51 protein-coding genes (1 of these 51 only partly in view) are annotated in these 56,883 nt (G+C 67.2%); 19 read left to right on the plus strand and 32 right to left on the minus strand.

The genetic code is table 11. The features are described 5' to 3' along the window. The first annotated feature begins 143 nt into the window (after window positions 1-143). Window positions 144-1,982 (plus strand): Bcr/CflA family efflux MFS transporter, encoded by a 1,839-nt coding sequence (locus tag C7446_RS00005; RefSeq protein WP_121170961.1) that lies wholly within the window; start codon window positions 144-146, stop codon window positions 1,980-1,982. Window positions 1,983-2,067: 85 nt separating this feature from the next. On the opposite strand, the gene C7446_RS00010 is transcribed toward C7446_RS00005, so the two are convergent. Together C7446_RS00010 and C7446_RS00015 are read right to left on the minus strand one after the other, a co-directional pair. Further along, the gene (locus tag C7446_RS00010; RefSeq protein ID WP_121170068.1) at window positions 2,068-4,149 is read right to left on the minus strand and encodes a pyrroloquinoline quinone-dependent dehydrogenase; all 2,082 of its coding nucleotides are present in this window, start codon (window positions 4,147-4,149) and stop codon (window positions 2,068-2,070) included. Between the two features lie 11 nt (window positions 4,150-4,160). Then, complete coding sequence (locus C7446_RS00015; protein ID WP_121170070.1) at window positions 4,161-4,526, minus strand: hypothetical protein; 366 nt, start codon at window positions 4,524-4,526, stop codon at window positions 4,161-4,163. A 622-nt stretch (window positions 4,527-5,148) separates the two neighbouring features. Here C7446_RS00015 and C7446_RS00020 point away from each other — a divergent pair. After that, window positions 5,149-5,913: a glutathione S-transferase family protein gene (locus tag C7446_RS00020; RefSeq protein WP_121170072.1), complete on the plus strand. Its 765-nt coding sequence runs from the start codon at window positions 5,149-5,151 to the stop codon at window positions 5,911-5,913. A gap of 23 nt (window positions 5,914-5,936) precedes the next feature. Here the strand turns inward: C7446_RS00020 and C7446_RS00025 are convergent, their stop codons facing one another. Continuing rightward, window positions 5,937-6,245, minus strand: a complete 309-nt coding sequence (locus C7446_RS00025; protein WP_245977573.1) for an ArsR/SmtB family transcription factor — start codon at window positions 6,243-6,245, stop codon at window positions 5,937-5,939. Between the two features lie 74 nt (window positions 6,246-6,319). Beyond that, a complete protein-coding gene (locus C7446_RS00030; protein WP_121170076.1) occupies window positions 6,320-7,450 on the minus strand; it encodes an NADH:flavin oxidoreductase in 1,131 nt (376 codons plus the stop codon). A 216-nt stretch (window positions 7,451-7,666) separates the two neighbouring features. Here C7446_RS00030 and C7446_RS00035 point away from each other — a divergent pair, with 216 nt between their 5' ends. After that, window positions 7,667-8,497 (plus strand): inositol monophosphatase family protein, encoded by an 831-nt coding sequence (locus C7446_RS00035; RefSeq protein ID WP_121170078.1) that lies wholly within the window; start codon window positions 7,667-7,669, stop codon window positions 8,495-8,497. Window positions 8,498-8,521: 24 nt separating this feature from the next. On the opposite strand, the gene C7446_RS00040 is transcribed toward C7446_RS00035, so the two are convergent. The 5 genes from C7446_RS00040 to C7446_RS00060 form a co-directional block, all read right to left on the minus strand. After that, window positions 8,522-9,850: an MATE family efflux transporter gene (locus C7446_RS00040; protein WP_121170080.1), complete on the minus strand. Its 1,329-nt coding sequence runs from the start codon at window positions 9,848-9,850 to the stop codon at window positions 8,522-8,524. A gap of 159 nt (window positions 9,851-10,009) precedes the next feature. Beyond that, window positions 10,010-10,708, minus strand: a complete 699-nt coding sequence (locus tag C7446_RS00045) for an SDR family NAD(P)-dependent oxidoreductase (protein WP_121170082.1) — start codon at window positions 10,706-10,708, stop codon at window positions 10,010-10,012. A 144-nt stretch (window positions 10,709-10,852) separates the two neighbouring features. Next, entirely contained in the window at window positions 10,853-12,277 is a 1,425-nt protein-coding gene (locus C7446_RS00050) for an MATE family efflux transporter (protein ID WP_121170084.1), read from the minus strand. Window positions 12,278-12,316: 39 nt separating this feature from the next. After that, window positions 12,317-12,919: a LysE family translocator gene (locus C7446_RS00055; RefSeq protein ID WP_121170086.1), complete on the minus strand. Its 603-nt coding sequence runs from the start codon at window positions 12,917-12,919 to the stop codon at window positions 12,317-12,319. After that, complete coding sequence (locus tag C7446_RS00060) at window positions 12,916-13,644, minus strand: alanyl-tRNA editing protein (protein ID WP_121170088.1); 729 nt, start codon at window positions 13,642-13,644, stop codon at window positions 12,916-12,918. The genes C7446_RS00055 and C7446_RS00060 overlap by 4 nt, the downstream gene beginning before the upstream one ends. A gap of 112 nt (window positions 13,645-13,756) precedes the next feature. On the opposite strand from C7446_RS00060, the gene C7446_RS00065 reads away from it, so the two are divergent. The 6 genes from C7446_RS00065 (at window position 13,757) to C7446_RS00090 (ending at window position 19,856) form a co-directional block, all read left to right on the plus strand. Then, complete coding sequence (locus C7446_RS00065) at window positions 13,757-15,154, plus strand: aminotransferase-like domain-containing protein (RefSeq protein WP_121170090.1); 1,398 nt, start codon at window positions 13,757-13,759, stop codon at window positions 15,152-15,154. Between the two features lie 111 nt (window positions 15,155-15,265). Continuing rightward, window positions 15,266-16,000, plus strand: coding sequence for a glutathione S-transferase (locus C7446_RS00070; RefSeq protein ID WP_121170092.1), 735 nt, complete (start codon window positions 15,266-15,268; stop codon window positions 15,998-16,000). Between the two features lie 148 nt (window positions 16,001-16,148). Next, a complete protein-coding gene (gene gmk / locus C7446_RS00075; protein ID WP_121170094.1) occupies window positions 16,149-16,817 on the plus strand; it encodes a guanylate kinase in 669 nt (222 codons plus the stop codon). A 143-nt stretch (window positions 16,818-16,960) separates the two neighbouring features. Beyond that, on the plus strand, window positions 16,961-17,227 hold the full coding sequence (gene rpoZ, locus C7446_RS00080) for a DNA-directed RNA polymerase subunit omega (protein WP_121170096.1): 267 nt from the start codon (window positions 16,961-16,963) through the stop codon (window positions 17,225-17,227). A gap of 27 nt (window positions 17,228-17,254) precedes the next feature. Next, a complete protein-coding gene (locus C7446_RS00085; RefSeq protein ID WP_121170098.1) occupies window positions 17,255-19,381 on the plus strand; it encodes a RelA/SpoT family protein in 2,127 nt (708 codons plus the stop codon). Window positions 19,382-19,466: 85 nt separating this feature from the next. After that, window positions 19,467-19,856 carry a RidA family protein gene (locus tag C7446_RS00090; protein ID WP_121170100.1) on the plus strand — a complete coding sequence of 130 codons (390 nt, stop codon included), beginning with the start codon at window positions 19,467-19,469 and terminating at the stop codon, window positions 19,854-19,856. Between the two features lie 48 nt (window positions 19,857-19,904). On the opposite strand, the gene C7446_RS00095 is transcribed toward C7446_RS00090, so the two are convergent. Beyond that, window positions 19,905-20,783 carry an SDR family oxidoreductase gene (locus tag C7446_RS00095; RefSeq protein ID WP_121170963.1) on the minus strand — a complete coding sequence of 293 codons (879 nt, stop codon included), beginning with the start codon at window positions 20,781-20,783 and terminating at the stop codon, window positions 19,905-19,907. A 95-nt stretch (window positions 20,784-20,878) separates the two neighbouring features. Here C7446_RS00095 and C7446_RS00100 point away from each other — a divergent pair, with 95 nt between their 5' ends. Together C7446_RS00100 and recG are read left to right on the plus strand one after the other, a co-directional pair. Beyond that, window positions 20,879-21,799 (plus strand): hydrogen peroxide-inducible genes activator, encoded by a 921-nt coding sequence (locus tag C7446_RS00100; protein ID WP_121170102.1) that lies wholly within the window; start codon window positions 20,879-20,881, stop codon window positions 21,797-21,799. Continuing rightward, window positions 21,796-23,898, plus strand: coding sequence for an ATP-dependent DNA helicase RecG (gene recG, locus C7446_RS00105; RefSeq protein WP_121170104.1), 2,103 nt, complete (start codon window positions 21,796-21,798; stop codon window positions 23,896-23,898). The genes C7446_RS00100 and recG overlap by 4 nt, the downstream gene beginning before the upstream one ends. A gap of 33 nt (window positions 23,899-23,931) precedes the next feature. On the opposite strand, the gene C7446_RS00110 is transcribed toward recG, so the two are convergent. The 5 genes from C7446_RS00110 to C7446_RS00130 all read right to left on the minus strand — a co-directional run bounded on the left by C7446_RS00110 (window position 23,932) and on the right by C7446_RS00130 (window position 29,114). After that, on the minus strand, window positions 23,932-24,813 hold the full coding sequence (locus C7446_RS00110) for a phosphogluconate dehydrogenase C-terminal domain-containing protein (protein ID WP_121170106.1): 882 nt from the start codon (window positions 24,811-24,813) through the stop codon (window positions 23,932-23,934). Continuing rightward, the gene (locus C7446_RS00115) at window positions 24,810-25,610 is read right to left on the minus strand and encodes a sugar phosphate isomerase/epimerase family protein (RefSeq protein ID WP_211327812.1); all 801 of its coding nucleotides are present in this window, start codon (window positions 25,608-25,610) and stop codon (window positions 24,810-24,812) included. Before C7446_RS00115 ends, C7446_RS00110 begins: the two co-directional genes overlap by 4 nt. 27 nt (window positions 25,611-25,637) lie before the next feature. Further along, window positions 25,638-26,996, minus strand: a complete 1,359-nt coding sequence (locus C7446_RS00120) for an MFS transporter (protein ID WP_121170108.1) — start codon at window positions 26,994-26,996, stop codon at window positions 25,638-25,640. A gap of 197 nt (window positions 26,997-27,193) precedes the next feature. Beyond that, window positions 27,194-28,387: a D-apionate lactonase family protein gene (locus C7446_RS00125; RefSeq protein WP_121170110.1), complete on the minus strand. Its 1,194-nt coding sequence runs from the start codon at window positions 28,385-28,387 to the stop codon at window positions 27,194-27,196. Next, a complete protein-coding gene (locus tag C7446_RS00130) occupies window positions 28,377-29,114 on the minus strand; it encodes a D-apionate lactonase family protein (protein ID WP_121170113.1) in 738 nt (245 codons plus the stop codon). The genes C7446_RS00125 and C7446_RS00130 overlap by 11 nt, the downstream gene beginning before the upstream one ends. A gap of 183 nt (window positions 29,115-29,297) precedes the next feature. Between C7446_RS00130 and C7446_RS00135 the strand changes: the two genes are divergently transcribed. After that, window positions 29,298-30,362, plus strand: coding sequence for a Gfo/Idh/MocA family protein (locus tag C7446_RS00135; RefSeq protein WP_121170115.1), 1,065 nt, complete (start codon window positions 29,298-29,300; stop codon window positions 30,360-30,362). A 116-nt stretch (window positions 30,363-30,478) separates the two neighbouring features. Further along, complete coding sequence (gene nanR, locus C7446_RS00140; RefSeq protein WP_121170967.1) at window positions 30,479-31,198, plus strand: transcriptional regulator NanR; 720 nt, start codon at window positions 30,479-30,481, stop codon at window positions 31,196-31,198. A 117-nt stretch (window positions 31,199-31,315) separates the two neighbouring features. Here nanR and C7446_RS00145 read toward each other — a convergent pair whose 3' ends face one another. Continuing rightward, window positions 31,316-31,588 carry an HU family DNA-binding protein gene (locus C7446_RS00145; protein ID WP_121170117.1) on the minus strand — a complete coding sequence of 91 codons (273 nt, stop codon included), beginning with the start codon at window positions 31,586-31,588 and terminating at the stop codon, window positions 31,316-31,318. A 264-nt stretch (window positions 31,589-31,852) separates the two neighbouring features. On the opposite strand from C7446_RS00145, the gene C7446_RS00150 reads away from it, so the two are divergent. The 4 genes from C7446_RS00150 to phoR all read left to right on the plus strand — a co-directional run bounded on the left by C7446_RS00150 (window position 31,853) and on the right by phoR (window position 35,513). Beyond that, a complete protein-coding gene (locus C7446_RS00150) occupies window positions 31,853-32,458 on the plus strand; it encodes a chorismate--pyruvate lyase family protein (RefSeq protein ID WP_170149955.1) in 606 nt (201 codons plus the stop codon). A 10-nt stretch (window positions 32,459-32,468) separates the two neighbouring features. Continuing rightward, the gene (gene ubiA, locus C7446_RS00155) at window positions 32,469-33,344 is read left to right on the plus strand and encodes a 4-hydroxybenzoate octaprenyltransferase (protein WP_121170120.1); all 876 of its coding nucleotides are present in this window, start codon (window positions 32,469-32,471) and stop codon (window positions 33,342-33,344) included. Window positions 33,345-33,444: 100 nt separating this feature from the next. Further along, on the plus strand, window positions 33,445-34,128 hold the full coding sequence (gene phoB, locus C7446_RS00160) for a phosphate regulon transcriptional regulator PhoB (protein ID WP_121170122.1): 684 nt from the start codon (window positions 33,445-33,447) through the stop codon (window positions 34,126-34,128). Between the two features lie 35 nt (window positions 34,129-34,163). Further along, a complete protein-coding gene (phoR, locus tag C7446_RS00165) occupies window positions 34,164-35,513 on the plus strand; it encodes a phosphate regulon sensor histidine kinase PhoR (protein ID WP_121170124.1) in 1,350 nt (449 codons plus the stop codon). A gap of 55 nt (window positions 35,514-35,568) precedes the next feature. Here the strand turns inward: phoR and C7446_RS00170 are convergent, their stop codons facing one another. From C7446_RS00170 to hexR, 5 genes are all read right to left on the minus strand, one after another. Beyond that, a complete protein-coding gene (locus C7446_RS00170) occupies window positions 35,569-36,552 on the minus strand; it encodes an N-acetylmuramoyl-L-alanine amidase (protein ID WP_245977574.1) in 984 nt (327 codons plus the stop codon). 13 nt (window positions 36,553-36,565) lie between these two features. Continuing rightward, window positions 36,566-37,318 carry a sulfate transporter CysZ gene (cysZ, locus tag C7446_RS00175; RefSeq protein ID WP_121170126.1) on the minus strand — a complete coding sequence of 251 codons (753 nt, stop codon included), beginning with the start codon at window positions 37,316-37,318 and terminating at the stop codon, window positions 36,566-36,568. Window positions 37,319-37,399: 81 nt separating this feature from the next. Further along, complete coding sequence (phoU, locus tag C7446_RS00180) at window positions 37,400-38,158, minus strand: phosphate signaling complex protein PhoU (protein ID WP_121170128.1); 759 nt, start codon at window positions 38,156-38,158, stop codon at window positions 37,400-37,402. 132 nt (window positions 38,159-38,290) lie between these two features. Continuing rightward, on the minus strand, window positions 38,291-40,492 hold the full coding sequence (uvrD, locus tag C7446_RS00185) for a DNA helicase II (protein ID WP_121170130.1): 2,202 nt from the start codon (window positions 40,490-40,492) through the stop codon (window positions 38,291-38,293). A 79-nt stretch (window positions 40,493-40,571) separates the two neighbouring features. Next, on the minus strand, window positions 40,572-41,477 hold the full coding sequence (gene hexR / locus C7446_RS00190; RefSeq protein ID WP_121170132.1) for a transcriptional regulator HexR: 906 nt from the start codon (window positions 41,475-41,477) through the stop codon (window positions 40,572-40,574). A 212-nt stretch (window positions 41,478-41,689) separates the two neighbouring features. Here hexR and C7446_RS00195 point away from each other — a divergent pair, with 212 nt between their 5' ends. Next, window positions 41,690-41,977, plus strand: a complete 288-nt coding sequence (locus tag C7446_RS00195; protein ID WP_121170134.1) for a PA3496 family putative envelope integrity protein — start codon at window positions 41,690-41,692, stop codon at window positions 41,975-41,977. A gap of 75 nt (window positions 41,978-42,052) precedes the next feature. Here the strand turns inward: C7446_RS00195 and C7446_RS00200 are convergent, their stop codons facing one another. The 6 genes from C7446_RS00200 to C7446_RS00225 form a co-directional block, all read right to left on the minus strand. Further along, window positions 42,053-43,006: an OmpA family protein gene (locus C7446_RS00200; protein WP_121170136.1), complete on the minus strand. Its 954-nt coding sequence runs from the start codon at window positions 43,004-43,006 to the stop codon at window positions 42,053-42,055. Further along, on the minus strand, window positions 43,003-43,842 hold the full coding sequence (locus C7446_RS00205) for a motility protein A (protein ID WP_121170138.1): 840 nt from the start codon (window positions 43,840-43,842) through the stop codon (window positions 43,003-43,005). Before C7446_RS00205 ends, C7446_RS00200 begins: the two co-directional genes overlap by 4 nt. Before the next feature lie 158 nt (window positions 43,843-44,000). After that, complete coding sequence (locus tag C7446_RS00210; protein WP_121170140.1) at window positions 44,001-45,353, minus strand: sodium-dependent transporter; 1,353 nt, start codon at window positions 45,351-45,353, stop codon at window positions 44,001-44,003. 117 nt (window positions 45,354-45,470) lie between these two features. After that, on the minus strand, window positions 45,471-46,358 hold the full coding sequence (locus C7446_RS00215) for a DUF72 domain-containing protein (RefSeq protein ID WP_121170142.1): 888 nt from the start codon (window positions 46,356-46,358) through the stop codon (window positions 45,471-45,473). Between the two features lies 1 nt (window position 46,359). Further along, a complete protein-coding gene (gene pdxY / locus C7446_RS00220; RefSeq protein WP_121170971.1) occupies window positions 46,360-47,247 on the minus strand; it encodes a pyridoxal kinase PdxY in 888 nt (295 codons plus the stop codon). Window positions 47,248-47,332: 85 nt separating this feature from the next. After that, window positions 47,333-48,292 (minus strand): YihY/virulence factor BrkB family protein, encoded by a 960-nt coding sequence (locus tag C7446_RS00225; protein WP_170149956.1) that lies wholly within the window; start codon window positions 48,290-48,292, stop codon window positions 47,333-47,335. A gap of 233 nt (window positions 48,293-48,525) precedes the next feature. Here C7446_RS00225 and C7446_RS00230 point away from each other — a divergent pair, with 233 nt between their 5' ends. Continuing rightward, window positions 48,526-50,589 carry an AsmA family protein gene (locus C7446_RS00230; protein ID WP_121170146.1) on the plus strand — a complete coding sequence of 688 codons (2,064 nt, stop codon included), beginning with the start codon at window positions 48,526-48,528 and terminating at the stop codon, window positions 50,587-50,589. Window position 50,590: 1 nt separating this feature from the next. Here C7446_RS00230 and codB read toward each other — a convergent pair whose 3' ends face one another. The 5 genes from codB to C7446_RS00255 all read right to left on the minus strand — a co-directional run. Further along, window positions 50,591-51,727 (minus strand): cytosine permease, encoded by a 1,137-nt coding sequence (gene codB, locus C7446_RS00235; RefSeq protein WP_170149983.1) that lies wholly within the window; start codon window positions 51,725-51,727, stop codon window positions 50,591-50,593. A gap of 290 nt (window positions 51,728-52,017) precedes the next feature. Continuing rightward, window positions 52,018-53,856 (minus strand): glutamine--fructose-6-phosphate transaminase (isomerizing), encoded by a 1,839-nt coding sequence (glmS, locus tag C7446_RS00240; protein WP_121170148.1) that lies wholly within the window; start codon window positions 53,854-53,856, stop codon window positions 52,018-52,020. 26 nt (window positions 53,857-53,882) lie between these two features. Beyond that, window positions 53,883-54,671: a DeoR family transcriptional regulator gene (locus tag C7446_RS00245; RefSeq protein WP_121170973.1), complete on the minus strand. Its 789-nt coding sequence runs from the start codon at window positions 54,669-54,671 to the stop codon at window positions 53,883-53,885. Window positions 54,672-54,861: 190 nt separating this feature from the next. After that, window positions 54,862-56,220: a bifunctional UDP-N-acetylglucosamine diphosphorylase/glucosamine-1-phosphate N-acetyltransferase GlmU gene (gene glmU / locus C7446_RS00250; protein WP_121170150.1), complete on the minus strand. Its 1,359-nt coding sequence runs from the start codon at window positions 56,218-56,220 to the stop codon at window positions 54,862-54,864. 120 nt (window positions 56,221-56,340) lie between these two features. After that, on the minus strand, window positions 56,341-56,883 hold the 3' portion of the coding sequence (locus C7446_RS00255; RefSeq protein WP_121170152.1) for an AEC family transporter. Its footprint extends 369 nt past the window's final position; the window shows 543 of its 912 coding nt (coding positions 370-912); its start codon lies beyond the right edge, outside the window; the stop codon is at window positions 56,341-56,343.

Here is a 56,883-nt window from a genome sequence, read left to right on the forward strand (position 1 = left end):
CGGCCCGGTCTTCAGCAGAAAGATGGCGATAGCAGTGGTTCATGGCAACACCGTACCTGATGGGTCACGTGTTGCGCTTGGTCATTGAGACCGCCATCCCATGCAGGGAGTGCGGGAAATCAGGCAGAGCGAGGCACATGACCATGGAATGGCTTTCAATGATCGGCGATACCCTTTATACCATTGCCGGCATGTTCTGGAAGATACTCTGGGTCCTGGTACTGGGCTTTGCCCTTTCCGGGGCGGTGCAGGCGTTCGTTCCCAAACGGCGTATGGCGCAGGTAATGGGTGACGATGGGGCCGCATCCATCACCCGGGCCGGCTTCTTTGGCGCCATCAGTTCTTCATGCTCCTATGCCGCGGCAGCGATGTGTCGCAGTGTCTTCCTGCGCGATGCCCACATCACGGCAGCGCTGGCCTTCATGATCGCGGCTACCAATCTGGTCATCGAACTGGGCTTCGTGCTGTGGTCATTGATGGGCTGGCAGTTCGTGGTGGCCGAGTTTCTTGGCGGAATACTGCTGATTTCAATCATGGCGCTGCTGATGAAGACTGTTGGTCCGGTAGCAGCGTTCAATCGCGTACGGGAGGCGGAAAACGCCGAGCAGGATGAGGATGACGCCGGGGTACCGAGTATCTTCAGCCTCGATGGCTGGCGTATGGCAGCCTCGAATTTTGCCATGGACTGGTCGATGATCTGGAAGGACATTGCCATCGGCGTGATCGTGGCCGGTATCATCGTGGTATGGGTGCCCAAGGCATTCTGGCAGGCACTGTTTCTGTCGGGTGGCGATCAGGTCACACTCTGGCAGATGGTTGAAAATGCCCTGATCGGTCCGATCGTTGCCGTGTTCAGCTTCGTCTGCTCGGTGGGCAATGTGCCCATGGCGGCGGCGCTGTTCAATGGTGGTATTTCCTTTGGCGGGGCGCTGGCCTTCATCTCCGGCGATCTGATCGGCTTCAGCCTGGCGCAGCTGGTCTGGGGGCCGATCAGTGACCGCTACGGCCGTCGCCTGCCGGTAGCCATCGGCCTGGTGCTGTTCATCATCGGTTCGGCCGGCTGCGCGCTGGCGGATGCAGCCACCACGCTGATCGGCTGGCGGCTGCTCCAGGCCATCGGCGCCTGTGCCAGCGTGGCGCTGTCGCGCGCCATGGTGCGGGATCTGTTCGAGGGCGAGCGGGCGGCGCAGATGATGTCGACGCTGATGACCGTGATGGCGATCGCCCCCCTGCTGGGGCCGAGCGTCGGTGGTCAGATCGAGGCCCTCGCCGGCTGGCGCGCCATCTTCTGGTGTCTGGGGGCCATCGGCATGGTCGCCCTGCTGGCGCTGATGACCCTGCCCGAGACGCTGGCCGCCGCCCGGCGCAGCGAGGAAGCCCCGGGACGGGCGCTGCGGCGCTACATCGAGCTGATCGGCAACCGCCGGCTGCTGGCCCATATCGGCGTGGGCGGCTTCTTCTACGCCGGCATGTTTGCCTATGTCGCCGGTACGCCGTTTGCCTATATCGACTACTACGGTGTGCCCTCCCGGCTCTACGGCCTGCTGTTCGGCGCCGGCGTCGTCGGCATCATGATCACCAACATGCTCAATGCCCGGCTGGTACGTCGCTTCGGCGTCAATCGCATGCTGCTGGGCGGCGCCGCGGCCACCCTGCTCTGGGGGCTGATGACCGCCCTCAATGCGCAGACCGGCTGGTTCGGCCTGTGGGGCCTGGCCGTGCCGCTGTTCTTGTTCACCGCCATGTCCGGCTTCATCATTGCCAACGCCATCACCGGCGCCCTGCAGGACTTTCCGCACCGTGCCGGCGCGGTCTCGGCGCTGGTCGGGGCGACCCAGTACGGCAGCGGCGTGATCGGCTCGGCGCTGGTCGGCCTCTGGTCGGATGGCACGCCCCGGGCGCTGGGGCTGGTCATTGCCCTCGCCGCGGCCGGCTGTCTGGTCAGCGCCGTGGCGGTATACCGGACCCATCGCCAGAGCTGACCCTGCCGACCCCCGGGGCGGAGGCCAAAAAAAACGGGGTGGGCCCGCAGGCCCACCCCGTCATGCGTGACTTCCGCCGGAGGCGTCAGTCGTCTTCGCCATCCTTCGGCAGGGCGTAGACCACGATCTGGTCGCCGACCTGATCCTTCAGGATGGTGTTGCCACCGGCCACGAAGGCCACGTACTGCCGGCCCTTGTACTCATAGACCGAGGGGTTGGCCACGGCCGGCGCTTCGGCCTGATCCGACCACAGCTCTTCGCCGGTCTTCATCGAGTAGGCCCGCACCTTGGCGTCCATCGAGGCGCCGATGAAGATGACGCCACCGGCAGTCACCGCCGGACCACCGATGGTCGGCGAGCCCCAGCTTTCGGGCATGAAGAAGCCGTACTGCTGCGAGGCCCCCACGGGGTGGCGCCACTTCACGTCACCGGTGTGCATGTCGATCGCCACCATTTCGCCGAACGGCGGCTTCCAGCAGGGCATGCCGAGCCAGTTGCGCGCCACCTTCAGACGCATGCCGTAGGGCGCACCCTTCTGCGGCGAGAAGCCGGTCTCGTTGCCGGAGCCGGAGTCGGCCTGTTCATAGGCCGCCCGCTCGTAGAGCTTGATGTACTGCACGATGTGCGAGGTGTTGACGATCGCGGTCTGGCTTTCGGGATCGAACGCCACGCCACCCCACTGCACGCCACCGGAGCTGTCGGGATAGGCCATCACCCCTTCGCCCTTGGTGGTGGGCGGGGTATACATGCCGTCATACGACAGCTTGTCCCACAGCCGCGAACACTGACCACCGCCCACGGCATCGGCCAGGCCCCAGACCTCGGGCTTCTCGGACTGATCCAGCAGCGGCTTGGGCTTGGTCGGGAAGGGCTGGGTGGGCGCGAGCTGCTCACCCTGGACGGAACCGTCACCCTGGGGCACCGGACGCTCCTCGATCGGCCAGACATCCTCGCCGGTCAGGCGATTGACCACGAACAGGAAGCCCTGCTTGGTGGCCTGGATCAGCGCCGGGATCTCCTCGCCGTCCACCGTGATATTCATCAGCGTCGGTGCGGAGTTGATGTCGTAGTCCCAGACATCATGGTGCACCCACTGACGCGACCAGACCACTTCACCGGTATCGACATCAAGTGCCGTGGTGGACGTGGCCAGCGGGGCCTTCTCGGTGCGGTTGCCGCCCCAGTAGTTCGGCGATGGCGAGGAGACCGGCAGATAGACCAGGCCATGCTCCTCGTCGGCCGACATGTGCGTCCAGATGTTGGCGGTGCCGCTGGTCTGGCGCATGTCTTCCGGCAGCGCGTTGAAGGTCCATTCGCGCTCGCCGGTACGGGCATTGATCGACCAGACGGTGCCGGGCGGCGCCTGTTCATAGACCCAGTCCATGCCGGCCCAGCCGAGGATCAGGTGATCACCGACCACGGTCGGCGGCTGCAGCAGCGAAAGCGGCCACTTGGCGTTGGTGTCGTTCCACTTGTTGACATCCAGCACGCCGTTATCAGCAAAGCCCTTGCAGAGCTTGCCGGTATCGGCATCCACGGCATACAGCTTGGCATCCACCGTGCCCATGTAGACGATCTTCTGACAGGATTCGCCCTCGACCGGATTGTCGGCTTCCCAGTAGGAGACGCCGCGGTTCTTGAGCACCGGCTGGGTGAGTGCCTTCTTCGGCGCCTGGGTATCGAAGCTCCACTTCTCTTCACCCGTCCCCGGATCGAGCGCGATCAGCCGATAGAACGGCGTACCGACATAGATGGTGTCGTTGGCAAAGATCGGTGTGGCGGACCAGACCGTGGCCGGGGTATCCCCGGTGCCATCGGAGACATCGCCGGTATGAAACTCCCAGACCTTCTGCAGATTGCCCACGTTATCGGCGGTGATCTGCTTGAGCGGGCTGTACTTCTGGGCGTTGAGCTGACCGTGGAAACTGTCCCAGGTCGGCTTTTCCGGCACCAGCGGAATCGGCTGGCGGGAGGCAGCTGTCTGACTGTCCTGCTGGTTCTGCTGGTTCTGCTGGTTCTGCTGGTTCTGCTGGGCAGATGGTGCGTCGGCGCTGTCCTGTTCAGTCGGCTGCGGCTGTTCCTGGGCCAGCAGCGGAGCAGGCGCAATGCAGAGCGCGAGCGCCGCGGCCATGCCGAAGCGGCGCGCGGCGGGTACCTTTGTCGCCATGGGGCGGTTCCTCATGAATGTGCAGGGCGGGTGGCGCTGTTGGAGCGGGTCATGTCGAGGATCAGGCCGATCAGGCCCACGACCATGGCGGCACTGATCCACCACTGATGCAGCAGGAGGGACGCAACGAAAGTGCCCCCCAGAGCCAGCAGGATCAGCACGCGCAGCACGATGCGAAGCCCGCGGTTCTTCACTGCTGCCAGCACCAGCGCTGCGACGGCGAGCACTGCGGTGACCAGGATGACGACCTGAGCACCGAGCGTCCCGGTGACGCCGGTCAGTGGGGTGAAATAGGCGTAAAGTGCAACGGCGAGCCCGACGAGGGAGGCCGCAAAGAGCACTATCGCCCCCAATCCTTGCGATCGAGATTGCGACATGACTGAATTTTCTCCTTGTGAGATCGGTTTGAAGCAGATGGTTGCCCAATCGACGCTGAGTCGGCCCGGCAGCGGGTCGGAAAAAACGCAAGCGGACCGGATGACCACGGGGATCTCCGCTCCCGGAACTTTCCGGTGGCGTGATCCCGTCCAGCACAGGGGAAGACCGGTTCGGACCAGCACGCCGGCTGGCAGACCACCGGCGAGATGATCCCTCGAACCATGCCGATACTTCTGACCGTTATGGACTCCGATGCGCACGCCGCCGGCCATCCCGGCGGGAAGCAGATGGCGGTTTCATCGTCGGTATATCGTCACGGGACAGGGGCATCGTGTCGCATCCCGAACCCACGTCAAACCGTCTATCATGCCGGCGCTGAACGCATGCTGACCCTAGGGTCCGGAGATGGTAATGCCGCTGTCAACAGAGACTTTAGGCGACCACTGCGCGGGCCATTGTAATCCATCTGGCCGATTTGTTGATCCCGACATCAGGGAAATCGGCATGATTCGTCAAAAATTCATCCCGTTACCGGAGATCTCACCCCTGCGCTGACCGCGCCGAACGAACTACGCTACCCCCATTGTCCGCTGACTACGGAGCCAACCGGGGGAGGCCGCCATGCAACCCACACTCTACGCCCACCGCCTGTCGCAACCCTCCCGGGCCGTGGAAATCCTGCTGCGCGAACTCGCCTGCGACTACGCCTGGCAGGAGGTCGATTTTGCCGGCGGTGCGACCCGCACGGCCTGGTTCACCGAGCTCAACCCGCTGCAGACCGTGCCGGCGCTCGCGCTGCCCGACGATGCCGCAGCCCGCAACGCGCGGCCGCCGGTGCTGGGCGAAAGCCAGGCGATCATGCGCTATCTCTGCCGCACCGCCGATGAGACCGCCACCGCCGCGCAGTGGTATCCGGGCGATCGCGACCCGCATCGCACTGCCCGGATCGATCAGTGGCTGGCCTGGCATCACGGCGCACTACGCCGCTTCGACATGTTTCACCACATCATGAACCTGCACCTGACGCAGCCGATGCTCAAGCGCGAGATTCAGGCCACGCTGCTCCGACCGCTGCAGGAGGGGCTGAACGCCGGGCTGGCCACCCTGGAGGCGCACTTCGCCCGCCAGCCGGCCGACAGCCCTCTCACCGTGACGGGCGATCCCCGGCCGACGCTGGCCGATCTCGCCCTGGGCTGCGAGCTGTATCAGATCGCGGTGGTGGGATATCGCTTCGACCGCTATCCGCGGGTTGCCCGTTGGCTGGAGGACATGGCGCAGCGGCGCCACTTTCACGAGGTCTCGCGCGAGGTCATCGCGCAGGGGCGCACCATACGCGAACAGAGCGGGCCCTATCTCGAGCTCGACACGGCCTTCGCCGGCACCTGAGAAAACCGTCCCGGCCGAGCCGGTCAGGAATTCTGCAGGCGCTGCACCAGGGCCTCGAGAAAGGCATCCGCCACCTCGGGGTTGTAGCGATAGTAGGTCCACTGGCCGACGCGCCGGGAGCTGACCAGCTCGGCCCGGGAGAGGGTGGAGAGATACAGGGAGATGGTCGGCTGGGAGAGCCCGGTCTTCTCGCGAATATGACTGACACAGATCCCCCCTTCCGGCGCACCGGCCTTCTGCGGCGGAAAGTGCACTGTCGGATCCTTCAGCCAGTAAAGGATGTCCAGGCGCACGGGATTGGCCAGGGCGCTCAGAATGGTATTGATATCCATGGTCACAGCCGGACTCTGAAAACCCGACCATCATACGCCGATGAGAGCCGGGCTGCCGAAATTACCGTGACAGGCTAGCGCACCAGCGAGTCCAGCGCATTCCGGTCGAAATCGGCCAGCGACGTCAGAGCCCCGTCGCGCACCTTGCCGGCCCACTCGGGGTCAGAGAGCAGGGCGCGGCCGACCGCGATCAGATCGAAATCGCCACGCCGGCGCTGCTCTGCCAGCTGGCGGATATCCACCCGGCTTTTCGAGGTCGGGTCCTCGGTACGGGTGAAATGCCCGGTCCGAAAGGTCCTGTCCAGCCCGATGCTGCCCACCGCGATCACCGGACATCCGGTCAGTTCCCGGGTCCAGGCCGCCAGGGTGCGGTCGCTGCCGGCAAAGCCGGGCTCCCACATCCGGCGGGTGCTGGCATGGAAGATATCCACACCCGCCTCGGCCAGCGGCTTGAGCAGGGCCCCCAGGGCCTCGGGCGTATCCGCAAGGGTGGCGTCGTAGTCGGAGAGCTTCCACTGGGAGAAGCGGAAGATGACCGGAAAATCCGGGCCCACCGCTTCCCGCACCGCCCGCACGATCATCAGCGGAAAGCGCAGCCGGTTCTCGAGGCTGCCGCCGTAGGCATCGGTGCGCTGGTTGCTCTCCGGCCACAGGAACTGATCGATCAGATAGCCATGGGCCCCGTGCAGCTCCAGCGCATCAAAACCGACCGCTCTGGCATCGGCCGCCGCCCGGGCAAAGGACGCCACCACCTCCTGGATGTCCCATTCGCTCATGGCGCGCACGACCTCGACGCCGTCCTCCTCGATCGCCATGGGGCCGAAGCCGGGTACACCAGCATCCGGCTCGGTGCCCGGGCGCCGCTCACGGCCGACATGCCAGAGCTGTGGTGCAATCCGCCCTCCGGCGGCATGTACCCGTTCCACCACCTGCCGCCAGCCCGCCAGCCCCTCGCCGTGAAAGGCCGGCACATCCGGATAGCCGTTGGCTCCCGGATGATCGATATGGGTGCCCTCGGTAATGATCAGCCCCACGCCACCTCTGGCGCGACTGGCATAGTAGTCGGCAACCGCTTCGTCCGGCACGCCGCCGGGGGAGCGATTGCGGGTCATCGGCGCCATCACGATCCGGTTCGCCAGGGCCAGGCGGCCCAGCCTGAAGCCTTCGAACAGCGGTGCGGCGATCTCCCGATTCAGCTCGGACATTCCAGCTCTCCTGAAAAATATATTTAAATATATAAATCTATTTAACCAGAGAAGAGCGCTTTCGCCAAGCGCCGGCACGCGGCGTCGGCGGCCGGCAACGGTTACATGCTGCGGGGAGCGGCCCGGCGTTCGGCAAACCCGGCCGACGACGCTATGGTATTAATGACACCGAAGCCTTTGCGCGTTCCGCCCTCACCCAACTGCCAGGACAGATGCATGCCTCTTGACCGGACCGACTGCCAGCAACTCATCGAGATCGTTCGCCAGGCCGCGAAGGCAGAGATCCTGCCGCGCTTTCGCAATCTGGAAGACGATGACATTCGCGCCAAGAGTGCGCCGGACGATCTGGTGACCGACGCCGACCAGGGCGCCGAGGCGATCATCAGCCGCGAGGTGGCCCGGGCCTTTCCGCACGCCACCATCATCGGCGAGGAAGCAGTCGCCGAGGACGCCTCGAAACTGGAGCGTATCGCCGATGCCGACATGGCGGTGATCATCGACCCGGTCGACGGCACCTGGAACTTCGCCCGCGGGCTCAACCAGTTCGGCGTCATCATTGCCGTGGCCAGTCACGGGGAGACCGTGTTCGGGCTGCTCTACGATCCGGTGATGGATGACTGGATCACCGCCCGGCGCGGCGAGGGGGCCTTTTTCGGCCGCGCCGATGGCACGCATCGCCAACTGCGGGTATCCGACACCGTGAACACCGAAGCGATGGTGGGCTCGACCTCGATCCGGCTCTTTCCGAAGCCGCAGCAGTACCAGCTCGCTGCCCTCTTTCCCGACTTTGCCCGGATGATGGCGTTCGGCTGCGCCTGTCACGAGTACCGCACCATGGCGTTCGGCCATGTCGATTTCATGCTCACCGGCAAGCTGATGCCCTGGGATCACGCCGCGGGGCTGCTGGTCCACGAGGAAGCCGGCGGCTACTCGGCGCTGCTCGACAGCCGCCCCTACCGCCCGACCATTCATCAGGGGCGGCTGCTGGCGGCCAACTCGAAGGAGAACTGGGAGAAGCTGCGCGAGCTGTTCGACTTCCTGGCCTGACCGGGCGCCCGCGGGGCCGGTACCCTAGGCGGTGCCGGCGTGCACTCCGGCGCGCTTGCCCCGCTCGCCGAGCGCCCGGCGATAGCTCCACCAGGCCAGTGCGCCGGCCAGCAGGTTGCCGGTGGCCGCACCTGCCGCCAGTCCGGCAAAGCCGCCCAGCCAGCTGCCCAGTATCAGACAGGGCAGATAGCAGACGAACAGCCGCATGAACGACACCATGACCGCTCGGCGCGGCCAGCCGAGCGCGTTGCAGGCCGACACGATCAGCATGCAGATCCCCAGCAGCGCATAGCTCGGCAGCAGAAAACGCAGCAGCGTGGTGAGCAGCTCACGCACTTCATCGTTGCCCGCCAGCAGCGAGGCCAGCGGCGCGGCCAGCAGGGCCAGCACAATGCCCAGCAGCAGCTGCCAGATCACCACCACCCGGGCGGCCAGATTCATCAGCTGACGGATCTCGCCCCAGTGTCCGGCGCCGTAGCAGCGCCCCAGCCAGGGCGGCAGCGACATGGTCATGCCCAGCACCACCAGGATGACGAAGGTTTCCAGCCGCGCGGCCAGCCCCCAGGCCGCCACGGCGGTCGAACCCAGCCGTGCCACCACGGCGGTGGCCACCAGCGCCGACACCGCCGGCAGCAGCTGGGAGGTCATCGCCGGCAGCGCAATGCCCAGAAAGCGCCGGGTCGAGACGCGCGCCTCTTCCCGCAGGCCGGTGGTGCTCAGCCAGCCACGCCGGGCCGGCAGCCGACCCAGGATCAGCACGCCGATGAAAAACGACAGCAGCGTCGCCCAGGCCGCGCCGGGCAGGCCCCAGCCGCCGAAGTCGCCGAGGCCGAAGATGAAGATCGGATCGAGACCGAGGTTGAGCAGGCTGGTCAGCACCATCATGCGCCCGGGCAGTCGGGTCTCGCCGTGCGCCCGGAACAGGCTGTAGCCCAGATAGAGCAGCGCGCCCAGCCAGCTTGCCATCAGCCAGGGGCCCCAGTAGCCATAGATCAGCGGCAGCAGGTCGCGATCGGCACCCAGCAGCGTGAAGATCACCGGGGCCAGCAGATAGAGCAGCACCATCAGGCCCAGCATGAAGGCGCTGCAACCGAACAGCAGCAGGGTGCTCAGCCGGCGGGCGCGCTCTTCCTCCTCGCCGCCCAGGGCGCGCGAGATCAGCGCGGCGATGGCGATCCCGAACCCGACCTGAACCCCGATGATCACCGTCGCCACCGGAAAGGTGAAGGACTGGGCGGCCAGCGGCCGGGTACCGAGCCGGGCGATGAAGATACTGTCGATCAGATTGAAACCCAGCAGCGCCGCGACGCCCATCGCCATCGGGAGCGTCTGGTGCCAGAGCGTGCGGAACATCTCTCGGGTGCCGGCGGATACCACATAGCCTCCGTAATTCGGGTAGCGGAAAAATCTGCGCGCGCAGAGTCTAGCCCGTCAGCATGAAAAAGGCAGGCACCGGGCCTGCCTGTCACGCCTGATCGGTCACCCCGCGATCAGCGGGCGCGCTTGCATCGGTCACCACTGCTCGGCATACGGTCGCAGATCCAGCTCGAAGGTCCACGCCGAGCGCTGCTGATGAGCAAGAAACCAGATGCTGTCGGCGATGGCCCCGGCATCGAGAAAGAAGTCATCATCCTTGCCCGGCATCGCCTCGCGGGTGCGCGGCATGTCGATCACCCCATCGATCACCACATGGGCGACATGAATGTTCTCCGGGCCGAGCTGACGCGCCAGCGACTGGGCGAGACTGCGCTGGGCGGCCTTGGCCGAGGCGAACGGCGCGGTGCCCGCCCGGCCACGCAGCGCCGCCGAGGCCCCGGTAATGATCAGACTCGCCTGCTCATGCTCACGCAGCTGCGGCACCACCGCCTGCGCCGCGGCAGCCAGCCCCAGGCAGTTGACCCGCCAGACCTGTTCGAACTCGGCCAGCGTGGCCTCGTCGAAGCGCTTGAAGACCCCGGCGCCGGCATTGTAGATCAGCACCGAAATGGCACCGAGCTCTTCGCGGATGCGCTCGAACACCGCACCGGCATCCTCGCCGTCAGCGGCATCCCAGGGGTAGGCGTGAGTGCCGCGAATCTCGCTTTCGTACTGCTTCAGCCGCGCTTCATTGCGCGACAGCATGGCGACCTGCCAGCCCTCGCCAGTGAAGCGCTGCGCCAGCGCCCGGCCATTGCCCGGCCCCATGCCCACGATGGCACATACCTGCGTCATGACGACTCCTCCAGTGGCTGCGATGAGACAACCTTCGCTACGAAGGCCGCTGTCGCTGAGTGAAGTAGTCCGGTGGCAAAGGCGCCAGTCACGCCCCTGCTCAAGCGCCATGAGCGTTACGCCGATGATGGGGGGCGAGCCGCTTCAGCGGTGCTCCTCGGCGAATACTTCCTCGGTAACCCGTTCGGCCAGCGGGTCCTCTTCGGACGCGGCCAAGCGCTGTCGCATCCAGTCGCCCCGGGCAAACCACGCCATGGTGATCAGCGCGATCACCACATTGGTGACCGGGAACGCCCACCAGATGCCGCTCTGGCCGAGCACCGCCTCGCGCGAGAGCACGAAGGCGAGCGGAAACTGCAGCACCCACTGCGAGATCAGCGTCAGCACCATGGCCACCAGCGTCTGGCCGGCGGCACGAAAGACGCCGGTCAGCGCCATCTGCAGTCCCATGAAGCCGAAGGTCAGCGCCACGATGCGCAGAAAGCGGCCGCCGGAAGCGATCACCTGCTCATCGGTGGGGACGAAAAAGCGCACCAGCTCGGTCGCGAACGCGAAGACCAGCACGCCCACCACGGAGAGCGCCACGAAGGCAATCAGTGCACTCAGCCGGGCGATGCGCGCCGCCCGCTCGACCTGGCCGGCACCGATGTTCTGCCCTGCCAGCGCCGCCGTCGCCATCGACAGCCCCAGCGCGGGAATGATCACGAAGCCCAGCACATTGATGCCCACCCCGTAGGCGGCAATGGTAACGGTGCCGAAGCCCGAGACCAGAAACACCATCACGTTCATCGAGAGCGCCCGCGCGGAGAGCTCGACCGAGGCCGGAAACCCGAGCCGGAAGGCGCGCCGGATGAAGGCCCAGTCCGGGCGGAAGTCGCCGGCAGTGGGCTGGATCGTCCAGCGCCCGCGCAGCAGCAGCCACAGCCCGACGAGCAGCGCCAGCGCCTGGGTGATCAGGGTCGCCAGCGCGGCACCGCCCACCCCCAGCCCCGGCAGCGGTCCGAAACCGAAGATCAGCAGCGGATCGAGAATCACGTTGAGCGCCACCGTCCCGGCGACGATGTAGAGCGGCGTTCTGACCTCGCCGATGCCGCGCATCAGTGACTGGAACATGGCAAAGCCGAAGGTGAAGATCATCGCCGCCAGCGAGATGCGCAGAAAGATCAGCGCGCCATCGTAGACCTGCGGCGCCACCCCGAGCAGGGTCAGCAGCGAAGGCGCCAGCCACTCGCCGAGCAGCGACAGTCCGATCGAGACCAGCGCCACCATCAAAAGCGTCTGTGCCGCCACCCGATTGACCATGTCGTGCTGACCGGCGCCCATGTACTGTGCCACCAGGGTGGAGCCGGCCACGCCCAGACCGGAACCCAGCGCGATCAGCAGGAAGGTGATGGGAAAGCAGACCGACACCGCCGCCACCGCGTGACCTCCCAGCCGACCGACCCAGAAGGCGTCGATCAGCTGGTAGAGCGACTGCAGCACATTGGCCAGCACCACCGGTACCGCCAGTCCGAGCAGCGATTTCAGAACGGGACCTTCCAGCAGGGGACTACCGGTAGCGCGGGGCATGCGGAACACTCCCGGAGCGGGGCATGAAACAACCTGACATCACGTCACGATAAAGCCCACGCAGGCCGCCGTCATGGCCCCCATGACGCCGTTGAAGATGCGCCACGCCCGGGGCGTGGTCAGCCAGCGGCCGATCGCCACGCCGAAGCACGCCCAGAAGGAGATGCAGGGAAAGGCGAACACTTCCATCAGCCCCGCCAGCAGCACGGCATTGAGCCAGGCCACGCCCTGCTCCGGCAGGAAACCGGCAATCAGCGCCAGCCCCATCACCCACGCCTTGGGATTGGCGAACTGGAAGGCGGTGGCCTGCCAGAAGGTCAGCGGCCGGGCGCCCTCCCGGGCGGTCAGCTCGGGAGGCGGGGCGCTGGCGATCTTCCACGCCAGATAGAGCAGATAGAGACCGCCGATGACCCGCAGCCCCTGCTGGATCAGCGGATAGCGCTGAAACACCACACCCAGTCCCAGGCCAATCAGGGTAAACAGCACGAAGCAGCCGAACAGGATGCCGAGAATGTGCGGCAGCGTGCGCCGGTAGCCGTACAGCGCCCCCGAGGCGGTCAGCATCACGTTGTTGGGTCCGGGGGTACCGCTCATCGAAACCGAAAAGAGCATCATCGACAGCAGCCAGCTCAGCGAGATCATGGCTGACCTCCGCCTGCCGGTTCGGTGAAGCGCAGGATAATGCGGCGATTGCGGGCGCCCCGGTTCTTGATACCGGCCACCTCGAGCACGCCGATTTCACCGGTCGAGGCCACATGGGTACCGCCGCAGGGCTGATAGTCGATCCCGCCGATGCGCACCATGCGGATCTCGCCCGCGCCCCGCGGCGGCGTCACCGACATGGTTTTCACCAGCTCGGGACGGGCGTCGAGTTCGGCTTCGCTGATCCACTCGCTGGTGATCGGATGGTCTTCGGCCACCAGCGCATTGAGCCGTTCGCTCAGCTCGCCCTTATCGAGCGTCAACTCGCCCAGATCGAAATCGAGCCGCCCCCGGTCGGCGCCGATGCTGCCGCCGGTCACCCCGCGGGGCACCGCCACCGACAGCAGATGCAGTGCGCTGTGCATGCGCATGTGCGCCCAGCGGCGCGACCAGTCGAGCTGCTGGGTGAGACGATCACCCGGCTGCAGCCCATGACCCGGCGCCAGCTGATGCACCACATCCCGGACTTCGCCCTTGCGGGTATCGGTGACGGCCAGCGAGCGACCGTCTGCGGTCGCGAAGATCCCGGTATCGCCCGGCTGACCGCCCCCCATGGGGTAGAACAGCGTGCGATCGGTGACTACCCCTGTCTCGTCGACCGCGGTCACGATCGCTTCAAGCTGACACTGATAAGGGTGATCGCGGAAGTGCAGAAGGGTGGCCATGGGAGACTCCGCTTGATTGTATGGGTACAATTCAGGGCTATCGGGGACTTTCAAACACTGACAATTCGAGCATAATGCCCGGATTACAGGCGTCAACGGATTTATTGTCACCATGACAATCTGGATACCCCGGCTGTCGGGCGAAGGTCCCCGCTATCGTCAGCTGATGACGGCCATCGAAGCGGCCATCGCCTCGGGCGAGCTGAGGCCGGGTGACCGGCTCCCGCCACAGCGCCGCCTGGCCGATGCGCTGGGCGTCACCCTCGGCACCGTGACCCGGGCCTATGGCGAGGTGGAGGGGCACGGGCTGGTGGAGGCGCGCGTCGGCAGCGGCACCTATGTGCGTGACAAGCAGGGCAAGGATGGCCTGTCGGCCCCCTTTCGGCATGTCGCCGAGCACCACGACATGATCGATCTCAGCCTGTCGCTGCCGCCGCCGCACGGCGAGCGCCAGGCCGGGCTCGGGCGCGCCATGGCGGCCATGCAGCAGGACCCGCAGGCCCTGGGCCACGCCATCGACTATCAGCCGGAGGGCGGGCTGGAGAGTCACCGCCACTGTTTCGCCCGCTGGATGCAAAAGCTCGGCATGCCGGTCTCCGGCGAGGAGCTGATCATCAACCAGGGCGGCATGAACGGCATCTTTCTGGCCCTCGCGGCACTGCTGGGCCCGGGCGAACGACTGGCGGCGGAAGCGCTGAGCTACCCCGGGCTGATCAGCGCAGCCCAGCAGCTGGGGGTGCGCACGGTGGCACTGCCGGTGGATGACGAGGGCCTCGATGTCGAGGCGCTGGCCCGGCGCTGCGAGCGTCAGCCGTTTCGTGCTCTCTACGTGATGCCCGATCATCACAATCCCACCACCGTGAAGCTCTCCGAGGCGCGTCGCGAAGCGCTGGTGGCGCTGGCCCGCCGGCATGACTTCTGGCTGATCGAGGACGGCGTCCAGTATCTGCCGCCCGCGCAGCGCGGCACGCCGCTTTACCGGCTGGCGCCGGAGCGTACCCTGCTGCTGTTCTCGATCTCCAAGATCCTCGGCGGCGGCCTGCGCTCGGGCGTGATGCGGGTGCCGCCGGCGCTGCACGGCCGGATTACCACCGCCATTCGTACCCAGAGCTGGATGCCGCCCCCGCTGATTGCCGATCTGGTCTGTCGCTGGATCGACAGCGGCGATGCCGATCGGCTGCTGCAGTGGCAGCAGCAGGAGCTCGAACGGCGCCATGCCCTGGCCCGCGAGCTGCTGGGCGAGTTCGACTTCAGCGCCCGGCCCGGCGGCTTCTATCTCTGGCTGCCGCTGCCGGTCGGCCGGCGCGCCTCGGCCCTGCTCGAACAGCTCGCCCGCCGGCAGGTATGGATCACGCCTGCCGAAGCCTTCTGCGTGGGCAGCGAGCCGGCCCCCCAGGCCGTGCGCATCTGCATCAGTGCCGCCCGGGACAGCGCGAGCCTGGAGCTGGCCCTGAGCCGGCTGCGCGAGGCGCTGCACCATCCCGACCCGGCGCCCTGGCAGACGCTGTGAAGCCGGTCGGAGCAAGCGTCATGCAATGAGCGTCGTTCATTCGCCTGTCACTGCTGCACTGTCTAATCTGACAGGTGCACTCTGACCAAAGGTGACCCGATAGGCTCCCCCATGCGCTACGAACTCTACTACTGGCCCGAGATCCCGGGGCGCGGTGAATTCATCCGGCTGGCCCTCGAGGCCGGTGGGGCCGATTACATCGATGTCGGCAACCGCTCCGAGGAGCAGGGCTGGGGCATCGCCGCAATCGAGACCTTCCTCGGCGGCGAGGTCACCGACTTCCCGCCCTTCGCGCCCCCCTTTCTCAAGGCCGGTGAACTGGTGATCTCGCATGTCGCCAATATCCTGCAGTATCTCGGGCCACGGCTCGGGCTGTGGCCGGGCGACGAAGCGAACCGACTGTGGGCGCACGGCCTGCAGCTGACGATTGCCGACTTCACTGCCGAGGCCCATGACCTCCACCACCCGCTGGGGCCGGGACTGTACTACGAGGATCAGCAGGAGGAGGCCGCCCGCCGGGCCCGGCAGTTCATCAGCGAGCGGCTGCCGAAGTTCCTCGGCTATTTCGAGCGGGTGCTGATCGACAATCCCGCCGGCGAGCGCCATCTGGTGGGCGAGACGCTGACCACCGTCGACCTGTCGCTGTTCCACGTGGTCGAGGGGCTGCGCTACGCCCTGCCCAACGCCATGGCCGAGGCCGAGCAGGAGGCGCCCCGCGTCATCGCCCTGCACGACCGCGTCCGGGACATTCCCCGCATTGCCGAGTACCTCGCCTCCGATCGGCGCCAGCCGTTCAGCGAGGAGGGCCTCTTCCGGCACTATCCCGAGCTGGACAGCGACGGGTAGGCCCCGGCGCAGCACCCGTCCCCGGCGTGGTGGCCGGGGCCGAGCTCCGCTGCGGCCAGTGCCCGGCGCCGGCCTCCGGGTGCATGGGAGAGCCGGCGCCACTGTGCCATAATGCGCCCCATTTCAGTCATTCAGGCGAACCGTCATCATGGCCCAGGATGCCTATTCGCGGCAGCACGATCATCTCGCCCGGGGGACGCTGTTCATCGTCTCCGCCCCTTCCGGTGCCGGCAAGACCTCGCTGGTGCGCGCCCTGGTCGAGCGGGTTGACCGGCTCGGCGTCTCGGTGTCGCATACCACGCGCAACATGCGCCCCGGCGAGGCCGACGGCATCAACTATCACTTCGTCAGCGAAGCCGAATTCGAAGCGATGATCGCCCGGGGCGAGTTCTTCGAGCACGCCTGGGTGTTCGATCGCCACTACGGCACCTCGCGCCCGGAGGTGGAGAAGCGGCTGGCCGCGGGCGAGGACGTCATCCTCGAGATCGACTGGCAGGGCGCCCGTCAGGTACGCGAACAGCTGCCCGAGGCGGTCTCGATCTTCATCCTGCCGCCCTCGCGCCAGGCGCTGCACGAACGCCTCTCCAGCCGGGGGCAGGATGCACCCGGCATCATCGAACGCCGGATGCGCGATGCGGTCAGCGAGATGATTCACTACGACGAGTACGACCATCTCATCGTCAACGACGATTTCGCCACCGCCGTCGATGAGCTGGAACACCTGATCCGTGCCGAACGCACGCGATTGACCCGGGTTCGCACGCAACACGGTCCGCTTCTGGCCGAACTCTTGTCAGCCGACGAGCCGGACAGGTAAACTCGATCTCCCCCTTGTGGGTCGGTAGTGCATCATTGGCCGGCTCCCTGATTACCGACCCCACGATTCGTTCCGGTTCGCCTGCCCGATCCGATGGTCATGGCTGAACCGACAGTTCACGTTCCGATCAGCAGGTAGATTCCATGGCACGCGTTACCGTAGAAGATTGTCTCGACCACGTTGATAACCGTTTCCAGCTGGTCATGGTCGCTACCCGGCGGGCGCGTCAGCTGGCGCGCGGTTCGCGCAACTCCGAACTGGCCTGGGAGAACGACAAGCCGACCGTGATGGCGCTGCGCGAAATCGCCGCCGGCCATGTCGATGCCAGCGTGCTCGACGAGCCCGTGGAGGCCATGCCGACCCAGCAGCAGCGCGCCGCCCAGAGCCCGGAATCCGACGTCGAGGCCTGATCAAGCCGATCGAGGCAGCCGCCCATCATGTTCACCATTGACGACCTTGCCGATCGACTCGACGGTTATCTCAGCGCCGAGGAGATTGCGCAGGTCAAACGCGCCTTCTACTACGCCGAACAGGCGCACGACGGCCAGCGACGTCGCTCCGGTGAACCCTATGTGACCCATCCGCTGGCGGTGGCCAACATCCTCGCCAACATGCACATGGACCATCAGAGCCTGATGGCCGCCATGCTGCATGACGTGATCGAGGACACCGGCATCACCAAGGACGCCCTGACCCGCCAGTTCGGCGAGGAGGTGGCCGAGCTGGTCGACGGTGTCTCCAAGCTGACCCAGATCACCTTCGAGGACAAGGCGGTCGCCCAGGCGGAGAACTTCCAGAAGATGGTGATGGCGATGTCACGCGATATCCGCGTGATCATCGTCAAGCTCGCCGACCGGCTGCACAACATGCGCACCCTGGGAGCGCTCAGGCCGGACAAGAAGCGTCGCATCGCCCGCGAGACGCTGGAGATCTACGCCCGCATCGCCAGCCGGCTGGGGATCAACACCATCCGCGTCGAGCTGGAGGATCTCTCCTTCCAGGCGATCCACCCGATGCGCGCCAAGCGTATCCAGCGCGCCGTCACCCGGGCGCGCGGCCATCGCCGCTCGATGGTGCGACACATCCAGAGCACGCTGCAGAAGTGCCTCGATGACGAGGAGCTGCCGGGCACGGTGATCGGCCGCCAGAAGCATCTGCTGTCGATCTATCGCAAGATGCGCGACAAGCAGCGCTCGTTCAACGAACTGATGGACGTGTTCGGCTTTCGCATCATCACCGATCGGGTCGATACCTGCTATCGCATCCTCGGCGCGGTGCACAATCTCTACAAGCCGGTGCCCGGGCGCTTCAAGGACTACATCGCGATCCCCAAGGCGAACGGCTATCAGAGCCTGCACACCACCCTGTTCGGCAGCAACGGCATCCCCATCGAGGTGCAGATCCGCACCCGCGAGATGGAGGCGATGGCCAACAACGGCGTCGCCGCGCACTGGCTCTACAAGGCCGGCCAGACCGATCGGCCGATCGCCATGGGCAGCCACGCCCGGGCGCGCGAATGGGTGCGCGGCCTGCTCGAGATGCAGCGCCACGCCGGCAATCCGCTGGAGTTCATCGAGCACGTCAAGAACGACCTGTTCCCCGACGACACCTATGTCTTCACCCCGCGCGGCGACATCATGGAGCTGCCGGGAGGGGCCACCGCGGTCGACTTCGCCTATGCGGTGCACACCGATATCGGCAACAGCTGCATCGCCTGTCGCATCGACCGCCACCTGGCGCCGTTGTCGACGCCACTGCAGAGCGGCCAGACGGTCGAGATCATCACCGCGCCCGGCGCCCGGCCGAACCTGGCCTGGCTCTCCTTCGTGGTGACGGCCAAGGCGCGCTCGGCGGTGCGTCACTTCCTCAAGAACCAGCAGCGCAGCGACTCCATCACGCTCGGCCGCCGGCTGCTCAACCAGTCGCTGGCGCAGTTCGATACCCGGCTCGACGAGCTGCCGCCGCGGCGCATCGACAGCGCACTGGATACCTTCGGACTGGAAACCCTCGACGATCTGCTCGACAGTATCGGTCTGGGCACCCGTACCGTGCAGAGCGTGGTGCACCGGCTGGTCTGTGACGAGCATGCCGACGAGAGCGGTTCGGCGGTGCAGGGCAGCGGGCCGATCGCCATCAGCGGCGCGCGCAACATGGTGATCGACTTCGCCCGCTGCTGCTATCCGCTGCCGGGCGATCGCATCATCGGTCATCTCAGTGCCGGACGCGGCATGGTCGTGCACCGCCACGACTGCCCCAATCTCGGCGAGTGCCACCAGGACCCCGAAAAGTGCCTGCCCATTCAGTGGTCGGAGCATGTCGAGGGCGATTTCCCGGTCGGCCTGCGGCTGGAGATCGAGACCCGGCGGGGCCTGATTGCCGAGCTGGCCAGCCTGATCACCGATGCCGAGGCCAATATCGAGCGCATCGGCATCGAGGAACGCGACGAGCGGCTGTCGCTCGTCAATCTGACGCTGGCGGTACGCAACCGCAACCATCTGGCAACCATCATCCGGCGTCTGCGCAATCTCAGTCATGTCAGCCGGGTCGCCCGTGTTCAGCAGTGAAGCGGCAACCGGCCCATCATCGCGCATGCCGCCCGCCACCGACGATGACGGGCGGCGTCTTTCAGGCGTCTTTCAGGAGCGTCCCATGAGCAATCGAGCTGCCATTCATACCGACCGTGCCCCGGCCGCCATCGGCCCCTACTCGCAGGCGATCAAGGCCGGCAACACCATCTATCTGTCGGGCCAGATCCCGCTCGATCCCGAGAGCATGGAACTGGTGGGCGGCGACATCGAACTGCAGGCCCGCCAGGTCTTCGACAACATGGCAGCCGTCTGCCACGAAGCCGGCGGCTCGCTCTCCGATGTGGTCAAGCTCAACCTCTATCTCACCGACCTCGACAACTTCTCCAAGGTCAATCAGATCATGGAAGAGTACTTCGACGAGCCGTATCCGGCCCGTGCCGCCGTCGGCGTCAAGGCGCTGCCCCGCGGCAGCCAGGTCGAGGCGGAAGGCATCATGCTGCTGGGTGACTGAGCGGCCCGACCTGCGCCGCGCCGGATCGAAGCGCCGGCGCGGCCGGCGTCAGGCCTGCCGGGCAGGCATGAAGCCGCCCTGGCGCAGGATATCCTCGTAGCCCTCGCGGAAGGTGGGATAGCAAAAGCGGTAGCCGGTCTCGATCAGCCGGCTGCTGTCGCAGCGCTTGCTGGCCCGTCGGCGCAGCGGCGACTGGATCTCGCTGTCGGGTTCGACCTTCAATTGCCGCGCCAGCCACTTCATGACCTCGTGCAGCGGCGCCGATTCACGGTCGCTGGCGAGATAGACCGGCGCCACTGGCTCGCCCTCGAACACCCGCCGGATCAGGAAATCCAGCACGCCGGCACAGTCATCGCGGTGAATGCGGTTGGAGTACATCACCGGCGTGGCAGGGGCAATGCGGCCTTCCCGCACCTGGCCGATCAGCCGCTCGCGGCCCGGGCCGTAGATGCCGGAGAAACGGACCGTGGTCCCGGGCAGCGGGCTTTGTGCCAGCCGCTGCTCGGCCTCGATCAGGCGCTGGCCGGAGAAGCTGGCGGGCTCCAGCGGGCTCTCCTCGTTGACCGTCTCGCCCTGCTGCTGACCGTAGACCGAGGTCGAGGAGACGAAGAAGACGTGCTGCGGTGCCCGGGCGCGGGCCTCGAAGTGCGCAAGGGTTGCGGTCAGACCGTCAACATAGGCCGTCTGATAGGCCTTTTCTTCGAACCGGTCGGCACTGATGGCATATACTATGATGTCCGCATCGGGCAGCGTTTCCAGCGCGCCCGGCGCATTGACATCGAGGGCGACGCCCTCGATGCCGGTATCGGCCAGTGCTGCGATGCTGTTGCGACGGACACCGATCACGCGGTGACCCTGCTTGACGAGCAGGTGACCCAGTGCGGTGCCCACGTCGCCACAACCCAGTATGAGGATGGTCCTGTTCACTTTCATCCAGCTCCTTGCCAGCAGGATCATGACAACGCACGATTCCGGAAGATGATAACCTTTCCCTGTCTCAAGTGACGCCTCGGGTCCAGGTCATGACTTTAACAGAACTCCGCTACATCGTAACCTTGGCTCAGGAGCGCCATTTCGGCCGCGCCGCCGAGCGCTGCTTCGTCTCCCAGCCGACCCTCTCCGTAGCGGTCAAGAAGCTCGAGGACGAACTGGGCGTGGCGCTGTTCGAGCGCAGCAAATCCACCGTTCAGGTCACCCCGCTGGGCGAGCGTATCGTCGACCAGGCCGGGCGAGTACTGGAACAGGCCAATACCATTCGCGAGCTCGCCAGCGAAGGCAAGGACCAGCTCTCCAGTCCGCTGCGCATCGGCGCCATCTACACCATCGGGCCCTATCTCTTCCCGCATCTGATCCCGGCGCTGGCCGAGCAGGCCCCGCAGATGCCGCTGTACATCGAGGAGAGCCTGACCGGCGAGCTGCGCCGGCGGCTGCGGTCGGGCGAGCTCGACGTGATCATCGTCGCGCTGCCGTTCAACGAGCCCGACGTGCTGACCCGCGCGCTCTACGAGGAACCCTTCGAGGTGCTGCTGCCGGCCGGCCACAAATGGCTGGAAAAAAGCGCGATCGACAAGGAGTGGCTGCTCGAGGAGCGGCTTTTGATGCTCGGAGAGGGACACTGCTTCCGCGATCAGATCCTCGAGGCCTGCCCGGCGATCAACTCCCAGCTCAGTCACCCCGAGAACCCGCTGGTGGCCGAGGGCGGCTCGCTGGAGACCATCCGCCACATGGTGGCCTCGGGGCTGGGCATCACGGTCCTGCCGCACTCGGCGATGGGCACCGATCACTACGGCAGCGGCCTGCTGGAGAGCCGGCCGTTCCGGGATCCCGCGCCCGGGCGCACGGTCGCCATGGCATGGCGCGCCAGCTTCCCCCGACCCAAGGCGATCGATGCCCTGATCCGGGCCATCGATCAGTGTCAGATGGCGAACATGCAGGCCGCATGAGCGAAACCCGCTCCGTCACCGCGCTGACCGGCGTCGGCGACAGCATGGCCGAACGGCTGGCGCGGCTGGGCATCACCGCGCCGGAGGATCTGCTCTTTCATCTGCCGCTGCGCTACCAGGATCGTACCCGGGTCACGCCGATCGGCGAGGTGCGGGCCGGTGCCGAGGTGGTCATCGAGGGCGAAATCACCGCCGCCAGCGTGGTCCAGGGCCGCCGCCGCAGCCTGCTGGTGCGGCTCAGGGATGCCACCGGCATCGTTTCGCTACGCTTTTTCCACTTCTCTCCCGCCCAGCAGCAGCAGTTCTCCCCGGGCAGCCGGCTGCGCCTGTTCGGCGAGGCCCGCACCGGCAGTACCGGGGTGGAGTTCTATCATCCGGAGTACCGCCTGCTCGGCCGGCAGGATACCGCCGAGACCGCCAGCGAAGAGAGCCTGACGCCGATCTACCCCACCACCGAGGGGCTGACCCAGCCGCGCCTGCGCGGGCTGATCGATCAGGTACTGACGCAGCTCGACGAGCATCCCGAGCGGCTCACCGAACTGATTCCCGAGGCGCTGCGGGCCCGCTTCCGGCTGCCGGGACTGGCGGAAGCGCTGCGCTATCTGCATCATCCGCCGCCCGATGCACCGCTGGAGACGCTGGCTGCCGGGCAGCACCCCACCCAGCGCCGGCTGGCGCTGGAGGAACTGCTGGCGCATCAGCTCAGTCTGCGCCAGATCCGCCGCCACATTCAGCATGACTCCGCCCCGGCGCTGCCACGCGACGGGGCGCTGGCCGCCCGTTTTCTGACCGCGCTGCCCTTTTCGCTGACCAGCGCCCAGCGCCGCGTGCTCGGCGAGATCGGCCTCGACATGACCCGCCGGGCGCCGATGCTGCGGCTGGTGCAGGGGGATGTCGGCTCGGGCAAGACGGTGGTGGCGGCGATGGCAATGCTGGCCGCGGTCAGCGGCGGTTGCCAGGCCGCGCTGATGGCTCCCACCGAACTGCTCGCCGAGCAGCACCATCGCACCCTGAAGGGATGGTTCGAACCGCTGGGACTGGAAGTGGCCTGGCTCGCCGGTCGCCTCAAGGGGCGTGCCCGGCTCGATGCCAAGGCCGCCATCGCCGAGGGCCGGGCGCAGATCGTGGTCGGCACCCACGCCCTCTTCCAGGCGGATGTCCACTTCCACCGCTTGGGGCTGGCGGTGATCGACGAGCAGCACCGCTTCGGCGTGCATCAGCGCCTGGCGCTGCGCCAGAAGGGCGAGCAGAGCGTCGGCGGCGGCGGCGGCCTGACCCCCCATCAGCTGATCATGACCGCCACCCCGATCCCGCGGACCCTGGCGATGAGCGCCTACGCCGATCTCGATGTCTCGGTGATCGACGAGCTGCCGCCCGGGCGCACGCCGGTGAAGACGGTGGCGATCAGCGACGAGCGTCGTCCCGAGGTCATCGAGCGCATCCGCGAGGCGTGCCGCGACGGCCGCCAGGCGTACTGGGTCTGCACCCTGATCGAGGAGTCCGAGGCGCTGACCTGCCAGGCCGCCGAGGCCACCCACGAGGCGCTGGTCGAGGCGCTGGAGGGCTTCAGCGTCGGCCTGGTACACGGGCGCATGAAGACCGCCGAGAAGACCGCGACGATGAACGCCTTCAAGGAGGGCGAGCTCGACCTGCTGGTGGCGACCACGGTGATCGAGGTCGGCGTCGACGTGCCCAATGCCAGCCTGATGATCATCGAGAACCCCGAGCGGCTCGGACTGGCCCAGCTGCATCAGCTGCGCGGCCGGGTGGGGCGCGGCTCGACCGAGAGCTTCTGCGTGCTGCTCTATCATCCGCCGCTCTCCGAGCACTCCCGCGAGCGGCTGGGGGTGCTGCGCGAATCGAACGACGGCTTTCGCATCGCCGAGCGCGATCTCGCCCTGCGCGGCCCCGGTGAGGTGCTGGGCACCCGTCAGACCGGGCTGGTGGGCATGCACATCGCCGATCTCACCCGCGATCGCGATCTGCTCGAGCCGGTGCGCGAACTCGCCGACGCCCTGCTCGAGCAGGCGCCCGATGCGGTCGAACCGCTGATCCGGCGCTGGCTGGGCGAGGAGGCCAACCGCTACGGGCAGGTGTAGCGGCGCCTCCCGCCGCACCACCCGCCCGCCTCGTCAGGCACTGCCGAGCGCCGGCGAATCCTCGTCACGCCGGACCCGGTCGATCTTCAGCATGCGGGCAATCACCCGGTCGAGCTCCTGCTGGTCGAAGATCTTCTTCCAGTCGTCCTTCAGGATGTTCTCGCGACCGTAGTCGATGGCGACCATGCAGGCGTCCGAAAACGGATTGGAGCTGCGAAAGGCGACCGCCAGCGCAATCTGGATATGGCCGTAGAGCATCGCCTCGGCGGCTTCGCGCGACACCCCGCTGCGCGACACGGTCTCCTCCAGCGCCTCCTTCATGAAGGTGCCCACCATGCAGGTCACGGTCTCGACCAGGGTGGGTTCGAGGTAGGCCAGCTGGGTCACCGTCACCCAGTGCACCTCGTCGACCGGGGCGTACATCACCCGGATGACCTCCGCCAGCGCGGCCTTCTCCGACTCGTCACCGGCCTCGAAGGCCGCCGCCACCGATTGCGTGGCCGCCACGCCGCCGAAGGCATCGGCGTGCTCGGCCTCGGTATAGCGCTCGAGGAAGACCGAGGGGTGACAGGGGTGGGCCACCGCGTAGTGGATCTCGCCGCGCTGATGCAGCAGGCCGGCGTAGGCCGCCGCGGGATCGAGCGTCAGCAGCGTGGCGCCGGCCTTCATGCGTGGCACCAGCTGCTCGGAGACCTTGCCCAGCACGATATCCGGCACCGCCAGGATCACCAGATCGCACTGCTCGATGATCTCCTCGACGGCCGTGACCGAACGCCCGGCATCGCGCACGCGCTGCTGCGCCTCCGGGGCGTTTTCGCAGTAGTGCACCTGCAGGCTGCTCTGCGCCAGATTGTCGGAAATGCGCATGCCCATCTTGCCGCCGGCGCCCACCAGGGCGATGGATTGATAGCTCATGATACGTTGCTCCTCAGCAGATTCATGTTGTGGCGGGTCCATTCGGCCTCGAGCCGGCAGGTCGTTGCGGCATCGTCCTGCCAGCCCAGCCAGTGCTCGATCACCGCCCCGATGCCGCGCCCCGCCGGATCGATGCGCGCGAGCATGTCCGACAGCGGCAGCAGCCCCTCGCCCAGCGGGCAGCCGGTCAGCTGAAAGCCCACCCAGCCGGGCGAACGGGTGAAGTGAAAGTCCTTGATGTGCAGATTGACGACCCGCGCGGCAGTACGCGCGATCACCGTCCCGGGCAGCTCCAGTGCCGCCACGCAGTTGGCGGGGTCCAGACAGATGCCGACATGCGCGTCGTCGACCTGCTCGATGACCGCCATGAGCGCATCGACCGGCAGCTGCTCGTAGGTCTCCAGCGCCAGCGTCACGCCCTGCCGGCGCAGCCGGGGCAGCAGGGCCTCCAGCCGCTGCACGGCCTGCTGTGCATCGGGCCGGTCGTCGCCGCTGTAGATCATGCTGCGCAGCAGGCGCACGTCGAGCCGCTCGGCAATGTCGAGATAGCGTTCGAGCGGTTCGCGGGCCAGCCCGCGGGTGCCCAGCTCCAGCCGGATGCCCAGCCGCGCGGCCTGCTCGCGCAGGGCCTCGAGCTCGGCGGCGGTCAGCGACTCGATGGCCGGGTAATCGCAGATCTGGAAGAGATCGCCGCCCAGGGCGGCCGTCTCCTCGAGCATGGCGGCGAGGGTCATCGGTGCCTCGACCTGCGTCGACCCCCGCCAGAAGAAGGCATAGGTGCTCAGTCCGATTGCCATGATGGCTCCTTCGTTGGGGCTCACGTCTCAGCCCTCGGCCCGGGCCGAGGTCGCATTCGCCACCGTCCCGGCATCGGGGCGGTGCACCCGGCTGATGGCGAGCATCAGCACGCCGGCCAGCAGCATGAAGCCGCCCACCACGAACATCGGCACGGTGTAGCTGCCGGTCAGGTCATGCAGCGCACCGGTCAGATAGCCCGAGGAGAAGCCGGCGAGATTGCCGATGGTGTTGATCAGCGCCACCCCGGCCGCAGCCGCGGCGCCATCCAGAAAGCGCGTCGGCAGGGTCCAGAAGTTGGGCAGGGCGGCAAAGATCGAGCAGGCGGTGACGGTGATCATCGCCACGGTGGTGATGGGCGAGTCCATGTAGAGGGCCAGCGGCACGCTGATGGCGCCGGTGAAGGCCGGGATCGCGATGTGCCAGCTGCGCACGCCGCGCCGGGTGGCATCCCGCGACCAGAGATAGAGCACCACCGCCGCCGGCAGGTAGGGAATGGCCGTGATCAGCCCCTCCTCGAGCAGGGTGAAGCGGGTCCCGAACTGCGCCTCGAAGCCGTCGATGATGGTCGGCAGGAAGAACGCCAGCGCATAGAGCCCGTAGATGAAACCGAAGTAGATCAGGCACAGCGCCCAGACCCGGCCGTTGAGAAGGGCCATCTTCAGTCCGTGCTTCTCCTTGTGCGTGCCCGTCTTCTCGGCGGATTCGCGCTCGAGTTCGGCGGTCAGCCAGGCCTTCTCCTCGTCGGTCAGCCAGCGCGCATCCGCCGGACGATCGACCAGATAGAACCACGCCACGATGCCCAGCAGGATGGCCGGTACCGCTACACCGAAGAACATGAAGCGCCAGCCCGCCAGGCCGAAGAAGAAGCCGTCGTGCTGAATCAGCGAGGCCGCCAGCGGCGCGCCGATCACGGTGGTCAGCGGCTGGGCGAGATAGAACAGCGCCAGGATCCGGCTGCGGTGGCGCGAGGGTACCCACAGGCTCAGGAACAGGATCGCGCCGGGGAAGAAGCCGGCTTCCGCCACCCCCAGCAGAAAGCGCAGCGTATAGAGCCCGCCGGCGCTGTCCACCCAGGTAAACAGCAGCGCCACGATGCCCCAGCTGACCATGATGCGGGCCAGCCACTTGCGGGCCCCGAAGCGGTGCAGGGCGAGATTGCTGGGGACCTCCAGCAGGATATAGCCGACGAAGAAGATGCCCGAGGCAAAACCGAACTGCGCTGCACTCAGCGCCAGATCGCTGTTCATGCCGTTGGGGGCAGCAAAGGAGATCGCCGTCCGATCGAGATAGTTGACGAAGAACATCAGGGCCACGAAGGGCACCAGTCGCCACGCTACCTTGCGGATGGCCGAGGATTCAACCGAGGACGCTGCCGTATGCTCCATGATCGCTCCCGGGACTGCCTCAGATACAGGCGTGCCATGAAATGAACGAAGACCGGAGCCTTCGTGCACGCAAGGCGAGTACGAAGGTCGCCGGTCGCGACATGGGTAATCATCATCTCATCATACCACTACCACAATACGACTTGAGTCAGGGGCCGTTGCGCCGGACTACATCGCACACGACCCCGGGCGTAGTGTCATTCCGGCGGCAGCGTCACCGTCAGCCGCGCCACCGCGCAGGGCGACAGTGTCACCGTGCGGGTGTCGCACGGCGCTGGCTGATCCAGCATCGCGGCTGTCGCTGGTGCGGCCAGCAGGCGCTGCTCATCGAGCATCGCCAGTGCCGTCACGGCGCTTCCCTGCAGTCCGACCGAGATCGGCTGCAGCCCGGTATTGGCCAGCCAGAGCTCCCCCTCGTGCTCACCGGTCTGCCAGCCCACCCCCGCCACGGTCGCGGCCACCGGCGCGGTGGTCAGCAGCGGCTGACCGGCCCCCCGGCTCAGACCCCGCAGTACCGGCAGCAGCGGCCGGGGCCCGTCATCCGCGACATCAAAGGGCGGACCGAGCGATGACAGCGTCAGCGAGGCCACCCCGGCGCAGGCCGTCCGGGCCACCAGGCCCACGTTCCAGGCCGCCGCGAACAGCCCGCGCTGACGCGGATCACGGTCGCTGAGCGTGACCCGCCGGGTGCCGTCATTGGCGGTCAGCTGCGCGCCATAGGGATTGGTCCAGGCGCCGATGGCGGTGGTGGTGAGGCGGTAGGGCACCGCGGGGGCCAGCGCCCGGCAGGAGGCGAAGATCGCCGGCAGGCTCTCCAGCGTCTCCATTACCGACAGGTCATCGGCGGCGTGCACGATCGGCGAGAGGGCATGGGTGATGAAATCGATCGAGCCGGGCTCGGGCCGGCAGCGGTTGAGCTCGGTAAAGTAGGTCGGAAAGCCGCCTCCCAGCGGTATCGCCGGCCAGCGCAGCCGGGCCAGTGCCAGTACCTGCGCCGGCGAGGCACCGGCAGGCCAGGGCCCCTCGGGCTGATGGCTTTTCAGATAGGCGGCCGGGGTCACCAGCATGCCGGCCGGTAGCAGCCGGTGCACGGCAAGCGTGCGGGCAAGCTGCTCGAGCTGAGCATCGGGCTCCTCGTCGTCGCAGATCACATAGAGCCAGAGCGGCACCGCGCGAGCGACACAGAGCGCGCCTGCCACGGCCAGCCGGTCAGCGAAGGCCGGGTCACGCAGGTCGACCAGCACATCCAGGTGCCGGGGGGCGAGCTGATCCAGTCGCTGGCCGAGCCCGGCCTCGTCGCTGCACCGGTCCAGCCACAGCCCGCAGCCGATCGGGGGCAGCCGGTCCGGCCACGCCCGCCTGATGGCAAGCGTATGGTGCTCAGTGGTCATGAGCGCCCTCCTCGGCCCCTGCCAGGGTGAGGGTGACCCGCTGCTCGAGGCGGGTCCCCGGTGCCAGGGTATAGGGCGTCGGCCAGGCCAGCGGCCGGTTGTAGATCTTGAAGGAGGCATCCGACCAGTTGCGCTGGTCCTCCATCTCGAACACGTCGCCCTCGAAATCGAGCTGCACCCCGGCGTGTCCCGGCGGTGCGTAGCGCAGCGAGCGGATATCGAAAAAGGGCTGGGCGGGACTGATGAGTCGCGGCATATGGCCCTCATGCCATGGGCCGTCGGCGTGTCGGACCTCGACCGGCGCCCCGGCCATCCCCGCGATCGGCAGCAGCACCACCAGCCCGCTGCGACAGGTGGTAAACCGCGCCCGGGCGGTCAGCCGCAGGGCGACGCTCACCTGCCGGGCGGTCACCGTGACCGCCATCCGGCCCGTGAGCAGGGTGCGGCCGGCCGGCTCGTCCACGACCCGGAAGGTCTCCATCAGCGCCAGGCGCTGGCGGTCGTGCGACTGCCGGCGCCCGCTCGACCTCAGCGCATGGGTGCCCCACTCCCCATCGCGGATCACCGGCGCCACGCCGCGGACCAGCTCGGTGCCGCCATCGCGCAGCCAGCGCAGGCCACCGGCCTGCCAGGCGAAGCTCAGGGGAAGGCGTTCGCAGTGCTGCACGGGCGGATCGGGCAGCGGGGTGCCGGCACGCACCCGCTCGCGTTGTTCACTGGCTCTCATGGTCGGCTCCGGCTCATCGAGGGCATGGCACACGCTGACGGCCCGCCCTGCGAGACCGCCATGCCGCCATGATTGGGGTCCAGCGCCCCGGGCGATATTCGACCTTTGGTATAATGACATGATCACTCGCGAGCGCTGTAATACCTGCTCTCATGGCCGATATCGCTGACAGGGAGCAGACCCATGACGAGAGGGCATTCGACCACCCCGCCGGGGGTCCGGGGCGTACTGATCGGCTGCGGCTTCTTCGCCGAGAACCAGCTGCACGCCTGGCAGGCCCTGCCGGGCGTGGAGATCGTGGCCGTCTGCGATCGCGATCCGGCGCGCCTGGCGCAGGTCAGGGAGCGCTTCGGCATCGACGAGGGTCATACCGATGCCGGCCGGCTGCTGGCAAGCTGCCGACCCGATTTCGTCGACATCGCCGCCCCCACCCCGGCCCACGCCGAACTGGTCGAGCTGGCGGCATGCGCGGGGGCCGACATCATCTGTCAGAAACCCTTTGCCGGCTCGCCGGCCGCAGCCCGGGCGCTGATCGAGACGTGCCGGCATCATGGCGTCAGCCTGAGCATCCACGAGAACTTCCGCTGGCAGCACGCCATCCGCCGGGTCATCGACACCCTGCGCCAGGGCGCGATCGGCCGTCCCTTCTTCGGGCGCATCAGCTATCGCAGCGGCTTCGATGTCTATCGCGCCCAGCCCTATCTGGCGCGGGCCGAGCGCTTCATCATCGAGGACCTGGGCATCCACCTGCTGGATGTGGCCCGCGCGCTGTTCGGCGAAGTGGATCGGCTGGGCTGCGAGATCACCCGGGTCAATCCCGACATCCGCGGCGAGGACGTTGCCACCATGATGCTCCACCACGACAGCGAGGTGACCACCCTCGTGGACTGCAGCTACGCCACCCGGCTGGCCGAGGACCCCTTCCCGCAGAGCCTGATCGAGATCGATGGCAGTCACGGCTCGCTGCGGCTGGCGCCGGACTATCGACTGACCCGGCATGACGCCGCAGGCGGACAGGACACCCGGGAGGTGGCACCGACCCCGCCGGCATGGAGCACCGCCCCCTGGACGCCCATCCAGGAGAGCGTGAGCGCCTTTCAGGCCGACTGGCTCGACGCCCGGCGTGGCGGCCGGCCCGTGGAGACCCGCGGTGAGGACAACTACAATACCCTCGCCCTCGTCGAGGCGGCCTACCGGGCGGCCGCCGACCACGGTACGGTCACGCCCGAGAGATGGCCGCCGGCCTGACGGCGGCCGGTGCCGCCCCGCCCGTCATGGCTGTCCACACCGACCCGCTGGCCGTATATGCTGGTGAGGATCGCAGCGTCATGCCGCTGCGGACGCTTCAGACAACAGGACATGCCATGAGCGACAACTCCACCGGACCGATTCGCCGACGCAAGCTGTCGGACGAGGTACTGGAACGACTGCTGACGCTGATCCGCTCGGGTCAGCTGCAACCGGGCGATCAGCTGCCGCCGGAGCGGGAGCTGATGGCCAGTTACGGCGTGGGCCGCCCGGCCGTGCGGGAAGCCATGCAGCAGCTCGCCTCGATGGGCATGATCACCATCAATCACGGCGAGCGGGCCCGGGTCAGCGAGGTCACCATCCAGTCGATGATCGCGCACTTCGACAACACCGCCCGTTTCCTGCTCGATGAGTCGACCGAGAACATCGATCATCTCAAGCAGGCGCGGCTGTTCTTCGAGACCGGCATGGTACGCATGGCCGCCGAGCGGGCCGGCGAAGCGGACATCGCCCGGCTGCAGGCACTGATCGACGAGATGCAGCAGAGCGAACACGGCGAGGCCTTCATCGAGCGCGACATGGCCTTTCACCACGCCATTGCCAAGCTGTCCGGCAACCCCATCTTCGCCGCCACCGCCTATGCCATGCTGCACTGGCTGAAGGATTACCACACCGGCATTGTCAGCTTCCGGGGCGCCGAGGATGTCTCGATCCGGGAGCATCAGCGGATAGCCGAGCGGCTGGCCGCCCATGACGCCGACGGTGCGGAACAGGCGATGCGCGATCATCTGACACGCGCCAGTGAGCGCTACCGGCTGCGCAGCGAGTCGTCATGAACCGAACCGCATGGTGAAGCACCCGGCAGACCGGCCGCACAACTCACGGCAGGCGGGTCAGGGATCGCGGGGCAGGAAGAGCGCCGGCCACACGATGCAGCCGGCGGGGTGTTTCGATCAGCTGATCGAATCCTTGAGCGCCTTGCCGGGCTTGAAGGCCACGGTCCGGCTGGCGGGAATCTGCAGGCTGGAACCGGTCTGCGGATTCTTGCCGGTGCGGGCTGCGCGTTCACGCACGGTGAACGAGCCGAAACCGATCAGCGTGACATCTTCACCGCGCGCCACGCTGGAGCTGATTTCATCAAGAATGGCGTTCAGGACCTGACCGGCCTTGTCCTTGGAAATATCCGCCTGGGCCGCAATGGCGGCAGCAAGTTCTGGTTTGCGCATAGCGCCTCCTGGGTTGGGCAATACAGGCGCGAATGACACCTGGCTTGTTGTTTTCCGTCATTGCCGGGGGCATGACAGCTGCCCGACGACGGTCGGACAGGGTATCCTTCACGATCGAACAGCGTTCGACGACGCCTAGCCTAGCAATGTCATCGTATCGAGCGCCAGCACACCTTGCGCTGACCCGGCAGGCGGATGACGATAACGGGCAGCGCCTATCGACGTGACCACGCTTCTATTTCATCGGCAGGACCGGACCATGACATGACCTCCCTTGCGCACGATAGCCGCCGTTTCGAGCGCCCTTCGGTGCTGCGCCGGTGGTTGCCGCTGGCGGTGGCGGCACCGCAGCTCTCGCCGCACTGGCGCGACTGGCTGGGCACCCGGGATTCGCTGACCGCCCGCCTGGCCGCGCTGGTGGGCGGAACCATCACGGTGCGGATTCATGCCGAACATGCGGCCATCCCGCTGGGCGACGAAGCCCGTCGGCTTGAACTGCCACAGCGCCGACTGGCCTGGATCCGCGAGGTCGTGCTCGAACACGAGCGCCGGCCACTGATCGCCGCCCGCAGCGTGGTGCCACTCGATGAGCTGCCCCGGGAGGTGCGCCTGCTCGGCCATCGGGCACTGGGCCAGTGGCTGTTCGCGCATCCCGGTGTCACCCGTTCGGCCATCGAGCTCACCCCGCAGGCCCTGCCGATCGCCGGCCACCACGGCCTCGGCACGCGACGCTCGGTCTTTCACCATCGCCGCTGCCGGCTGCTGGTACAGGAGAGCTTTCTGAGCGAAGCGGGCCGGCTCATGGCGGCCGAACCCGCTCGTTTTCGGCTAGAATCGCATCGTCGCCAATGCCCCTACCGGCCCCGGTAACGGAGACCGCATGTCCGCTCTCACTGCGCTGCAACGCCTTCCCGACTTCCTGCGTCTGACCCGACTGAACCGGCCGATCGGCACCTGGCTTTTGATGTGGCCGACCCTGGCCGCCCTCTGGCTGGCCGCCGACGGCCTGCCGCAGCGTGCCAACCTGATCATCTTCGTGGCCGGTGTCTACGCCATGCGCGCTGCCGGCTGCGTGATCAACGACTACGCCGATCGCAACTTCGATGCCCACGTCAAACGCACCCGGGAGCGACCGCTGGCCACCGGCCGGATCAGCGAGCGCGAGGCCCTGACCCTGTTCGGCGTACTGATCGCCATCGCCTTCGTGCTGGTCTGCTTCACCAACCCCTTTACCATCGCCCTGTCGCTGGGGGGTGCGGCGCTGGCGGCCACCTATCCGTTCATGAAGCGCTATACCCACTTCCCCCAGGTGGTGCTGGGCGCGGCCTTCGGCTGGGGCATTCCGATGGCCTTCGGCGCCGAACAGCAGGCAGTGCCGGCCATCGCCTGGTGGCTGTTCGCCGCCGGGCTGGTGTGGACCCAGGTCTATGACACCCAGTACGCGATGGTGGATCGCGACGACGATCTGAAGATCGGCATCAAGTCCACTGCCATCATCTTCGGCCGCTTCGACCTGGTCATCCTCGCCGCCCTGCAGGCCCTGGTGGTGCTGCTGCTGGCGGTGGTCGGGGTACTGGCCGGGCTCGACGGCTTCTACTGGCTGGCGCTGGCCGCCATTGCCGCGATCTTCGGCTATCAGCAGTGGCTGACCCGGGGGCGCACCCGCGAGGGCTGCTTTGCCGCCTTTCTCAACAACCACTGGGTGGGAGTGGTGCTGTTTGCCGGGGTGGTGCTGGCGAGCTGGCCGGTCGCCTGAAGGCCGGCCTGCTGGACAGGCGCGCGGCTGTCACAATACTGTCATCCGGGACCGGTTAAATCATCACCGAGTTGTCACGTCCGTTGCCGGAGTATGACGCATGTCCCGAACCGTGCTGATCGTCGATGATGAAGCCTCGATCCGCGAGATGATCGCGGTGGCCCTCGAGATGGCGGATTTTTGCATCATCGAGGCCGAGAATTCCCAGCAGGCCCATGCCCGCATCGTCGATGAACACCCTGACCTGGTGCTGCTCGACTGGATGCTGCCGGGTACCAGCGGCATCGAGCTGGCCCGCCGTCTCAAGCGCGATGACACCACCCGCGAAGTGCCCATCATCCTGCTCACGGCCCGCGGCGAGGAGGACAACAAGATCCAGGGGCTGGAGAGCGGCGCCGACGACTACATCACCAAGCCCTTCTCGCCGCGTGAACTCGTCGCCCGGCTCAAGGCGGTACTGCGACGCACCACGCCGCGCGGCGTGGAGGAGACCGTCGAGGTCAACGGCCTGGCGCTCGATCCCGCCAGCCACCGGGTCAGCGTCGATGGCCGGTCGCTGGAGATCGGGCCGACCGAATATCGCCTGCTGCAGTTCTTCATGACGCACCAGGAGCGCGCCTATACCCGCGCCCAGCTGCTCGACCAGGTCTGGGGCGGCAATGTCTATGTCGAGGAGCGTACCGTCGATGTGCACATCCGGCGGCTGCGCAAGGCACTGGGTGATGATCACCAGCAGCTGGTGCAGACGGTACGCGGCACGGGGTATCGTTTCTCAACCCGTTGAGGGCTTCACCCACCGTTCGATAGCGGCAGACGCGCGTGCACTACTGGATCAATGAACTCTGGCGACTCGCCTATCTGGTACTCGGGTTCGGCCTGCTGGGCTGGCTGATCGGCTATCCCGGCTGGGGGGTTGCGCTGGGGCTGGCGGTGCACATGGCCTTTACCCTGCGCCATCTCAGAAAGCTCTATGTCTGGCTGGCGGCGCCGGTCGAGCAGCCGCCACCGGCCGGCGAAGGCGTATGGGGTGACCTGTTCGATCGCCTCTACCGCTACCAGAAGGGTCAGCGCCACATGCAGGGCCGGCTACGCGCGGTGATCAACCGGGTCCAGGAGTCCAGCGAGGCGATGCGCGAGGGCGTGATCATGCTCGACTCCAGCGGCAACCTGGACTGGTGGAACAGCGCCGCCCAGCGCCTGCTGGCCCTGGCGCCCCATCACGATCGCGGCCAGCACCTCACCAACTACCTGCGCGACCCGGCATTCATCGACTACTTTCGCGAGCGCGACTACCGGGAACCGCTGACGCTGACCTCGCCGATCCACGATGCCGTGACCCTCGAGGTCCAGGTCACCCTGTTCGGGGATGACGAACGCCTGATCGTGATCCGCGACGTCACCCGCCTGCACCGGCTGGAGCTGATGCGCCGTGACTTCGTCGCCAATGTCTCGCATGAGCTGCGCACCCCGCTGACGGTGCTGGCCGGCTATCTGGAGACCTGGCTCGACCATCGCGACGCCCTGCCCGAGCGGCTGGTGCGCGGGCTCACCCAGATGGAGACCCAGACCGATCGCATGCAGCGGCTGGTCAGCGACCTGCTGACCCTGTCACGGCTGGAAACCGCCGATCGCCATGACAGTACCCGGCCGTTCTCGATCACCGCCCTCTGCCGTCAGGCCATCGCCGATGGCGAGGCACTGGCCGACGACAGCCATCACTTCCGGCTCGAGCTTGACGATGACCGCTGGCTGCGCGGCGACGAGCAGGAGCTCTCCAGTGCGCTCTCCAACCTGATCTACAACGCGGTGCGCTATACCCCCGAGGCGAGCACCGTCACCCTGCGCTATCGGCGTTCTCCCAACGGGGATGGCGCGCTGGAAGTCAGCGATGACGGCGACGGCATCGAACCGCACCATCTCGATCGCCTGACCGAGCGGTTCTATCGCGTCGACAAGAGCCGCTCGGTCGCCAGCGGTGGCACCGGGCTGGGGCTGGCGATCGTCAAGCACGTGCTGCTGCGTCACGACGCCCGGCTCGAGATCGAGAGCACCCCCGGCCAGGGCGCCCTGTTCCGCTGCGTGCTGCCGGCCGCCCGGCTGATGGCGGCTCCGGCAGCGGAGGCCGCCATTGATCAGTCGGGCGATCCGGCCTCATCAGGACGGGAGTGACGCCCCGCCGGCCCGGTTATCCACAGCCGGTCGATCACTACCGGCTGTGGACAGTTCACTCGCGCAGCAGCTTCAGTGCCTGTCCCCGCCCCTGGTAGCGCTCGATCAGCGCAAACAGCCGGGCCGCGGTTTCGGTATCGATCACGCCATCGGTATCGGTGGGGCGAAAGTGCAGCTGGAAGGCCCGTACCACCGGGCGCAGGGCGCCGGCATCCGGCGCATCGGGCACGGCATAGCCCCAGGCGGCCAGCGCTCGGTGCAGCTGGCCGATGTCGGGCGGCTGCCGGTGGAAACGGTGCACCCAGCGCGTCACGTCCGCCGGGCGCGGCCAGGCTCCGACCCCGGCCTCGTGCAGCTGCCGCCAGGGGAAGAACGGGCCCGGATCGACCTTGCGCCCCGGTGCCACATCGCCGTGCGCAAGCACATGGGTGGGGTCGATGTCGTAGCGCTGTACGATATCCCGCGCCAGCCGGCTGACCAGCTCGATCTGATCCTCCGCAAAGGGGAACCACAGCCGCCCGTGCGGGGTGTCACGATACCCCGCATTGACGATCTCGATGCCGATCGAGGTGTCGTTGAGATGGCGGCGATCCCCCCACTGGCTGACCCCGGCGTGCCAGGCGCGCCGCCGTTCATCGAGCAGCTGCAGGACCACCGGCTCACCCGCCCAGCGCGCGGGACGGGCGAGCACCAGATAGTGAACGCTCACCTCGGGCCCGGTCAGCGCCCTGAGCGCCGACGCATCATCACCATCGGTATAGTGCAGGATCAGAAAGCGCACCCGCTCGTTGAACGCCCGCGCCGCCACGCCGTGATCGACATGGAAGTCGCCGCGTCGCTCCAGCCTGCGACCCTCGCGGGGCGGATAGCGGCGCGCCGCGCCGGGACGGGTCAGCAGCGGCGTGTCGAGCCCGGCCTCCGGCGGCCGGGACGCAGCGGCAGGGCTCTCCTGTGCCACGGGCGCGGCACTGCAGCCCGACAGCCACAGCCCGGCCCCCAGCAGCCCGCCCGCCACCAGCGTCCGCCACCTTCTCAGCACGGTGCTGGCCGGCTCACTGCCCGCTACCGGCCGCCGGACCGGCCTCGGGCAGAGCCAGAGCGCGGTAGTGCTGGCGCCACATCAGTACGCCCGCAGCCACCGCGCCCGGCATGATGATCAGGTTGAGCAGCGGAATCCACACCGTGGCGGCCACCACCCCACCGAAGGTCAGGGTGGTCCACCAGCGCCGGCGCAGCAGTGCGCGCATGCGGGTAAACGACACCTGGTGCAGATCCATGGGGTAGTCAAGATACTGGATCGCCAGACTCCACGCCGAGAACAGCGCCCACAAGAGCGGTACAGCCAGGTTGATCACCGGAATGAAACCCAGCACGAACAGCACCAGCATGCGCGGCAGCATCCAGCCCAGCTTGTGCAGCTCGCGGCGGATGCCGTCGATCGCCTGCTGCCACAGCGAACGCTCATCGCTGATGGCGTCATCCGACAGCCGCTGCTCGATGCGCTCGGCCAGAAAGCCGTAGAAGGGCGAGGCGATGGCATTGGCCACCATGGTAAAGGTGAAGATCACCGCCAGTGCCAGCGCGACCGCCAGCACCGGCCAGATCAGCCACGACAGCCAGTCGAGCCAGCCCGGCACCTGCGTCATCCAGTAGTCGATCCAGCCCTCGAAGCTGTCGACCAGCCACCACAGCGCGGCGATGTAGAGCAGCAGGTTGATGACCAGCGGAATATAGACATGGCGCCGGGCGCCGGGGCGCAGCACCATGCGGATGCCCTCACCGAGGGCCGAGGCAGCATTGATCAAGCGGGGATCTCCGACTCCGGCATTACTGCCGGCATGCTAACCGCCCGGCCGCACAAACGCGATGCCCGCCCGGGGCCGGCACTACGAGTCGTCGGCATCGCTCTCCGCTTCCCGGTCCCCACGCTTGCGACCGAGCGAGGCACGCGGGTGTTCCGGGGCGTGGCGGATGTCCAGCCCCTTGACCAGGTAGATCACCGATTCGGCGAGATTGTTGGCATGATCGCCGACCCGCTCCAGCGACCGCAGGATCCACAGTACATGCAGCACCGGGCTGATGGCGTGGGGATCCTCCATCATGAAGGTGACCAGCGAACGCATCGCGCTGCGGTACTCCTCGTCGACGGTTTCGTCATCCTCCAGCACCCCCAGTGCCAGCTCGGTATCAAAGCGGGCAAACGCCGTCAGCGACTGACGCACCATCTCCCGGACCTGGCCGGCAATCCGGCGCACCTCGGTATAGCCGCGGGTGGTCTCGCCCAGTTCGATCAGGGTCAGGGCGTTGCGGGCGATCTTGTTGGCCTCATCGCCGATGCGCTCGAGATCGGACGCGGCGCGGGTCACCGCCAGCACCAGCCGCAGGTCGGAAGCCGCCGGCTGCCGGCGGGCCAGGATCTGGGTGCACTCGTCATCGATGCGCAGCTGCATCTCGTTGACCTGGCGGTCGTTGTCGCGGACTTCTTCGGCTGCCCGACTGTCGTTGTTCAGAAGGGCCGCGACCGCTTCCTGGATCTGTCGTTCCACCAGCCCACCCATGCCCATCAGGTGCGTCTTGAGCGCCTCGAGTTCCTGATTGAACTGGCTGGAGATGTGCTGGCTGTGTCTGTCGTTGGTAAGGTCCATGCTCGCTCCCGCAGCGCCGCTGGCGCTTTCTTGCCTGACCGGGTCGGAATTAGAAGCCCCAGCCTAGGCGACTCCCGTGTCGATTGCATGACACCACGGGCACCCGGGAGCTTTTCCTGCGCAAGGTCGAATTCAGGTCAGGGCCTCGAGCCTGGCAAACCCCAGCACCAGCCACTTGTCACCCTCGTGCTCGAAGCTGACCTGTACCCGGGCGCGCTGCCCCTGGCCCTCGGCATTGATGATGACCCCCTCGCCGAAGACGGGATGACGCACCCACTGTCCCAGCGACAGCGACGGCTGTTCGTCGCCGCCGTCGACCGAGGCCTGGCGATCCGCGCCGGGCTGGCCCTGGGCGGACATCGGCCGTGACACCTGCCCGCGCAGGCGGACCTCCTCGAGATGCTCGGCGGGCAGCTCGCGCAGAAAGCGCGAGGGTCGCTGCCAGCTCTCCTTGCCGTGCAGCCGCCGGGTTTCGGCATGGGTCAGATAGAGCCGCTCCATCGCCCGGGTGATGCCGACATAGCAGAGCCGTCGCTCCTCCTCGAGCCGGCCCGGCTCCTCCAGCGACATCCTGTGCGGGAAGAGCCCCTCCTCGACCCCGGCGACGAAGACCACCGGAAATTCGAGCCCCTTGGCGGAGTGCAGCGTCATCATCTGTACCGCATCCTCGAACTCGTCGGCCTCGTGCTCGCCGGAGTTGAGCGCCGCTTCGGAGAGGAATTCGCCCAGCGAGTTGTCGGCGCCGTCGTCGATCGCCTCGAAGGCATCGCCCTGCGCGTAGGCCTTCGCCGCACTGACCAGCTCCTCGAGGTTCTCGACCCGTGCCTGGCCCTTTTCGCCCTTCTCGGCGCGGTGGTGCTCGATCAGCCCGGTGGCGCGGATGACGTGATCGATGATCTCGTGCAGCGCCAGCCCCTGGGTCTCGTTGTCGAGCCGATCGATCAGATCGCTGAAGGCCCGCACCGCATTCGCCGCACGCCCCTTGAGCAGGCCGGCGGCAGGGGCGTCGTTGACCGCCTGCCACAGCGAGGTGCCCTCGTCGCGGGCACGGGCCCGCAGCAGCTCGACGCTGCGGGTGCCGATGCCGCGTGCCGGCACATTGATTACCCGCTCCAGCGAGGCGTCGTCGTCGCGCGAGATCAAAAGGCGCAGATAGCCCAGCGCATTCTTGATCTCGAGGCGCTCGTAGAAGCGCTGGCCGCCGTAGATGCGATAGGGCATGCCGGCGCGGATCAGCGACTCCTCGATCACCCGTGACTGGGCATTGGAGCGGTAGAGGATGGCAAATTCGCGGCGTGCCCGCCCACCGCGCACCTGCTCGGCGATGGTATCGACGATGAAGCGTGCCTCGTCGAGATCGTTGAAGCCGCCATAGACCCGGATCTTCTCGCCGGCTTCGACCTCGGTCCACAGCTCCTTGCCCATGCGCCCGGCATTGTGGCGGATCAGCGCGTTGGCGGATTCGAGAATGGCGCTGGTGGAGCGGTAGTTCTGCTCCAGCCTGACCAGCCGGGTCTCGGCAAACTCGCTGCGAAAGCGTTCCAGGTTCTCCACCTTCGCCCCGCGCCAGCCGTAGATCGACTGATCGTCGTCGCCCACCGCGGTCAGGCACGCCCGATCCCCGGCGAGCAGTTTCAGCCAGGCGTACTGCAGGGTGTTGGTATCCTGGAACTCGTCGACCAGCAGGTGCTGGAAACGCTCGCGATAGTGCGCCAGCAGGCGCGGATTGTCGCGCAGAAGCTCCAGCGCCCGCAGCAGCAGCTCGCCGAAATCGACCAGTCCGCTGCGCTCGCAGGCCTGCTGATAGAGGGTATAGAGCTCGACCATCTGCGCCATGTACTGGTCGCCGTGGGGATCGACATCCCCCGGCCGCAGCCCCTCCTCCTTGCAGCCGCCGATGAAGTACTGCACCTGTTTGGGCGGGAAGCGCTCGTCATCGATGCTGTACTCGCGCAGCAGCCGCTTGACCAGCCGCAACTGATCGTCGCTGTCGATGATCTGGAAGTGCTCGGCGAGCCCGGCATCACGCCAGTGGGTGCGCAGCAGCCGGTGCGAGATCGAGTGGAAGGTCCCCACCCACATGCCGCGCAGCGAGGTGTCGATCAGCGTCTCCAGCCGCGCCCGCATCTCGCGCGCCGCCTTGTTGGTAAAGGTGACGGCCAGGATCGACCACGGCGAGAGCCCTTCGACCGAAAGCATCCAGGCGATGCGGTGCACCAGCACCCGGGTCTTGCCGGAGCCGGCACCGGCCAGCACCAGCAGGTTGCCCTGGGGCGCGCCGACGGCGTCGCGCTGCGCCGGATTGAGGGAGTCGAGCAGTGGCGATGCGTCCATGAAACGGGCCTGACAGGATGGGCGAAACGGTCCCCCAGCCTAACACATTCCGCCCTTTCACGGCTGCCGGCGCGCCCGTTCAGGCGTCGTCATCCTCCGGCGGCGTGCGATCGCGCCGCAGCTGTTCGAAGGGATCGCTCTCGTCGGTACGCAGCGGGACCAAGCTGCGCTTGACCGCCATCAGATGCTCGGCCAGCTGCGGTCCCCGCGAGCGCGCCACGCCCACCGCCAGGATATCGATCATCACCAGGTGGGCGATGCGCGAACTCAGCGGCCGGTAGACCTCGCGATCCTCGAACACGTCGATGTAGAGCCCGATCGAGCACAGGTGCGCCAGTGGCGATCCGGCCGGACACAGTCCGATCACGGTCGCGCCGTGCTCGCGGGCGATCTCGACGCTGGAGAGCAGCGAGCGGGTGCGGCCGGTCTGCGAGATGGCCACCACCACGTCATGGTCGGTCAGGGTGACGGCCGACATGTGCTGCATGTGCGGATCGCTGTAGGCGGTGGTGGAGATGCGCAGGCGGAAGAACTTGTGCTGGGCGTCGACCGCCACCGCGCCGGAGGCCCCGAAGCCGTAGAACTCCACCCGATTGGCTTCGGAGAGTGCAGCGATCGCCTCGCTGATGGCATTGGCATCCAGCCGATCACGCACCGACAGCAGCGTACCCACGGTGGAATCGAAGATGCCGCGCGAGAACTCGGCCACGCTGTCGGTCTCGTTCATCGAGAATTCCGAGAACTGCGCGCCTGTAGCCAGCGTCTGCGCCAGTCGCAGCTTGAAATCCTGATAGCCCTCGCAGTCGATCGCCCGGCAGAAGCGGATCACCGTGGGCTCACTGACATTGATCCGCCGGGCCAGATCGGCGAGTCGCAGATCCAGTACCTCCTCGGCGTGACGCAGCACGAACCGCGCCACCTTCTGCTCCGAACGCCGGAACTGCGGCAGCCTGGCGCGCAGCTCATCGAACATGAAGGTACTCATTACCGCTCCTTCCGGAAACAGGATGCCAGGGTGAGTGGTGTTGATGTCATCTTTATGTCAATTTGTACAGGTTAAATTCCCGCTGCAATCCATTGCGGGTGATCCCGGCCGTGATTCGCGGCCCGAAGCTCCGAATCACGGCCGATCGCCTGACAGCGTACCGGTTAAGCACCGATAACGCTTGTCCGATTCTGGTGCGAGGGAGTCTTCGAATGAAAACGATCACCCTGAACGACATCAAGAACGATCTGCTCGGCATTGCCATGGAACTCGAGGCCGAAGCCGCCGATCGGCGCCGCCGCAACGCCGCCCGGCGTCATCTGCAGGCCCGGCGCGGCATCGAGTGTCACTACGAATCCCTGCGGCTGGCCGGTGAGCTCAATCACGAGCCCGTTGAGGGCGACGACATCACGCCGTTCCGGCGAGCCGGCCTCCAGCGGCATCCGGGCGATTGCCCACGTCGGCTGCCCGGTGCCGGATCGCCGCGACAGGCCGGCTGAATGCCCGCCGGCGGCCGGGCCCGGATCATGCGCCATTCGAGCTGCCTGCCGCGCGGTGGGTGACAGCGCCCCGGCTCACTGCCCTGCGCTGCGCTGTTGCGCGGCGTCGGCAAGATCGCTGGCTGCCGGCCGCAGCACCAGCTCGACCCGCCGATTGCGGGCGCGTCCACGGGCGCTGGCGTTGTCCGCCAGCGGCCGGCTGGCGCCATAGCCGATCGCCCGCAGCTGCCCGGCTGTCACGCCATGATCGACCAGATGGTGCAGCACCGCGGTCGCCCGCGCTGCCGAAAGCTCCCAGTTCGACGGGAAACGCTCGGTGGAGATGCTGCGACTGTCGGTATGCCCCTCGATCGAAATCTCGCCCTCGAACTGGCTGAGCCGCCCGGCCAGTCGATCGAGCAGTTCATGTCCCTGTTCGGAGAGCTCGACATCGGCGCTGGAGAACAGCAGCCGATCCTGAATCCGGAAGGTCACATGCTGCTCGCCGGGTTCGATCACCACGCCATCGATATCCGGTACCTGCGCGGCCCAGCGGGCCATCTCATCGCCGGGCGAAGCCGACGGCCGCGGCAGCTGCAGGGCCGCAACCGTCATCAGCAGCGGCATCGCCTCGTCGGTCGGCGCCACCGGCAGCTGCCGGGTCACCGCCTGTGCCGCGGTTACGGCCATCGGCGAGAGTGCGGGCGGCGCCGCTGCGCCGGCGGTGGCCAGCATGATCGAGCGGGCGGGTGCCGGCTCGAGCAGCTGCCACAGCGCACTGCCGGCCGCCAGCCGCGGCAGGGGTGCCGTGTCGTCGGTCGCGGCCGCCGGTTCGACCGCTGCGGTATCCTCCGGCGACAGCCCCTGCAGCGAGAGCAGCAGCACGAACAGGGTAATCAGCAGCGTCAGCAGATCGAGATAACTCATCAGCCAGCTGCCCTGGCCATCCTCGTGGCGGGGCGGCGGCTCGATCAGCGCGTAGCGTGACAGGTCAGCCCGCGCGCTGCGCGCCGCCGGACGCTGGTAGTCGGCCGCGGTCGGCTCGCTCATGAGGGACGTCCATCCTGACGGACCGCCCCCGCTGCCCCGTCCTCGTCCGTGCGCTCGGCGTGCTGCTTCTCGCCCAGTTCATCGGGATACTCGGCAATGAATGACTGCAGGGTCGCCTCGATGAACGAGGGCAGCCGGCGCCGGGAGATCATCGACACGCCCTCGAGCACCATGTTCATCGCCACCAGCCGCTGCTCGGTGCGCCGCTCGAGCTTGACCGCGATCGGCCGGAAGACAAGATTGGCCAGCAGGATGCCGTAGAAGGTGGACAGCAGCGCCACCGCCAGCCGCGGACCGATGGCGGCCAGGTCACCGACCTCGAGGATCTCCAGCATGTTGATCAGCCCCACCAGGGTGCCCAGCATGCCGAAGGCCGGTGCGTAGGTGGCCATGGTGCGAAAGATCTGCGCCTCGGCGTATTCGCGGGCCCGCATCCGGGCAATCCGCCAGCGCAGCAGATCGAGGATCTCCTCTTCACGCACGTTGTCGATGACCAGCCGGATGCCGGTACGCAGGAAGGGATTGCGGGTGGTTTCCAGGGTCCGCTCGACGGTGCGGGCATCACCGTGCAGCCACTGGCGGGCCAGCTCCACCAGTTCACCGATGTCCTCCTGCACGAAGCTGTTCTCGCGCTGGAAGACGCTGCGGGTCAGCGCCAGTACCCGCGCCACCTCGCGCAGCGGATAACTGATGAAGGTCGCCGCGAGGGTGCCGGTCAGCACGATCGCCAGCCCCGGCAGATTGACAAAGCCCAGCGGGGACTGCGCGGTAAACAGGACCACCGTGGCCAGCAGTAGCACGCTGACCACGATGCCGATCATCGTCGAGGGATTCATGAGGGCGGTTCCTTTCCGGTCACGATCGCCGGCAGCCGCCACGCACGGCTACCGGACCGGCATCGACTCTGCCAGATCGGCCGATGCCATGATCGCCGGAAAAGACCGGCCGGATGCCGCCACTTCGGCGGACATCCGGCAGCGGGACACGCCCGGGTTCAGTTGATCAGTCCAAAGATGAACACGATCGCCACTCCGATCGGTGACACGAAGCGCGCCGTGAAGCGCCATACGGCGAAGGCGGTCGGGCTCATGTTGAGCTGGGCGCGCACCTCGTCGCGGCCCATTACCCAGCCGACGAAGAGGATCGTCGCCAGCCCCGTCAGCGGCAGCATCAGCTTGCTGGTGAGGTAGTCGAGCAGATCGAGGATCGACATGCCGAACGGCTGGAAGCCGCTCCAGTCGTTGAACGACAGTACCGTGGCGATGCCCAGCAGCCAGGTGGCCGCCCCGGCCACCAGCGTGGCCTGCAGCCGGCTCAGCGGGGACTGCTCCTCGAGCCACTCGACGATCGGCTCCAGCAGCGAGATCGCCGAGGTCAGCGCCGCGAACACCAGCAGGATGAAGAACAGGCTGCCGAACAGGATACCGCCCGACATGCCGCCGAACGCCAGCGGCAGGGTCTGGAAGACCAGCCCCGGACCGGCGGCCGGATCGAGCTGGTTGGCAAACACCACCGGGAAGATCGCCATGCCGGCCGCCAGCGCGATCACGGTATCGAGAATGACCACGGTCAGTGCGGTACGGCCGATGTTGACGTCATCGCTGAGATAGGAGCCGTAGGCCATCATGATGCCCATGCCCAGACTCAGGGTGAAGAAGGCGTGGCCCAGCGCGGCCAGCCAGACATCGCCGGTCAGTTGGGAGAAGTCCGGACGGAACAGGTAGGCCAGCCCGTCGGCGAAGCTGCCGGTGGTGGCCGCATAGCCCACCAGTACCACCAGCAGTACCGCCAGCGCCGGCATCAGCAGCTTGGCGGCCCGCTCCAGCCCGCCGGAGACGCCGCCTGCCACGACCCCGATGGTCAGCACCATGAACAGGCTGTGCCAGGCCAGCAGCCGACCGGGACTGCCCAGCAGGTTGCCGAACAGGCTGCTCACGCCATCGCCATCAAGGCCGCTGAAGGTGCCGGTCACGCTGTACTTGATATAGGCCAGCGCCCAGCCGCCGATCACGCTGTAGAACGACAGGATCAGGTAGGCGGCGAGGATACCGCCCACGCCGATCAGGGCCCACGCCTGCGAGCGCTTGAGTCGCCCGGCAATGGTGCTCATGGTGGTGATCGGGTTCTTCTGGCCCAGCCGCCCCAGCAGCCACTCGCTCATCAGGATCGGCAGCCCGATCAGGGCAATGCTGACCATGTAGATCAGCACGAAGGCACCGCCGCCGCTTTCGCCGGTCATGTAGGGGAACTTCCAGACGTTGCCGAGTCCCACCGAGGAACCCACGGCGGCCATCATGAACGCCAGGCGCGAGGACCACTGGGCGTGGATATGAGTCTTGTTGGCCATCAGTTCGCTGCATCCTCAAGTATTGTCATCCCGGGCCCGGATCGCTGGCGCGGACCCCGCTCAACGGGGCATTGTACAGTTCGGTTACGCAGCCGCCCAGCGAGGCCGGGATGCGGCTCAGAACAGCGAACTCTGCCGCTCGCCGGCAAATCCGGGCAGCGCCGGCAGGTTCAGCCGGTGACGCAGCCGCTCGTGAAACTGCCGGGCCAGTTCGGGCGCCCGGCGATTGTCGGGAGTGTGCACGAACAGATAGGGCGTCCTGCCCTGCTCGAGCCATTCGGCCAGCTGCGCAAGCCAGGGCGTCATGCGGGCGTGATTGAGGGTGTCATCGAAATGGCCAATGAAGCGCACCACCGGCCGCTGGCCGGTGGCCAGCACGTGCAGCGGCCGCTGCGGTTTCTCGCGCCGGGCCTGACTCAGCCGCTCCTCCCCGCCGGTCTCGCAACTCCCGGAGGCGAACAGCGCCCGCACATCCAGCATCACCCGATCCACGCCGTGAGTTATCAACAGCCGGTTGAGTGCCCGCTCGGCCGACCCCTTGTGGAAAAACTCGCTGGCCCGTACCTCCACGGCGCAGGGAATGGCCTCCGGCCAGCCCTCGAGCAGTGCCGCCAGCGCCGGCAGTTCGTCATGCCCGAAGTCGCGCGGCAGCTGGATCATGACCGGTCCGAGCCGATCCTGCAGCGGCGCCAGCCGCGTCAGGAACTCCGTCACCCCGGGCTCGACGCCGACCAGTCGCTGCTCGTGGGTGAAGCGCGCGGGCAGCTTGAAGCAGAAGCGGAAATGGTCGGGAGCCTGGCGTGCCCAGCCGGCCACCGTTTCCGGACGCGGCGCACCACTGTAGAAGGTGGTATTGCCCTCGACGGCATCGAACACCCGCGCATAGTCGGGCAGCACCTCGGTGGTCGCGGCCCCCGGCGGATAGAGTGAGCCGCGCCAGTCGGCGTTGGCCCACATCGCCAGCCCCAGATGCAGGTGCCCCGGCGGGGTCGGCAGCGGCGCCATGTCAGCGCAGCCGTTCGGCGCTGACCTGCAGCGGCGGCGCCACGATGTCGTGCTGCGCCCCGATCAGGGCCAGCTCCCGGTTCCCCGCCCGGCGGGTGTGTTCGAACAGGGCCTGCACCGCACCGGCGGTGGCGGCCAGCGCCCGGGCCGGCCCCTCGCCCGACAGCCCCTCGCGCAGGCAGTGGGCGAGAAACATCGCCGCGGTGAAGTCGCCGGCGCCATTGGGCGGGGTGGCGAACTCGATCAGCGGTGTCGCCACCCGCCAGCTGCCGGCCGCGGTGTCCACCAGCATTTCGATGCGCCCCGCTTCGGCCTCCTCGCCCCCGGCCTCCGTCACGTTCAGCGAGGTCACCAGCACTACCCGCGGGCCCAGCGTCCGCAGTGCGGCCGCTGCCTCGAGGGCATCCGTCAGGGTGACGATCTCGCGGTCGGCCAGCCAGGCGAGCTCGAACTGGTTGGGGGTGACGATATCGGCACTCGGCACGGCATGCGCGCGCATCCAGGCGGGGATGCCCTCGCGCACGAAGAACCCACGGCCGACATCGCCCATCACCGGATCGCAGCAGTAGAGCGCCTCCGGATTGGCCAGCCGCACCCGGCGCACGCTCTCCAGCACGGCACGGCCGATGCCTTCATCGCCCATGTAGCCCGACAGCACCGCCTGCATGTCGGTCAGACCGGTCAGCGCCTCGACGCCATCGAGCACATCCCGCAGATGTTCGGGCGAGCACACCTCGCCGGTAAAGGCGCCGTAGCCGGTATGATTGGAGAACTGCACGGTATTGATCGCGGTCACTTCCAGCCCCAGCCGCTGGAGGGGAAACACCGCCGCACGATTGCCGACATAGCCGTAGGCCACGTGGCTCTGGATGGAAACGATATGGGTCATCACACGACTGCCTGCAGGTTTGCCGTCGGCGGGCATGGCCGCCCGCTCCGGATCCACTCATTCTACACGCCCGCACGAAGCACGCTCAGGGTTTCCTGCCCACCGTGTCGGCGGCATGGGCGTGGCGCTCCCCCAGCGGCTGCTCGGGGTCCTCGGTGGTATCGCGACGGGTCTGGCGCTCCATCTCGCTGTTCATGGCGCCGCCCAGCAATACCATGAAGGCCGACAGCCAGAACCAGATCAGCAGGATCACCACCGCGCCCAGCGAGCCGTAGAGCCGATCGAAGCTGGCAAAGTGATCGACATAGGCGGAGAAGCCGATGGAGCCGACGATCCACAGCAGGGTGGCCCCGAAGGTGCCGATGCCGACCCACTCCCAGCGGGGCTTGCGGCGGTTGGGACCATAGCGGTACAGCACCGCGATCGAGAACATCACCAGCACGAGCAGCAGCGGCCAGCGCAGATAGACCATCAGCGTGGCCACGATCCAGCCGAACGGCAGCTGGCGGGCCACCATCGGCACGAAGATGATGGTCAGCAGCGTGACCAGGGTCAGCAGCGTCAGCCCCGCGGTCATCACCAGGGTCAGCAGCAGGCGCCTGAACAGGGGGCGGTTTTCGCTCTCGCCGTAGACGATGTTCATGCCCTCGATGAGCCCGTCCACGCCGCGGGTCGCACTGAGCACGGCCAGCAGCACGCCGACGACGACGGTTATCCCGTTGCCGGCCCGCGCTTCAAGGGACCGCACCTGCTGCTCGATGAGACCGGACGCCTCCGGCGGCAGGATGGCGCTCAGCACGGTAATCTGGTGCTGTACCTGCTGCGGATCGGACAGCAGACCCCACAGCGAGATCAGGGTGGCGATCACCGGAAAGATCGCCAGCAGGCCGTAGAACGCCACGCCCGCGGCCAGCAGGGCAATATGATCGCGATCGATGCAGCCCTTCACCCGCAGGCAGGCATCCCGCCAGCCTGCCCGGGTAAGCTGCCCGGGCCGCCGGGCTTGCCGGCCTCGCGCATTCTCCGCGCTATCATGCTCTGCCACGACATTCCTCTCTCGTTGCGCTGCTGCCTCGGGCACGCGCCTGGCACGGCGGCCGTTCGCCCGGGGATTACCGGATCAACATAGCGGCTGTCCTCGCGCGCTGCATGCCTGTCCGGCCCATCGCCCGGCCATGTGCTGCAGGGCGCATCGGCGGCACCTGCGACCAGGGTCCAGCAGACAGCGCCGGGGAAGCGGCTAAGCTCGGAAATGACGACCTGCATCGGAGCCTGATCATGAACCGTCATCCCGTGCGCTGGATATCCGCTATCGTGCTGGGCGTTCCGGTCACGCTGCTGGGCCTGGCAGTGGCCGCGACCGTGGCACTGTCGCTGCTGCCGCTGAACTGGCTTCGCCCCACCCTCAATGAGCAGGTCTCGCGGGCCCTGCAGCGCCCCTTTGCCATTCGGGGCGAGCTGCGCCTGGACTGGTCGATGCTGCCCGGTTACCGCCTGCCCCTGCCCATCCTGCGGGCCGGCGAGTTGGTGCTGGGCAATCCCGCCGGGTGGGCGCCGACGAGCGACGAGCACCCCCCGATGATCCGGCTGGAGCGGCTGGAAGCCGGCCTCGTGCTGCCGGCCCTGGCGGGCCGACGGCTGGTCATCACGCGCATCACCCTGAGCCAGCCGCACGCCGAACTGGTACGCCGCGCCGATGGCCGCAACAACTGGACCTTCGCCTTCGCCGACGACGAGCGTCCGGCGGCGCGCCACACCCCGGAAGCGCCGGGCTGGACGGTCGACATCGACGACATCGTCTTCGATCAAGGCCGGATACACTATCGCGACGCCGTGCTCGATGCCGAGCTCACCGCCACTCTCGACCCCCTGGCACAATCGATCCCCTACGCCGAGATCGTCGGCCGCAACCGGGAGGGCCAGCCCCGGGTCGGCACTGCCGCGGCGGACTACCTGTTCGGCTGGCAGGTCGAGGGGCGTTACAAGGGCGAGCCGCTCGAGGGCAGCGGCCGGCTCGGCGGCATGCTGTCACTACGCCAGGGAAATCAGCCCTTTCCGCTGCAGATCGCGCTGCGCAGCGGCGATACCCGCATCAGGGTGACCGGCACCCTGACCGACCCGCTCGAGCTCGGCGCGCTCGATCTGCAGCTGGCCCTCGAGGGCCGCAGTCTGGGCGATCTCTATGCGCTGACCGGGGTGGTACTGCCGGAGACGCCGCCCTACGCGACCGAGGGGCATCTGGTGGCGAAACTCGCCCGCCCCGAGGGCAGCCTGTTCGAATACCAGGAGTTCAACGCCACCATCGGCGGCAGCGACCTGCACGGCACGCTGACCTATGCCAGCACCGAGCCCCGCCCCCGGCTCAGCGGCACCCTCGACGCGCGGCGCCTGCGCATGGTCGACCTGGGGCCGCTGATCGGCGCCGATGATCACGCCCCCGACGCCGAGACTCCCGCCCAGCCACCGGGCAGGGTCCTGCCGGTGGCGGAATTCCGCACCGAGCGCTGGGATCGCATGGATGCCGATATCCGCTTTCGCGCCGATCGCATCGAACACGGCGCATCCCTGCCATTGAGCGATCTCGACACCCACATTGTGCTCGATAGCGGAGAACTCCTGCTCGACCCGCTGCACTTCAGCATGGCCGGCGGCGCGCTCAACACGACCTTGCGCCTGAATGGCAATCATTCACCCATGCACGCCCGCATCGACATGCATGCCCGGCGGCTGCAGCTGAATCAGCTGATCCCCGCGCCCGGCAGCATGCAGGACGCCCTCGGCCAGCTCAACGGCGATGCCACCCTCACCGGATACGGCAACTCGGTAGCTGCCCTGCTGGGTTCAGGTAACGGTGAAATAAAAATGCTGATCGACAACGGTCTGATCAGCCGCAACCTGATGGAGCTGGCCGGCCTGCATATCGGCAACTACATCCTCGGCCGGCTGTTCGGCGATGAGCAGGTCCGCATCCACTGCGCCGCGGCCGATCTGGTACTCCGTGACGGCCTGGTGCGCCCGCGGGTCTTCTTCATCGATACCGAAACCGCCACCATCGAAATCGACGGCGGCGTCGATCTGGGCAGCGAACGGCTGGATCTGACCGTCGATCCGCAGGGCAAGGGGCTGCGCGTCTTCACCCTGCACTCGCCGCTCTACGTCAGCGGCACCTTCAAAAATCCCGCACCGGGGGTACAAGCCGGCCCGCTGGCGGCACGCGCCGCTGCGGCGGTGGCACTGGGCGCCATCGCCCCGCCGGCGGCCCTGCTGGCGCTGGTGGCCCCCAACAGCGGTCAGCAGGAGCGCTGCAGCGACCTGCTGCAGGCGCGCCTGTCGGCGCAGTGACTCACGATGACGCCACCGCGCGCGGCGCCGCCGCCATCAGCCGGTTGCACAGCGGCGTCAGGCCGAAGGCCAGCAGCAGCCCCGTCAGGGGCGGCAGCCAGGGCGAGTACCAGGCCCCCAGGGTGGCCAGCGCCGGATAGCGACCCCGGCGCCGGAAGAGATAGTCGCCGATGATGACGCCACCCAGCGGCGGAATGCAGGTACCCAGCGCCACCAGAAAGGGCACCAGCAGCTGATCCATGCTGGCCAGTGCCAGCAGGGTGCCACCGGCGGCGCCGGCCAGCGTCACCCGGCCCCGCCGGCGGGTGCGCAGCAGGTTGCAGCCGGCCGCGGCAAAGTTGTAGATGGTGTTGTCCTGGGGGGTCCACAGGTTGAGAAACAGCATCACCAGTCCGAACAGCGTCAGCCCCTGCACCATCAGCACTTCCACGATATCCGGCTGCCGGTAGACAAAGGCGCCCATGGCACCGATCAGCACCATCAGGCCGTTGCCGATGAAAAACGCCAGCAGGGTGGCCGTCACGGCCTGGCCCGGAGTCCGGGCGAAGCGGCTCCAGTTGCTCGCCTGGGTGGCGCCCGACACGAAGGTGCCGAAAATGATGGTGATGCCGGCCGCCCAGCCCAGCGAGCTCTCGGAGTCGCGGCCGGTGAGCCCGGCCAGCCCGCCCGCATCGCGCCAGGCGATGACCATGCTGACCCCGATCAGTATCGTCATCGCCGGCACCGCCAGCTGCGACAGCCGTGCCAGACCGCGATAGCCGACAAAGGCGGTGAGACAGAACCCGAAGCCGAACAGCACCATCAGCACGGGGGCCAGCCAGGCCGGCAGGGCGAGGGTATCGACCAGCACCCGGGCGATGGTGGCCACCCCCCAGGCGTACCAGCCCACCTGGGTGATCCCCAGCAGCAGATCGGAGAGTGCGCTGCCCCGCTCGCCCAGCGCAAAGCGCGCCATCAGCGCCGTATTCAGGCCGGAGCGCGCCGCCATCCAGGCGATGACGGCCGCATAGCCGCCCAGCAGCAGGTTGCCGAGCGCGATCAGCAGCAGCAGTTCGCCGAAGTCGAAGGCCTCGCCGATCCGGCCACCGGCAAACATGGTGGCCGTAAAGAAGGTGAACCCCAGCAGCAGCAGTGCCAGTGAACCGAACGGTCGGCGGGCGTCTGCGGGGGACTTCGTTCAGGGGATGGTCATCATCAACATGAGGCAGCGCCATGGCGGGCTCTCCGGTAGCGGGGCTATGGCAGAACAGGCAAATGCCGTGCCAGACCCGACCGGGGCCCGGACAGCCGGCACGCTCCGCTCTCCACGCAGGCCCCGGACGCCCGGATGCTGCATAATGGTGCACTCACGTGCCGAAACGCATTAAAAATGTGCCAAGACGTGCCGCAGAGACCCCGGCCGGGCAGCCGGGGCAGCAGCATGGCGGATTACTCGACCGTTACGCTCTTGGCCAGATTGCGCGGCTGATCGACATCGGTGCCCTTGAGCACCGCCACGTGATAGGAGAGCAGCTGCAGCGGCAGGGTGAACAGCAGTGGTGCAATCACCTCATCGACTGCCGGCAGACGCAGCACGTGCACGCCATCTCCCTCGCTGATCGCCACGTTCTCCTCGGCGAACACGAAGAGCTCGCCACCGCGGGCACGCACTTCCTGCAGGTTGGACTTGAGCTTCTCCACCAGCTCGTCGTTGGGCGCCACCGCAATCACCGGCATGTCGCTGTCGACCAGCGCCAGCGGACCATGCTTGAGCTCGCCGGCAGGATAGGCCTCGGCATGGATGTAGGAGATCTCCTTGAGCTTGAGCGCCCCCTCCAGCGCGATCGGGAACATCGTACCGCGGCCGAGAAAGAGCGCATGATGCTTTTCGGCAAAGGCCGAGGAGAGCCGTTCGATGTCACCATCGAGCGCCAGCCCCTGGTTGATCAGCTGCGGCAGCTGCCGCAGGGCGCCGACCAGCCGGGCCTGCATCTCGTCATCGCCGTTGCGGGCATAGCGCAGCGCCAGCGTCAGCAGCAGCAGCGACACCAGCTGGGTGGTGAAGGCCTTGGTCGAGGCCACACCGATTTCGGGGCCGGCATGCGTCATCAGGCTGAGATCGGACTCGCGCACCATCGAACTGCCCGGCACGTTGCAGATCGCCAGACTCGCCAGATAGCCGCCGTGGGACTGGGCATGACGCAGCGCCGCCAGCGTATCGGCGGTCTCGCCGGACTGGGAGAGCGTCACGAACAGGGTGTTGTCGGGCACCACCCCGTCACGATAGCGGTACTCCGATGCCACCTCGACCTGGGTGGGGATACCCGCCAGCTTCTCGATCCAGTAGCGCGCCACCATGCCGGCGTGGTAGCTGGTGCCACAGGCGACGATCTGGATATGGCGCACATCGGTCATCAGCGAGCCTGAACCGCTGCCGAAGATGTGGGTCATGACATGGCCGTCGCCCAGTCGCCCTTCCAGCGTCTTGGCGATCACCGCCGCCTGCTCGTGAATCTCCTTGAGCATGAAGTGGCGGTAGTTGCCGCGCGAGATGGCGTTGTCGCCGTGTTCGAAGACCTCGATGCCCCGCTCGATCGGCTGCCCGGCGTCATCGAAGACCTCGATCACCCCGCCATCGGAGAGCTGGACCACGTCCCCCTCACGCAGATAGACAAAGCGGTCGGTGACCTGCAGCAGGGCCAGCGGATCGGAGGCGAGGAATGCTTCCTCGATGCCGACCCCGACAATCAGCGGGCTGCCCTTGCGCGCACCGACGATGCGATCGGGCTGAGCGGCGTGGGCCACCGCCAGCGCATAGGCCCCTTCGAGCCTGGCCACGGCCCGCTGCAGCGCCTGGAGCAGATCGCGGCTCTGCTCGTACTCCCGTGCCAGCAGATGCGCCACGACCTCGGTATCGGTTTCGGAAAGGAAGGTATAGCCCTGTCCTTCCAGCTCCCGGCGCAGGGATTCGAAATTCTCGATGATACCGTTGTGGACCACCGCCAGGCGATCGCCGGACTGATGCGGGTGGGCATTCTCCTCGCTGGGCCGGCCATGGGTCGCCCAGCGGGTATGGGCGATGCCCGCCCGGCCGCGCAGGGGTGCCTGCTGCAGCTTCTTGTCGAGTTCCGCCACCTTGCCCAGCGCCCGCTGGCGTGACAGGCCGCCCTCCTCGGCGAGAATCGACATGCCGGCGCTGTCATAGCCGCGATACTCGAGCCGCTTGAGCCCTTCCAGCAGAATGTTCTGTACCTGCCGTCCGGCGACGGCGCCCACGATGCCACACATGATTTGCTCTCCTTGCAGATTCTCGGTTATCCGGTGGCTGCCGTATCCGCCACGGTGTGATATTCAACCCGCCTGACGCGGACCCCGTGACCCTCGAGGTCCCGGGCGGTTGCCTCATCCAGCCGATCGTCGGTGATCAGCAGGTCGATCGACGACCACGGCAGTTCGAGATTGGGAATGCGCCGACCGATCTTGTCGGCCTCGACCAGCACGATGACTTCACGCGCCACCTCGGCCATCACCCGGGACAGCCCCAGCAGCTCATTGAAGGTGGTCGTGCCGCGGTCGATGTCGATCCCGTCAGCCCCGATGAACAGCTGATCGAAGTCATACGCCCGCAGCACGCTCTCCGCCACCTGGCCCTGAAAGGAGGCCGAGTGCGGGTCCCAGGTCCCGCCGGTCATCAGCAGGGTCGGCGGCCGTTCGAGCTCGTGCAGGGCACCGGCCACCTCCAGCGAATTGGTCATCACCACCAGCCCTTCGAAACATGACAGTTCCGGAATCAGCGCACCGGTGGTACTGCCACTATCGATGATCAGCCGGCCGTGCGGACGGATGCAGTCGCTGGCCGCCCGGGCGATCGCCTGCTTGTTGCGCGACGGCCGGTGTTCCCCCTCGCTCTCCTGCGGCAGCAGCGTTGCCCCGCCATAGCGGCGCAGCAGCCGACCCTCGCCCTCCAGCACGGTAAGATCCTTGCGGATGGTGACCGTGGAAGTGGCGAAGTGCTGCGCCAGCACATCAACACTGACGCCGCCCTGGCGGGCCAGCCATGCCACGATGGCATCACGGCGCTGTGAGGCAGTGCGTTTCGACATGGGATCGGATCGATTCATCGTTAACACGATATTTCATTATTCTTTCGATTCGAAAGAAAACATGCTTCGAATCAAAACTCATGCGACGAAGGTCGTCAACTTCAATGGCCACTCCGACACAGTGCACCCTGCCCGCAATGCCACCGCCCATCCGCGCGGGATGGGCGGCAGCCGGCGGCTGGCATACCGCTCAGCGCCGATGCGGCGGCACCCAGTCGGCCTTCTGGGTCTGGCGGGCACGGCCGATGGCGAGGGTATCGTCATCGACCGTGTCGGTGATGGTCGAACCGGCCGCGATGGTGGCGCCGCGGCCGATCCGCAGCGGCGCCACCAGCGCACTGTTGGAACCGACGAAGACGCCGTCGCCGATCTCGGTGCGGTGCTTGCTGACGCCATCATAGTTGCAGGTAATGGTCCCGGCGCCGATGTTGACGTCGCGGCCCAGCTCGCTGTCGCCGATGTAGCTGAGATGGTTGATCTTGCTGCCCGCACCGATCTGCGCATTCTTGGTTTCGACGAAGTTGCCGACCCGTGCGCCATGTGCCAGCCGGGTGCCGGGACGCAGCCGGGCGTAGGGGCCGATCTGACCGCCGCCCTCAATCTCGGTGCCCTCGATCAGAGTGTGTGCCTCGATCTCTGTCTCCTCGCCGATCGTGGCATTGCGAATCACGCAGTGCGGACCCACCGAAACGCCGTCGGCCAGCGATACCTCGCCTTCGAAGATGCAGCCGACATCGATGAAGACGTCGCGCCCGACGCTCAGCTCGCCGCGCACATCGATACGCGCGGGATCCGCCAGGGTGGCGCCCTCGCGCATCAGCCGCTGTGCCTGATGGTGCTGATGAATGCGTTCCAGCGCCGAGAGCTGCACCCGGTCATTGACGCCCTGCACCTCGTAGTGCCCGTGCGGCTGCCGGGTCAGTACCTCGACCCCCTCGGCGGCGGCCATGGCGATGATGTCGGTGAGGTAGTATTCGCCCTGGGCATTGTCACTGGAGAGCTGCGGCAGCCAGCGCTTGAGCTGGGCGCCGGTGGCGGCGAGGATGCCGGTGTTGCACTCCTGGATGCGCTTCTGCTCCTCGCTGGCATCCTTCTCCTCGACAATGGCGGTCGCTCGTCCCTGCTCGTCGCGCACGATGCGCCCGTAGCCGTGGGGATGCGCCATGCGTACCGTCAGCAGGGCCATGTGCCGATCATCGACGCCTGCCATCAGCGCCGACAGGGTATCCGGCTGAATCAGCGGCACATCACCATAGAGCACCAGTACCGGACCATCCCCCAGGCTGTCCAGGGTCTGGGCCACGGCATGTCCGGTACCGCGCTGCTGCTCCTGCACCACGAAGCCGGCCGCCACATCCGCAAGCGCTTCGCGGACCCGATCGGCGCCGTGGCCGATCACCACGTGCAGCCGGGCTTCTTCCAGGCTCTCGGCAGCCTCGATCACGTGGCGGACCATCGGCTTGCCGGCAATGGGGTGGAGGACCTTGGGCAGGCGGGAGCGCATGCGGCTTCCCTGCCCGGCTGCCAGTATCACGACATCAGTGCTCATCGCAGCGCACTCTCCCTGTTTCATGAACGTTGCGAACGAAACGGCGCCTGACCGCCTCGTCGACTGATCGGCAGTGTAACAGCCCGCTGGCGTCAACACTGTTTCACAACGTTCACCCGCTCAGGGCCCCAGGGCGACCAGCAACCACAGTGGCAGGGTCAGCACCGCCAGCAGCGTCTGCAGGGTAATCAGGCCGGCCATCAGTTCGGCCTCGCCGCCCAGCTGGCGGGTCAGGATATAGGCCGTGGGCGCGGTCGGCAGGGCGAGAAAGAGCATCAGCAGCCAGTCCAGCGGCGCGGGCAGCGCCAGCAGCCGGGCAATGCCCAGTCCCAGCAGCGGCATCGCCAGCAGCCGTACGGCACTGGCCGTCAGCATCAGCGCCGAGGCGCCCCGCAGGGCGGCCGGGCGCAGGGCCGCACCGACACACAATAGCCCCAGCGGCAGACTGGCACTCCCCAGCAGTCCCAGCAGGCGCTCGCTGCCGGGCGGCAGCGACAGTCCGCTCAGCGAGACGGCGATGCCGGCCAGACAGGCCAGAATCAGGGGATTGGTTGCCAGCGGTCGCAGCAGCACCCGCGGCGTCAGCGGGCGCTCGGCAACGAGCGCCCACACCGACAGCAGGTTCACGCTCGGCACCAGCAGCGCCAGCAGTACCGCCGCTCG

The organism is Kushneria sinocarnis, from assembly GCF_003633775.1.
GTDB lineage: Bacteria > Pseudomonadota > Gammaproteobacteria > Pseudomonadales > Halomonadaceae > Kushneria > Kushneria sinocarnis.

Bases quoted from the DNA above. Each gene is read 5' to 3' on its own strand.
- C7446_RS00005 (WP_121170961.1), top strand. From the start codon at position 144: ATGGAATGGCTTTCAATGATCGGCGATACCCTTTATACCATTGCCGGC.
- C7446_RS00010 (WP_121170068.1), bottom strand. From the start codon at position 4,149: ATGGCGACAAAGGTACCCGCCGCGCGCCGCTTCGGCATGGCCGCGGCG.
- C7446_RS00015 (WP_121170070.1), bottom strand. From the start codon at position 4,526: ATGTCGCAATCTCGATCGCAAGGATTGGGGGCGATAGTGCTCTTTGCG.
- C7446_RS00020 (WP_121170072.1), top strand. From the start codon at position 5,149: ATGCAACCCACACTCTACGCCCACCGCCTGTCGCAACCCTCCCGGGCC.
- C7446_RS00025 (WP_245977573.1), bottom strand. From the start codon at position 6,245: ATGGATATCAATACCATTCTGAGCGCCCTGGCCAATCCCGTGCGCCTG.
- C7446_RS00030 (WP_121170076.1), bottom strand. From the start codon at position 7,450: ATGTCCGAGCTGAATCGGGAGATCGCCGCACCGCTGTTCGAAGGCTTC.
- C7446_RS00035 (WP_121170078.1), top strand. From the start codon at position 7,667: ATGCCTCTTGACCGGACCGACTGCCAGCAACTCATCGAGATCGTTCGC.
- C7446_RS00040 (WP_121170080.1), bottom strand. From the start codon at position 9,850: ATGTTCCGCACGCTCTGGCACCAGACGCTCCCGATGGCGATGGGCGTC.
- C7446_RS00045 (WP_121170082.1), bottom strand. From the start codon at position 10,708: ATGACGCAGGTATGTGCCATCGTGGGCATGGGGCCGGGCAATGGCCGG.
- C7446_RS00050 (WP_121170084.1), bottom strand. From the start codon at position 12,277: ATGCCCCGCGCTACCGGTAGTCCCCTGCTGGAAGGTCCCGTTCTGAAA.
- C7446_RS00055 (WP_121170086.1), bottom strand. From the start codon at position 12,919: ATGATCTCGCTGAGCTGGCTGCTGTCGATGATGCTCTTTTCGGTTTCG.
- C7446_RS00060 (WP_121170088.1), bottom strand. From the start codon at position 13,644: ATGGCCACCCTTCTGCACTTCCGCGATCACCCTTATCAGTGTCAGCTT.
- C7446_RS00065 (WP_121170090.1), top strand. From the start codon at position 13,757: ATGACAATCTGGATACCCCGGCTGTCGGGCGAAGGTCCCCGCTATCGT.
- C7446_RS00070 (WP_121170092.1), top strand. From the start codon at position 15,266: ATGCGCTACGAACTCTACTACTGGCCCGAGATCCCGGGGCGCGGTGAA.
- gmk (WP_121170094.1), top strand. From the start codon at position 16,149: ATGGCCCAGGATGCCTATTCGCGGCAGCACGATCATCTCGCCCGGGGG.
- rpoZ (WP_121170096.1), top strand. From the start codon at position 16,961: ATGGCACGCGTTACCGTAGAAGATTGTCTCGACCACGTTGATAACCGT.
- C7446_RS00085 (WP_121170098.1), top strand. From the start codon at position 17,255: ATGTTCACCATTGACGACCTTGCCGATCGACTCGACGGTTATCTCAGC.
- C7446_RS00090 (WP_121170100.1), top strand. From the start codon at position 19,467: ATGAGCAATCGAGCTGCCATTCATACCGACCGTGCCCCGGCCGCCATC.
- C7446_RS00100 (WP_121170102.1), top strand. From the start codon at position 20,879: ATGACTTTAACAGAACTCCGCTACATCGTAACCTTGGCTCAGGAGCGC.
- recG (WP_121170104.1), top strand. From the start codon at position 21,796: ATGAGCGAAACCCGCTCCGTCACCGCGCTGACCGGCGTCGGCGACAGC.
- C7446_RS00110 (WP_121170106.1), bottom strand. From the start codon at position 24,813: ATGAGCTATCAATCCATCGCCCTGGTGGGCGCCGGCGGCAAGATGGGC.
- C7446_RS00115 (WP_211327812.1), bottom strand. From the start codon at position 25,610: ATGGCAATCGGACTGAGCACCTATGCCTTCTTCTGGCGGGGGTCGACG.
- C7446_RS00120 (WP_121170108.1), bottom strand. From the start codon at position 26,996: ATGGAGCATACGGCAGCGTCCTCGGTTGAATCCTCGGCCATCCGCAAG.
- C7446_RS00125 (WP_121170110.1), bottom strand. From the start codon at position 28,387: ATGACCACTGAGCACCATACGCTTGCCATCAGGCGGGCGTGGCCGGAC.
- C7446_RS00130 (WP_121170113.1), bottom strand. From the start codon at position 29,114: ATGAGAGCCAGTGAACAACGCGAGCGGGTGCGTGCCGGCACCCCGCTG.
- C7446_RS00135 (WP_121170115.1), top strand. From the start codon at position 29,298: ATGACGAGAGGGCATTCGACCACCCCGCCGGGGGTCCGGGGCGTACTG.
- nanR (WP_121170967.1), top strand. From the start codon at position 30,479: ATGAGCGACAACTCCACCGGACCGATTCGCCGACGCAAGCTGTCGGAC.
- C7446_RS00145 (WP_121170117.1), bottom strand. From the start codon at position 31,588: ATGCGCAAACCAGAACTTGCTGCCGCCATTGCGGCCCAGGCGGATATT.
- C7446_RS00150 (WP_170149955.1), top strand. From the start codon at position 31,853: ATGACCTCCCTTGCGCACGATAGCCGCCGTTTCGAGCGCCCTTCGGTG.
- ubiA (WP_121170120.1), top strand. From the start codon at position 32,469: ATGTCCGCTCTCACTGCGCTGCAACGCCTTCCCGACTTCCTGCGTCTG.
- phoB (WP_121170122.1), top strand. From the start codon at position 33,445: ATGTCCCGAACCGTGCTGATCGTCGATGATGAAGCCTCGATCCGCGAG.
- phoU (WP_121170128.1), bottom strand. From the start codon at position 38,158: ATGGACCTTACCAACGACAGACACAGCCAGCACATCTCCAGCCAGTTC.
- uvrD (WP_121170130.1), bottom strand. From the start codon at position 40,492: ATGGACGCATCGCCACTGCTCGACTCCCTCAATCCGGCGCAGCGCGAC.
- hexR (WP_121170132.1), bottom strand. From the start codon at position 41,477: ATGAGTACCTTCATGTTCGATGAGCTGCGCGCCAGGCTGCCGCAGTTC.
- C7446_RS00195 (WP_121170134.1), top strand. From the start codon at position 41,690: ATGAAAACGATCACCCTGAACGACATCAAGAACGATCTGCTCGGCATT.
- C7446_RS00200 (WP_121170136.1), bottom strand. From the start codon at position 43,006: ATGAGCGAGCCGACCGCGGCCGACTACCAGCGTCCGGCGGCGCGCAGC.
- C7446_RS00205 (WP_121170138.1), bottom strand. From the start codon at position 43,842: ATGAATCCCTCGACGATGATCGGCATCGTGGTCAGCGTGCTACTGCTG.
- C7446_RS00210 (WP_121170140.1), bottom strand. From the start codon at position 45,353: ATGGCCAACAAGACTCATATCCACGCCCAGTGGTCCTCGCGCCTGGCG.
- C7446_RS00215 (WP_121170142.1), bottom strand. From the start codon at position 46,358: ATGGCGCCGCTGCCGACCCCGCCGGGGCACCTGCATCTGGGGCTGGCG.
- pdxY (WP_121170971.1), bottom strand. From the start codon at position 47,247: ATGACCCATATCGTTTCCATCCAGAGCCACGTGGCCTACGGCTATGTC.
- C7446_RS00230 (WP_121170146.1), top strand. From the start codon at position 48,526: ATGAACCGTCATCCCGTGCGCTGGATATCCGCTATCGTGCTGGGCGTT.
- glmS (WP_121170148.1), bottom strand. From the start codon at position 53,856: ATGTGTGGCATCGTGGGCGCCGTCGCCGGACGGCAGGTACAGAACATT.
- C7446_RS00245 (WP_121170973.1), bottom strand. From the start codon at position 54,671: ATGTCGAAACGCACTGCCTCACAGCGCCGTGATGCCATCGTGGCATGG.
- glmU (WP_121170150.1), bottom strand. From the start codon at position 56,220: ATGAGCACTGATGTCGTGATACTGGCAGCCGGGCAGGGAAGCCGCATG.